The organism is Streptomyces sp. NPDC093225, assembly GCF_044753805.1.
Classification (GTDB): Bacteria; Actinomycetota; Actinomycetes; order Streptomycetales; family Streptomycetaceae; genus Streptomyces.
Window position 1 is genome coordinate 1 of record NZ_JBIVNX010000045.1, and the last position, 57,671, is coordinate 57,671.

49 protein-coding genes and 1 pseudogene (1 of these 50 running past the window's edge) are annotated in these 57,671 nt (G+C 72.2%); 17 read left to right on the forward strand and 33 right to left on the reverse strand.

The genetic code is table 11. The features are described from left to right. Positions 1–176: 176 nt before the first annotated feature. A complete protein-coding gene (locus ACIQCH_RS30300; protein ID WP_402586110.1) occupies positions 177–1,697 on the reverse strand; it encodes a hypothetical protein in 1,521 nt (506 codons plus the stop codon). Positions 1,698–2,254: 557 nt separating this feature from the next. Next, complete coding sequence (gene ggt / locus ACIQCH_RS30305) at positions 2,255–4,090, reverse strand: gamma-glutamyltransferase (protein ID WP_402586112.1); 1,836 nt, start codon at positions 4,088–4,090, stop codon at positions 2,255–2,257. A 112-nt stretch (positions 4,091–4,202) separates the two neighbouring features. Between ggt and ACIQCH_RS30310 the strand changes: the two genes are divergently transcribed. Beyond that, a complete protein-coding gene (locus ACIQCH_RS30310; RefSeq protein ID WP_402586113.1) occupies positions 4,203–4,928 on the forward strand; it encodes a hypothetical protein in 726 nt (241 codons plus the stop codon). Here the strand turns inward: ACIQCH_RS30310 and ACIQCH_RS30315 are convergent. From ACIQCH_RS30315 to ACIQCH_RS30345, 7 genes are all read right to left on the reverse strand, one after another. Next, positions 4,888–6,186: a cytochrome P450 gene (locus ACIQCH_RS30315; protein WP_402586114.1), complete on the reverse strand. Its 1,299-nt coding sequence runs from the start codon at positions 6,184–6,186 to the stop codon at positions 4,888–4,890. The two genes, ACIQCH_RS30310 and ACIQCH_RS30315, sit on opposite strands and share 41 nt — an antisense overlap. Before the next feature lie 141 nt (positions 6,187–6,327). Beyond that, positions 6,328–7,266: a hypothetical protein gene (locus tag ACIQCH_RS30320; RefSeq protein WP_402586116.1), complete on the reverse strand. Its 939-nt coding sequence runs from the start codon at positions 7,264–7,266 to the stop codon at positions 6,328–6,330. A gap of 330 nt (positions 7,267–7,596) precedes the next feature. After that, positions 7,597–8,154, reverse strand: a complete 558-nt coding sequence (locus ACIQCH_RS30325) for a hypothetical protein (protein WP_402586118.1) — start codon at positions 8,152–8,154, stop codon at positions 7,597–7,599. Continuing rightward, positions 8,151–9,647 carry an ATP-binding protein gene (locus tag ACIQCH_RS30330; RefSeq protein ID WP_402586119.1) on the reverse strand — a complete coding sequence of 499 codons (1,497 nt, stop codon included), beginning with the start codon at positions 9,645–9,647 and terminating at the stop codon, positions 8,151–8,153. The genes ACIQCH_RS30325 and ACIQCH_RS30330 overlap by 4 nt, the downstream gene beginning before the upstream one ends. A 7-nt stretch (positions 9,648–9,654) precedes the next feature. Next, positions 9,655–10,335: a response regulator gene (locus ACIQCH_RS30335; protein WP_402586121.1), complete on the reverse strand. Its 681-nt coding sequence runs from the start codon at positions 10,333–10,335 to the stop codon at positions 9,655–9,657. 40 nt (positions 10,336–10,375) lie between these two features. After that, on the reverse strand, positions 10,376–12,052 hold the full coding sequence (gene murJ, locus ACIQCH_RS30340; protein WP_402586123.1) for a murein biosynthesis integral membrane protein MurJ: 1,677 nt from the start codon (positions 12,050–12,052) through the stop codon (positions 10,376–10,378). Further along, positions 12,049–13,215 (reverse strand): lipid II:glycine glycyltransferase FemX, encoded by a 1,167-nt coding sequence (locus ACIQCH_RS30345; RefSeq protein ID WP_402586124.1) that lies wholly within the window; start codon positions 13,213–13,215, stop codon positions 12,049–12,051. Before ACIQCH_RS30345 ends, murJ begins: the two co-directional genes overlap by 4 nt. Positions 13,216–13,455: 240 nt before the next feature. Between ACIQCH_RS30345 and ACIQCH_RS30350 the strand changes: the two genes are divergently transcribed. After that, positions 13,456–14,673: an Ig-like domain-containing protein gene (locus ACIQCH_RS30350; RefSeq protein WP_402586192.1), complete on the forward strand. Its 1,218-nt coding sequence runs from the start codon at positions 13,456–13,458 to the stop codon at positions 14,671–14,673. Positions 14,674–14,894: 221 nt separating this feature from the next. Here ACIQCH_RS30350 and ACIQCH_RS30355 read toward each other — a convergent pair whose 3' ends face one another. From ACIQCH_RS30355 to ACIQCH_RS30390, 8 genes are all read right to left on the reverse strand, one after another. Next, positions 14,895–15,335 (reverse strand): DUF6278 family protein, encoded by a 441-nt coding sequence (locus ACIQCH_RS30355; protein ID WP_030203483.1) that lies wholly within the window; start codon positions 15,333–15,335, stop codon positions 14,895–14,897. Positions 15,336–15,419: 84 nt separating this feature from the next. Further along, positions 15,420–16,199: an exodeoxyribonuclease III gene (locus ACIQCH_RS30360; RefSeq protein ID WP_402586127.1), complete on the reverse strand. Its 780-nt coding sequence runs from the start codon at positions 16,197–16,199 to the stop codon at positions 15,420–15,422. A gap of 73 nt (positions 16,200–16,272) precedes the next feature. Further along, positions 16,273–16,908 carry an MBL fold metallo-hydrolase gene (locus ACIQCH_RS30365; protein WP_402586129.1) on the reverse strand — a complete coding sequence of 212 codons (636 nt, stop codon included), beginning with the start codon at positions 16,906–16,908 and terminating at the stop codon, positions 16,273–16,275. A gap of 61 nt (positions 16,909–16,969) precedes the next feature. Next, positions 16,970–17,548 (reverse strand): hypothetical protein, encoded by a 579-nt coding sequence (locus ACIQCH_RS30370; protein WP_402586131.1) that lies wholly within the window; start codon positions 17,546–17,548, stop codon positions 16,970–16,972. 5 nt (positions 17,549–17,553) lie between these two features. Further along, complete coding sequence (locus ACIQCH_RS30375) at positions 17,554–18,726, reverse strand: ROK family glucokinase (RefSeq protein ID WP_402586133.1); 1,173 nt, start codon at positions 18,724–18,726, stop codon at positions 17,554–17,556. 16 nt (positions 18,727–18,742) lie between these two features. Beyond that, a complete protein-coding gene (locus ACIQCH_RS30380; RefSeq protein ID WP_402586135.1) occupies positions 18,743–19,615 on the reverse strand; it encodes an ATP-binding cassette domain-containing protein in 873 nt (290 codons plus the stop codon). Beyond that, on the reverse strand, positions 19,612–20,649 hold the full coding sequence (locus ACIQCH_RS30385; protein WP_030203496.1) for an ABC transporter permease: 1,038 nt from the start codon (positions 20,647–20,649) through the stop codon (positions 19,612–19,614). Before ACIQCH_RS30385 ends, ACIQCH_RS30380 begins: the two co-directional genes overlap by 4 nt. Continuing rightward, a complete protein-coding gene (locus ACIQCH_RS30390) occupies positions 20,646–21,629 on the reverse strand; it encodes a sugar ABC transporter substrate-binding protein (RefSeq protein WP_402586194.1) in 984 nt (327 codons plus the stop codon). Before ACIQCH_RS30390 ends, ACIQCH_RS30385 begins: the two co-directional genes overlap by 4 nt. Positions 21,630–21,882: 253 nt before the next feature. Between ACIQCH_RS30390 and ACIQCH_RS30395 the strand changes: the two genes are divergently transcribed. Next, positions 21,883–22,905, forward strand: a complete 1,023-nt coding sequence (locus ACIQCH_RS30395) for a Gfo/Idh/MocA family oxidoreductase (protein ID WP_402586137.1) — start codon at positions 21,883–21,885, stop codon at positions 22,903–22,905. A gap of 136 nt (positions 22,906–23,041) precedes the next feature. Here the strand turns inward: ACIQCH_RS30395 and ACIQCH_RS30400 are convergent, their stop codons facing one another. From ACIQCH_RS30400 to allB, 4 genes are all read right to left on the reverse strand, one after another. Further along, on the reverse strand, positions 23,042–24,229 hold the full coding sequence (locus tag ACIQCH_RS30400; protein ID WP_402586139.1) for a cytochrome P450: 1,188 nt from the start codon (positions 24,227–24,229) through the stop codon (positions 23,042–23,044). Between the two features lie 140 nt (positions 24,230–24,369). Further along, entirely contained in the window at positions 24,370–25,308 is a 939-nt protein-coding gene (locus tag ACIQCH_RS30405; RefSeq protein ID WP_402586140.1) for a DMT family transporter, read from the reverse strand. A 647-nt stretch (positions 25,309–25,955) separates the two neighbouring features. Next, positions 25,956–27,074, reverse strand: a complete 1,119-nt coding sequence (gene alc, locus ACIQCH_RS30410; RefSeq protein WP_402586142.1) for an allantoicase — start codon at positions 27,072–27,074, stop codon at positions 25,956–25,958. Between the two features lie 2 nt (positions 27,075–27,076). Further along, positions 27,077–28,411: an allantoinase AllB gene (allB, locus tag ACIQCH_RS30415; RefSeq protein ID WP_402586196.1), complete on the reverse strand. Its 1,335-nt coding sequence runs from the start codon at positions 28,409–28,411 to the stop codon at positions 27,077–27,079. 348 nt (positions 28,412–28,759) lie between these two features. On the opposite strand from allB, the gene ACIQCH_RS30420 reads away from it, so the two are divergent. After that, a complete protein-coding gene (locus ACIQCH_RS30420; protein WP_402586144.1) occupies positions 28,760–29,563 on the forward strand; it encodes an IclR family transcriptional regulator in 804 nt (267 codons plus the stop codon). A gap of 75 nt (positions 29,564–29,638) precedes the next feature. Here the strand turns inward: ACIQCH_RS30420 and ACIQCH_RS30425 are convergent, their stop codons facing one another. Both ACIQCH_RS30425 and ACIQCH_RS30430 read right to left on the reverse strand, forming a co-directional pair. Then, positions 29,639–30,328, reverse strand: coding sequence for an ABC transporter ATP-binding protein (locus ACIQCH_RS30425; RefSeq protein ID WP_402586146.1), 690 nt, complete (start codon positions 30,326–30,328; stop codon positions 29,639–29,641). Continuing rightward, positions 30,325–31,419, reverse strand: coding sequence for an ABC transporter permease (locus tag ACIQCH_RS30430; RefSeq protein ID WP_402586148.1), 1,095 nt, complete (start codon positions 31,417–31,419; stop codon positions 30,325–30,327). Before ACIQCH_RS30430 ends, ACIQCH_RS30425 begins: the two co-directional genes overlap by 4 nt. Positions 31,420–31,553: 134 nt before the next feature. On the opposite strand from ACIQCH_RS30430, the gene ACIQCH_RS30435 reads away from it, so the two are divergent. Beyond that, positions 31,554–32,765: a sensor histidine kinase gene (locus ACIQCH_RS30435; protein WP_402586150.1), complete on the forward strand. Its 1,212-nt coding sequence runs from the start codon at positions 31,554–31,556 to the stop codon at positions 32,763–32,765. Next, positions 32,762–33,385 carry a response regulator transcription factor gene (locus tag ACIQCH_RS30440; RefSeq protein ID WP_030203521.1) on the forward strand — a complete coding sequence of 208 codons (624 nt, stop codon included), beginning with the start codon at positions 32,762–32,764 and terminating at the stop codon, positions 33,383–33,385. The genes ACIQCH_RS30435 and ACIQCH_RS30440 overlap by 4 nt, the downstream gene beginning before the upstream one ends. Before the next feature lie 3 nt (positions 33,386–33,388). On the opposite strand, the gene ACIQCH_RS30445 is transcribed toward ACIQCH_RS30440, so the two are convergent. Beyond that, the gene (locus ACIQCH_RS30445; RefSeq protein ID WP_402586152.1) at positions 33,389–34,858 is read right to left on the reverse strand and encodes a PLP-dependent aminotransferase family protein; all 1,470 of its coding nucleotides are present in this window, start codon (positions 34,856–34,858) and stop codon (positions 33,389–33,391) included. Positions 34,859–34,956: 98 nt separating this feature from the next. On the opposite strand from ACIQCH_RS30445, the gene ACIQCH_RS30450 reads away from it, so the two are divergent. The 7 genes from ACIQCH_RS30450 (at position 34,957) to ACIQCH_RS30480 (ending at position 42,692) form a co-directional block, all read left to right on the forward strand. After that, on the forward strand, positions 34,957–35,142 hold the full coding sequence (locus ACIQCH_RS30450) for a hypothetical protein (RefSeq protein WP_402586154.1): 186 nt from the start codon (positions 34,957–34,959) through the stop codon (positions 35,140–35,142). Positions 35,143–35,751: 609 nt separating this feature from the next. Further along, positions 35,752–36,057, forward strand: coding sequence for a DUF5955 family protein (locus tag ACIQCH_RS30455; RefSeq protein WP_402586198.1), 306 nt, complete (start codon positions 35,752–35,754; stop codon positions 36,055–36,057). A 28-nt stretch (positions 36,058–36,085) separates the two neighbouring features. Beyond that, positions 36,086–36,859: an NTP transferase domain-containing protein gene (locus tag ACIQCH_RS30460; protein WP_402586156.1), complete on the forward strand. Its 774-nt coding sequence runs from the start codon at positions 36,086–36,088 to the stop codon at positions 36,857–36,859. Between the two features lie 330 nt (positions 36,860–37,189). Further along, positions 37,190–38,809, forward strand: coding sequence for a malate synthase A (aceB, locus tag ACIQCH_RS30465; RefSeq protein ID WP_402586158.1), 1,620 nt, complete (start codon positions 37,190–37,192; stop codon positions 38,807–38,809). A 468-nt stretch (positions 38,810–39,277) separates the two neighbouring features. Continuing rightward, a complete protein-coding gene (locus ACIQCH_RS30470) occupies positions 39,278–40,495 on the forward strand; it encodes a GDSL-type esterase/lipase family protein (protein ID WP_402586160.1) in 1,218 nt (405 codons plus the stop codon). A gap of 560 nt (positions 40,496–41,055) precedes the next feature. Then, complete coding sequence (locus tag ACIQCH_RS30475; RefSeq protein WP_402586162.1) at positions 41,056–42,261, forward strand: cupin domain-containing protein; 1,206 nt, start codon at positions 41,056–41,058, stop codon at positions 42,259–42,261. Then, positions 42,258–42,692 carry a hypothetical protein gene (locus tag ACIQCH_RS30480; protein WP_402586164.1) on the forward strand — a complete coding sequence of 145 codons (435 nt, stop codon included), beginning with the start codon at positions 42,258–42,260 and terminating at the stop codon, positions 42,690–42,692. The genes ACIQCH_RS30475 and ACIQCH_RS30480 overlap by 4 nt, the downstream gene beginning before the upstream one ends. A 393-nt stretch (positions 42,693–43,085) precedes the next feature. On the opposite strand, the gene ACIQCH_RS30485 is transcribed toward ACIQCH_RS30480, so the two are convergent. Beyond that, the gene (locus ACIQCH_RS30485; protein WP_402586166.1) at positions 43,086–45,239 is read right to left on the reverse strand and encodes an ATP-binding protein; all 2,154 of its coding nucleotides are present in this window, start codon (positions 45,237–45,239) and stop codon (positions 43,086–43,088) included. A 202-nt stretch (positions 45,240–45,441) separates the two neighbouring features. On the opposite strand from ACIQCH_RS30485, the pseudogene ACIQCH_RS30490 reads away from it, so the two are divergent. Continuing rightward, positions 45,442–46,056: pseudogene (locus tag ACIQCH_RS30490) on the forward strand (Lrp/AsnC family transcriptional regulator); the annotation flags it as partial. A 522-nt stretch (positions 46,057–46,578) separates the two neighbouring features. On the opposite strand, the gene ACIQCH_RS30495 reads toward ACIQCH_RS30490, so the two are convergent. The 7 genes from ACIQCH_RS30495 to ACIQCH_RS30525 form a co-directional block, all read right to left on the reverse strand. Next, on the reverse strand, positions 46,579–47,925 hold the full coding sequence (locus ACIQCH_RS30495) for a nucleobase:cation symporter-2 family protein (RefSeq protein WP_402586168.1): 1,347 nt from the start codon (positions 47,923–47,925) through the stop codon (positions 46,579–46,581). A gap of 458 nt (positions 47,926–48,383) precedes the next feature. Beyond that, positions 48,384–49,778, reverse strand: a complete 1,395-nt coding sequence (locus ACIQCH_RS30500) for an 8-oxoguanine deaminase (RefSeq protein ID WP_402586170.1) — start codon at positions 49,776–49,778, stop codon at positions 48,384–48,386. 196 nt (positions 49,779–49,974) lie between these two features. After that, a complete protein-coding gene (pucL, locus tag ACIQCH_RS30505; RefSeq protein ID WP_030209882.1) occupies positions 49,975–50,898 on the reverse strand; it encodes a factor-independent urate hydroxylase in 924 nt (307 codons plus the stop codon). A 6-nt stretch (positions 50,899–50,904) separates the two neighbouring features. Next, positions 50,905–51,297 (reverse strand): hydroxyisourate hydrolase, encoded by a 393-nt coding sequence (uraH, locus tag ACIQCH_RS30510; RefSeq protein WP_402586172.1) that lies wholly within the window; start codon positions 51,295–51,297, stop codon positions 50,905–50,907. Between the two features lie 2 nt (positions 51,298–51,299). Next, complete coding sequence (gene uraD / locus ACIQCH_RS30515; protein ID WP_402586174.1) at positions 51,300–51,806, reverse strand: 2-oxo-4-hydroxy-4-carboxy-5-ureidoimidazoline decarboxylase; 507 nt, start codon at positions 51,804–51,806, stop codon at positions 51,300–51,302. Between the two features lie 152 nt (positions 51,807–51,958). Then, a complete protein-coding gene (locus ACIQCH_RS30520) occupies positions 51,959–52,342 on the reverse strand; it encodes a helix-turn-helix domain-containing protein (RefSeq protein WP_402586176.1) in 384 nt (127 codons plus the stop codon). Then, positions 52,339–52,590 carry a hypothetical protein gene (locus ACIQCH_RS30525; RefSeq protein WP_402586178.1) on the reverse strand — a complete coding sequence of 84 codons (252 nt, stop codon included), beginning with the start codon at positions 52,588–52,590 and terminating at the stop codon, positions 52,339–52,341. Before ACIQCH_RS30525 ends, ACIQCH_RS30520 begins: the two co-directional genes overlap by 4 nt. Before the next feature lie 125 nt (positions 52,591–52,715). On the opposite strand from ACIQCH_RS30525, the gene ACIQCH_RS30530 reads away from it, so the two are divergent. The 3 genes from ACIQCH_RS30530 (at position 52,716) to ACIQCH_RS30540 (ending at position 56,290) form a co-directional block, all read left to right on the forward strand. Then, positions 52,716–53,549 carry a TIM barrel protein gene (locus tag ACIQCH_RS30530; protein ID WP_402586180.1) on the forward strand — a complete coding sequence of 278 codons (834 nt, stop codon included), beginning with the start codon at positions 52,716–52,718 and terminating at the stop codon, positions 53,547–53,549. 111 nt (positions 53,550–53,660) lie between these two features. Next, on the forward strand, positions 53,661–54,551 hold the full coding sequence (locus ACIQCH_RS30535) for a 2-hydroxy-3-oxopropionate reductase (protein ID WP_402586182.1): 891 nt from the start codon (positions 53,661–53,663) through the stop codon (positions 54,549–54,551). Positions 54,552–54,832: 281 nt separating this feature from the next. Next, positions 54,833–56,290: a catalase gene (locus ACIQCH_RS30540; RefSeq protein WP_402586184.1), complete on the forward strand. Its 1,458-nt coding sequence runs from the start codon at positions 54,833–54,835 to the stop codon at positions 56,288–56,290. Between the two features lie 478 nt (positions 56,291–56,768). Here ACIQCH_RS30540 and ACIQCH_RS30545 read toward each other — a convergent pair whose 3' ends face one another. Then, a protein-coding gene (locus ACIQCH_RS30545) for an MFS transporter (protein ID WP_402586186.1) crosses the window boundary here: on the reverse strand, positions 56,769–57,671 show its 3' portion. The gene runs 555 nt beyond the window's last position; only the last 903 of its 1,458 coding nucleotides appear in the window; its start codon lies beyond the right edge, outside the window; its stop codon occupies positions 56,769–56,771.

Here is a 57,671-nt window from a genome sequence, read left to right on the forward strand (position 1 = left end):
GGTCCGGAGGCAGGCCCGGGCCGGAGGTGGCCGAAGGCCAGGGCGAAGCCCCGAAGCCTCCGGGGTGGGCCTGCCGCAGGGCCTGCAGGCCATGGGCAGTCAAGCGCCGAGGGGACCCACACACCACGGGGCGGCCCCGCGAAGCCCCCCGCCGAGCCACCCCGCCGAGGCCCCCCTCACCCCGTAGGCACCCCCGCCACGCGCAGGGCGTGCACGACGTCCCGGTACCGGCTGTCGGACACGCTGCGGGCGGCCGCCAGCAGACGCTGCGCCAGCCGCGGCGGATCGGCACGGGCCACTCGGGCCGACTCCTCCGCCGGGCGCACCCGTACGAAGGCCCCGAGCAGGGCGTCGGCCTCCTGCTCGCGCCCGTCGGCGGCCAGTGCGAGCGCCGCGTCGGCGATCTCGGCGGCCGGTCGCGCCACGCCCTGGCGCAGCAGCCGCCCGCAGTCGGCCTGCCGGCCGGCCGAGCCGAGCGCGGCGGCCACGGCGGCGAGGCGGGCCGGCGGCAGCGAGGCGGCCTCCCACAGCAGCGTGGCCCAGTCGGCGGTGAGCCCGGCCCGCTCCAGTTCGAGCGCGAGACGGGGCAGCGCGTCGGGCGGGCCGGCGGCCGCCTCGCACAGGAGGACGTGGGCCTCGCCGGAGCGGTGCTGGGCCCGCAGCGCGATCAGCTCCGCGACGACGTCGGACACCGTCGTGGTGCCGGGGTCGGGCGCGGGGGTGGGGTCGGGCGAGGGCACGGGGGCGGGGTCGGGGGCGGAAGCACTGCCGAACCGGGCGCCGCGCGGTACGGGGTCCACGGGCCCGGGCAGTGGGTACGGCAGCGGCTCCGGCGCCGGGCCCTCCCCCTCGGGCGCGCCCGCGAACCGGGCCCCACGCTGCCGGGGCACCCGGCCGGCGGGGGGACCGGGCCGGGCGGCGTGCCCCTGGTCCCCGCGCCCGGCCCGCCCGTACACCCGGAACCACCGCCCGAACGCGGGCCCGGCACCGTCCGGGGCGTGGGCCTGGGCCTGCGCCTGAGCCGGGTCAGGGGCAGGAGCAGGGGCCGGGACCTGGGCCGGTGTCGGGCCAGGGTCCGGGACCGGATCAGGACCAGGAGTAGCCCCCGGGGCCGGAGTCGCCCCCAGGGGCTGAGCCGCGCTCCGGCCGGGAACCGCACCCAGGGCGGGGCGCGCGCCCGGGCCTTCGGACGGAGCCACCGCACCAGCCACACCCGCCGGACCGGCCGCGGCCGGCGGCGCGTCCGGATCCGCCGGCAGGGAGGCCAGACGGGCGGTCAGGTCCGCGCACCGGGCCGCCGCGCGGGCGAGGTCGTCCCGGGTCCACGCGAGCTCGTGGCCGAAGAACCCCACCTCGGCCCCGCCGCGCTCCGCGCTCACCCGGGCGGTGAGGACGGCGACCGCGTGCTCCGCGGCCGCGCGCCGCGCCTGCTCCGCCGCCAGCCGCCCGCGCAGCTCCGCGGCGCCGCCGGGCCGGCGATCGTACGCAAGTGCCGCCGCCGACCACTGCGCACCGACGAAGGCCCCCCACTCCCCCGCCGCACCGGCTCCGCGCAGGCCCGCGAGGTCCTGGAGCAGGGACTCGACCATGTCCCACGGCGGCACCGCACCGCCTTCCAGGCAGGTGCGCAGCCCGTCCGGGTCACGGCGCAGGAACTCCGCGTACCACCCGGCCGCCGGATCCAGTTGCGCGATCAACTCCCTTAAAACACTTGAGAATTGCTGTACCGCATCGGTTCGGTGCGTGTCCATGGCGTGCATTGGACCGCACCCGTGTTACGAGAGCACTACGGGAGTCTCAAAGCTTGACGGCCGCGGGCGCGCGCCGACCGCGCGCGCCGGGCGGTTCTCGGCCACCCCGCTCCGGGACCCCGCCGGGCTCGGGCGCGCCGTCGGAGGCCGGGTGGAAGTACGCCGGGAACGCTGGGTCTGGCCGGCGACCACGCCGGGGTGGCGGAAGACGACCTCGGCCGGGACAGGACCGGCCCGGCGGCCGCCTTCGGGGCCCGAGCAGGCGGCCAGCAGCAGCCCGGCCGCGAGCAGTGCGCCGAGGAGGCCGAGGCCGAGGCGCTTGGTTGCGTTGGGTGCGGACACCCCTTCACGGTTGCCCGCGGCCCGCCGCGGCGCACCGCGCGTTGCGCCGAACGGCGGGCGGGGCCGCCCAGCGCTCCACCGGGCGGCCCCTCGGCACTACGGCGTCACCGCGTCACGGACTTCACCGCGTCGCGGCGTCACCACGTCACCCCGTCACCCCGTCACCGCGTGCCGGACGGCCGGACGACCATCGCGGAGCCGCCGCCGCGGCGGGTCTTCTCGGCGGCCGCCAGCCAGCGCCCGTCGGGCAGCCGCTCGACACCGGTGGCGGCGCCGATCTCGGGGTTGAGCCGGAAGCGGTGACCGAGGGCCTGGAGCCGGGTCCGCAGGGGCCCGTTCCACAGCTCGGGTTCGAGCTCGGTGGTGGTCTGGTTGCGCTGGCTGGCCCGGGGCGCGGCGATGGCGTCGACCAGGGGCAGGCCCCGGTCGAGGTGCCCGAGGAGGGTCTGGAGCACGGTCGTGATGATGGTCGCGCCGCCCGGGGAGCCGACGGCGAGCACCGGACGGCCGTCGCGCAGCACGATGGTCGGGGACATGGAGGAGCGCGGCCGCTTGCCGGGGCCGGGCAGGTTCGGGTCGTGGACTGCGGGGCTCGCGGGGGCGAAGGAGAAGTCGGTCAGCTCGTTGTTGAGCAGGAAGCCGCGGCCCGGCACGGTGATGCCGCTGCCGCCGGTCTGCTCGATGGTGAGGGTGTACGAGACGACGTTGCCCCAGCGGTCGGCGACCGTGAGGTGCGTGGTGTTCTCGCCCTCGTACGTGGTCGGGGCCGCGGCGCCACGGGTGGCGCAGTCGGCCGGGTCGTCGGGGTCGCCGGGGGCCAGCGGGCTGGTCAGGACGACGTCGTCCCTGATGAGGCAGGCGCGGGAGTCGGCGAACCGCTGGGAGAGCAGGCCGCGGGTCGGGACGTCCTCGAAGGCGGGGTCGCCCACCCAGCGGCCGCGGTCGGCGAAGGCGATGCGGGAGGCCTCGATGAAGCGGTGCAGGTACTCGGCGTCGTCGAGGGCGCCGATGTCGGTGCGCTCGAGGATGTTGAGGGCCTCGCCGACGGTCGTGCCGCCGGAGGAGGACGGGGCCATGCCGTAGACGTCGAGGCCCTCGTAGTTCACCCGGGTGGGGGACTGGACGAGGGTGTCGTACCCGTCCAGGTCGTCCGCGGTGAGGTCGCCGGCGCGGACCTTGCGGGTGGCGTCCGGGTCGACGGGGGGCTTGCGGACGGTGCGGACGATGTCCTGGGCGATGCGGCCGCGGTAGAGCGCGCGGACGCCCCTGCGGCCGATCTCGTCGTAGGTGTCGGCCAGGTCGGGGTTCTTGAACGTGCTGCCGACGGCCGGCAGGTTCCCGCCGGGCAGGAAGAGGCGGGCGGTGTCGGGGAAGTCCCGGAACCGGTCCTGGTTGGCCTCGGTCTGGGCGCGGAACGTGGCGTCCACCGTGAAGCCGTCCCGCGCGAGGCGTTCGGCCGGTTCCAGTAGTTTGCGCAGCGACCGGCTGCCCCAGGCGTCGAGGGCGGTGTCCCAGGTGGCGGCGGTGCCGGGGACGCCGACGCCCAGGCCGCTGGTGACGGCCTCGGCGAACGGGACGGGCACGCCGTTCTCCTGGAAGAGGTGCTCGTCGGCGCTGTCGGGGGCGGTCTCGCGGCCGTCGACGGTGTACACGCGGCGCTGTCGGGCGTCGTAGTAGACGAAGTACCCGCCGCCGCCGATGCCGGCGGAGTACGGCTCGGTGACGCCGAGGGCGGCCGCGGTGGCGACGGCGGCGTCCACCGCGTTGCCGCCGGCCTGCAGGACCGCGATGCCGGCCGCCGAGGCGTCGGCGTCGACGCTGGCGACGGCGCCCCCGTAGCCGACGGCCACCGGCACCTTGGCCTCGGTGTGGCCGGGGTGGGGCCGGGTCTGCGGCGCCGTGGAGCCGTGCGCGCCCGCGGGAGCCGCGGCGCAGGCTCCGGTGAGGGCCGCGGCCACGGCGATGAAGGCCAACGTCCGCGTGTGGGAACGGCGCATTCCGTACCTCCGCTCAACTGGTGTGCGCGCAGGGTAGCTTCAGGCCAACCCCGTCGTCAGGGCGAGATCCCGCCAGGGTCCCGTGTCTCCACATGCCCTTAACATCACGGCCATGAACGAGGATGTGCGCAACGTGGTGCTGGGGGTGATAGCCACCGGCGTCAGCGGCGGGTTCGGCTGGTTCGCCCGTACGTATCTGTGGCGACGCAAGCTGCGTCGCAAACAGGCCTTCTTCGGCCTGCCGACCGGCTCCGACTGCCTCTTCGTGGTCAACCGGCAGATGGGCGGTTCCGAGAGCTCGGTGCACCGCTACGACGCGTTCGCGCTGCTGGAGATCTCCGCTCTGATCAAGGACTGCGGGGCGACGGTCCAGATCGTCGTGCACGACACCGCCCGTCAGGGCTTCGGCGACCGGACCGAGTTCTGCGTCGGCGGGCCGGTCTCCAACACCCGGACCGCGGCGCACCTGACGTCGATGCTGCCGGGGGTCCGGGTGGACCTTTCGACCGAGGCGGGGCCCGACCGGGGCGCGATCGTGGTCGGGGGCGAGCCGTACCGGTGGGAGAAGGACTCCCTCGAGCACGTGCTGCTGGCCCGGCTGGCGACTCCGGAGGGGGGTCGGCCGGTGTTCCTGATCAGCGGTCAGACGGCGGTCAGCAACCAGGCGGCGGCCCGCTACCTGGCGCGCCACCACGAGACGCTGGCGCGCAAGTACGGCGACCGCCCCTTCTGCCTGCTGCTCAAGGTGATCAACTCCGCCGCGTACGGGCCGGACGTGACGGAGCTGGTGGCGGACGTCACCGAGGCGGCCCGGAGACCCGAACCGGCAGCGATTTGATCCCGTTGATGAAGTTGGACACCAACCGGCGCGGCTCGCCCGCCAGTTCGGGTACGGGCAGTCCGGCGGCTCGCCACTCCTCGTGGAGGATCCGCAGCTGGAGGCGGGCGAAGTGGGCACCGAGGCAGACGTGCGGGCCGTCGCCGAAGGAGACGTGCGGGTTGGGGCGGCGGCCGAGGTCGAGCCGGTGCGGGTCGGCGAAGACCCGTTCGTCGTGGTTGGCGGAGGCGTGGAAGACGACGACCTTGTCGCCGGCGCCGATCCGCTGCCCGGCGAGCTCGGTGTCGACCGCGGCGGTGCGGCGGAAGCTGAGCACCGGCGGGTGGACGCGCAGCAGTTCGTCCACGGCTGTCGCGGGGTCCACGGCCCCGTCGCGCAGCCGGGCGTACTCGCCGGGGTGCCGGGCGAGCTCCAGCAGGCCACCCGGGGCCGCGCTGCGGACGGTGTCGTTGCCGGCCACGGTGAGCAGGAAGAAGAACATCTCCAGCTCGGCCGGGTCCAGCCCGGCCTCCGCGAGGGCGGTCATCAGGTCGTCGCCGGGGTGCTTCAGCTTGTGCGCGGCCAGTTCGCGCGCGTAGCCGAACATCTCGCCCAGCAGGGCGGGCGAGCGCGGGTTGAGCGGCCGGCCGTCGGGGCCGCGCAGCGGCTCGGGGGCGTCGTCGGGGTCCTGGTAGCCGATGACGCGCACGGTCCAGTCGAGCAGCAGCCCGCGGTCGGCCGCCGGTACGCCCATCAGGTCGGCGAGGTTGAGCAGTGCGTACTCGTCGGTGACGGCGGTGACCAGGTCGGCCACGCCGCCGGTGGCGTCCTCGCGGGCGCCGCGCAGCAGGACGGCGGCCCGTTCGCGGACGCGGTCGGCGAAGGCGTCGACGCGGGCGGGGGTGAAGGCCCGGGCGATCAGGCGCCGCAGCCGGCCGTGCTCGGGCGGGTCCTGGTTGAGCATGGTGCGCCGGACGAAGGGGAGGTCGGCGGGGTCCGGGTCGCGGATCTGGGTGGCGCCGAGGTACGAGGAGTAGGTGCGGGCGTCCTTGAGGACGCGGACCACGTCGGCGTGCCGGGTGACCGCCCAGAAGCCGGGACCGGCCGGCCAGCCGAGCACCTCGGGCTCGGCCTGCCGGGCGACGGGGTGGTGGTCGCGCAGGATCCGGTACGCCTCGTGGGGCGGGCCGGCGGCGTGGACGCGCGGATCGAACACGTCGGGGACCTCGGGGGCGTCGGCGGGGACGCCGGGTCCTGCGGTGCTGGGCTGCGCGGGCACGCGGGCTCCGATCCTGGGACGGCAGGGGCAGGACCACGGTGGCGGTATCCGGGGGCGGGGGCAAGGGGGGGCGCCGCGGCGGGCGGGCGTGCCGGGGACAGCGGTGGGCGCTCGCGCAATTCGTCGACTGCGACGCTCCCGTCACGGCGTGATGTCGCTCCCGGTGACGTCGACCCCCGGCGCGAACGGCCTTTCAGGGGAACCGATCGGCGGGAACGCCATCCCCTTCCCGGGAACCGGCCGGACCAGATTCGAATACTGCCGATAGCCCGGGGCCAGTGCAGCTCCCCCCTTCCCATCTCCCCAAGAGGGAGAGATGTCGATGTCGACCCACGAATCCGTACCCCCACTGGTCACATTCATCTGCAGCCCGAAGGTGCACTCGAGCCCGGAGGCGAAGTAGACGTCGAAGGTACGGGCGTCGTTCCGTTCGAGAACAACGGTCTTGGTCACAAATCGCTGACGCAGGAAGAGCTCATAGTTCTTACTGTTGATTCTGCTGCCACGCTTCGGGTAGCCCCGCTCCACGATTCGCGCCTGGTTCTCGTCGTACTGACCGACATCGAAGCCTAGGACATCACGCGTCACATCTGCTCCCGATCCCCCCATGGGAGGTGGATACACCAATGTTCCCTTGTAGTTCACGTCCTTCTCATCGTTCACCCCAGCGATTTCGAACGGACAATCCCTATCCTTCAGCTTGAAGTCCTGGATGATCGTCGTGTCGTCCCGAAGGGCTTTCACCGTGAAGCGAACGGCATACAACCCCACCGGTCTGGCTTCTTCACTCTTGAGCCATGCATTAAATTTGCCATCCCATTCGGTCACATTGGCGATCGGTCCGACATGGAATCGCTGTTCCTTCAAGGCGAAAGCCGTGGGGTACATCGGCGAATCGCCCGCGGTAACGGTCACAGGCGGGCCTTGATCAAGCTCTTTGTTCTTCCTGTCCTCTTCTTCGTCTCGCTTCTTTCCAGCTTGATCGGCATCAGCACTCTGTTCCGCAGCAACAGTCGCTCGGTAGCCCTGGTAGACGGCGATTGAGCCGAAGATGACCGTAGGGATCAGGGCTGCGAGCACGGTTGAACTCCGCCACCAAGGAGTTGGGGGCGGCTGTTCCGGCTGAGTCGCCGTCTCACTCGCAGGTGTCGGCCCGGCGGAAGGTGTAACTGGAGGCCCTGCCCCGGGGGTCGGCCCGGAAGGCGGCGGCTCCACAGGCGGCGGTTGAGAAGACATCTGGCCCCCGGTCAGCTCTGATCACAGAATGGCTCGTTCTAGCAGAGCGCTCAGAAGCGCACCAACAAGCCCGTGCCCTTAGCGACGGGTTCCGGCCATCGCCAACAGGGCGTCCTGGAGTGCCGTCCACGGGTTCAGCAGGTTCACCCGGCCGGGGCATCGACTAGGGCGCGGTCAGCGGTGGTCGACGTGACAGGTGTCCCGGTCCATCGTGCCGTCGGTCCCGGTGAGGACCACCTCGGACGTCATGGCGGGGCTGGTCGCCGCCGCCACGGTGCAGATCAGCTGCTGGCGCGCCAGCGCGGGCAGGTCCCCAACCCTCGTGCCGGTCACGACCCGGACGGCGTTGTCCCCCGTCCTGTCGACCCCGTAGACGATCAGGTCGCCCGCCTCCCCCTTCCGGGGGGCACTCCAGTCGGGCAGCGCCGTGGTCATGCCGGCGGCGCGCTCCCACGAGTTGGGCCCGGCGAGCAGCATCTTGACCAGGGCGCCGGGGGACGGCTTGTACACCGATTCCACGACGGTGCTGCGGATCACCGGGGTGAGTTCCCCCTTGCGGGAGACGAAGTAGAGCACGGGGCGTTCGTTCGCGGGGCCCGACAGGGACAGCTTCGCGGGCGCGCCCGCCTCGACCACGTCCGTTCCCTGGATGCCGCAGCCGACGAGCAGGGCGGCGGCGAGCGTCGAGGCGCCCGCCGCGCCGGCGTACCGGACGACCGTACGGACCCTCACTCGCCCGCCCCCGACAGTTCGTCGGCGGCCTCGGGCGGGCCGTCGCCGCCCGCCTCCAGCGGCATCTCGACGGTGAAGACGGCGCCGCCCGCGGGTCCGTTCGCGGCGCGGACGGTGCCGCCGTGCAGCCGTACGTTCTCCAGGGTGATGGCCAGTCCCAGACCGCTGCCGGCCGAGCGGGTACGGGCGGCGTCGGCTTTGAAGAACCGGTCGAAGATGTGCGGCAGCACCTCGGCGGCGATGCCGGGTCCGCTGTCCGCGACCTCGGTGACCAGCCGGGTCCCGTCGTCCCGGTGCTCGGCGCGGGCGCTGACCCGGACCGGGGCGCCGCCGTGCCGCAGGGCGTTGCCGACCAGGTTGGCGAGGACGACGTCGAAGCGGCGCGGGTCGAGCCGGGCCCGTACTCCGGGTTCGAGGTACGTGGACACCTGGGCGGGGTCGGTCCAGTGGCGGCGCTGCAGGGTGGCCCGGACGGCCTCGGCGACGTCGACCTCGTCCAGGTTGAGCTCGGCGGCGCGGGCGTCGAAGCGGGAGATCTCCATGAGGTCTTCGACGAGCAGGGCCAGCTTTCCGGTTTCCGTGCTGACCAGCCGGACCGCGGCGGCGGTGTCGGGGTCGAGGAGCTCGGCGTCCTCGTCGAGGACCTCCGTGACGGCGAGCATGCCGGCCAGGGGGGTGCGCAGCTCGTGCGACACGTCGGCGGCGAAGCGGCGGGCGCGGGCCTCGGCGCGCTGGAGCTCCTCGACGGAGCGCTCCAACTCGACGGCGGACTCGTTGAAGGTGTGGGCGAGGTCGGCGAGTTCGTCGGTGCCGTGGACCTCGATGCGCGTGTCGAGCTCGCCGCGGCCCAGTCGGCGGGCAGCCCGGCGCAGGTCCCGGACCGGGCGCAGGACGCCGCGGGCGGCCAGCAGGGCGGGCACGACGGCGACCGCGAGGGCGGGCAGCGCGCCGTCCCGGGCCGCGCCGACCATGGCGTCGACGGTGCCCTCCTCGGCCGCGAGCGACATGACGCCGTAGAAGACCAGGCCGCTGGCCTCTCTGATCTCGCCGTGGGTGAACACGGCGGGCATGGCGACGACGAGCATCGGCCGGCCGTTCTGCGTCACCCGCTGGAAGGCGCCGTGCGGGTTGCCGCGGACCTGGTCGCGCAGGGTGTCGGTGACCGCGGTGGAGGGGACGCGGGTGCCGTTGGAGGAGATGCTGAGCGTGCCGTACTCGGCGAAGACGATCCAGGTGTGCGGCTTGCCGCGCCGGGCGATGTCCATCACCTGGGACTGGAGGATCTCGGGGTCGGGCGGCACGCTGCCCATGCCGAGGTTCTCGACCTGGTCGCGCAGGGTGGCCACGGCGGTGTCCTGAACCTGCTTGAGGACGGCCGTGCGGGCCTCGCGGTAGGTGAGGGCGGCGGTGGTGGCGGCGCTGATCGCGGCCACCAGCAGGAAGGCGGCGATCAGCCGGGTGCGCAGGCCGAGTCTGCCGGTCAGCTGTCTCACCGCGGGCTCACAGGGGGCCGAAGCGGTAGCCGAAGCCCCGCACGGTCTGTATGTAGCGCGGGGTGCGGGAGGAGTCCTCGATCTTGTGGCGCAGGCGGCGTACGCAGGCGTCCACCAGGCGGGCGTCGGCGTGGTAGCTGTGGTCCCACACGTATTCGAGCAGCTGCTGGCGGCTGAAGACCTGCTCGGGCGAGGCCGACAGGTGCAGGAGGAGCTTGAGCTCGCTGGGGGCCAGCGGCACGCGCTCACCGTTCTTGGCGACGGTGAGGCCGGCCCGGTCGACGGCGAGTTCGCCGTGGAAGTCGATGTCGGGGCGGGTGCCGGGGTCGTTCAGGCGGCGCAGTACCGCCTTGATGCGGGCCTCGATGACCTCGGTGCGGGCGGGTTTGACGATGTAGTCGTCGGCGCCGGCCTCCAGGCCGACGACGATGTCGAAGTCGTCGCCGCGCGCGGTGAGCATGATGATGGGCAGCTGGCTGGTCTCGCGGATGCGGCGGCACACCTGGACGCCGTTCATGCCGGGCAGCATCAGGTCGAGCAGCACCAGGTCCGGGCGGAACTCGGCGAGCGCGGCCAGTCCCCCCTCGCCCGTCTCGGCGGCCCGCACCTCGTGGCCGCGGCGGCGCAGGCCGAGGCCCACGCCCTCGCGGACGGACGGGTCGTCCTCGATCAGCAGTACGCGTGGCATTGCGTCAGTATCCCAGTCGGTTCATGCGCGATTGGTCCCCCTAACGGCGGATGCGCGCGCGGACGGAGTCGATCAGGTCGGTGATCTCGGTCACCCGCAGTGGGCGGGCGAGCAGGGCGAGGGCGGCGGCGAGCACGAACGTGCCGGCCGCCGCGGCGGCCAGGTGCCCGAGTCCGTCGACGGCCCGGGCGGCGAAGTGGCCGAGGACCGCGGCGGGTACGGCGGCCACCAGGAGGCGCACGTGCGTGCCGAGGGCGCCGGAGCGCAGTACGGGGCCGCCGCCGAGCCGCCGGTTCAGGGTGTACGCCGTGACGGCGCAGCCGGCGAAGAGCGCGAGGGCGTACGCGCCGGCCATGCCGGTGACCGCCCAGCGGGCGGGCAGCAGGAGGTGCGCGGCGAAGGACAGGCCGGCGTTGAGGGTGGCGATGACGAGGTTGAGGAAGAAGGGGGTGCGGGTGTCGGAGAGGGCGTAGAAGCCGCGGGAGAGGACGTACTGGCCGGAGAAGGCGATCAGGCCGGGGGCGAAGGCCGCGAGCATGCCGGCCATGACCGCGGTGTCGGCGGCTCCGGTGCGGCCGTACTCGAAGACGCTGCCCATCACCCAGGGGGCGAGGGCGGCCAGCAGGCAGGCGGCCGGGACGATGACGGCGGCGCTGGAGCGCAGCGCGTAGGACACGTCGCGGCGCACGGCGGCCAGGTCGCCGTCGGCGGCCGCGCCGCTCATCCGCGGCATCAGGGCGGTGACGAGGGAGACGGTGACGATGCCCTGCGGGACCATCCACAGCAGGTAGGCGTTGCTGTAGGCGGTGTAGCCGGCGCCGCCGGACACGCCCTCGGCCACGGCGGTCGAGCCGGTGGTGGTGGCCAGCCGGGTCACGACCCAGTAGGCGAGCTGGTTGGTGAGGACGAGCAGCACGAGCCAGCCGGCCGAGCGCAGCGGCCGGGCCATGCCGCTGCCGCGCCAGTCGAAGCGGGGCCGCCAGCGGAAGCCGGCGGAGCGCAGGGACGGGACGAGGGCGAGGGCCTGGACGACGATGCCCGCGGTGGTGCCCCAGCCGAGCAGCCGGGTCTCGCCCGGGGTCAGGCCGTCGCCGGCGGCGTGGGCGACGGCGAGGTAGAGGCCGAAGACGGCCACCACGACGAGGTTGTTGAGGACCGGGGTCCACATCATCGCGCCGAACCGGCCGCGGGCGTTGAGCACCTGCCCGAGGAGGGTGAACAGCCCGTAGAAGAAGATCTGCGGCAGGCAGTAGCGGGCGAGGGCGACGGTCAGCTCGGCCTGCGCACCGGTGTAGTCGGTGTACGCGGCGACCAGGGCCGGGGCGGCGAGCACGGCGACGGCGGTGAGCACGACCAGGGCCGCGGTGCAGACGGTCAGCAGGCGGTCGGTGTACGCGGCGCCGCCGTCGGGGTGCTCCTTGGCGGCGCGGACCAGCTCGGGGACGAAGACCGCGTTGAGGGCGCCGCCGATGAGCAGGATGTAGACCATGTTCGGGACGGTGTTGGCCACCGCGTAGCCGTCGCCGAGCAGCGTGGTGCCCAGTGCCGCGGTCACGATCGCGGAGCGGACGAAGCCGGTGGCGCGGGAGACCACCGATCCGACGGCCATGAGGGCGCCGCTGCGCAGGACGGAGGACTTCTTGGGGGCGGCGTGCGCGGGGCCGCGGCCGGTGACGGCGGTGCCGGACGCGGCGGCGTCCGCGGAGGTCGCGGTCACCGGCGGGCCAGGTACGCCTGGAAGGCGCGGTAGAGCGCGTGGTTGGCGGGTCCGGCCATGGGGATCTCCCACTCTCCGAGGGTCTCGACGACGTGTCCCCCGGTGCCGAGCTTCCAGCGCATGAGGCCGAACGAGCGTTCTTCGGGGTCGAGGGTGGAGGGTACCCCGCGCATGTCGTACTCGTCGGCGCCGAGGCCGTGGGCGTCGCACATCATGCGCCACTGCAGGGCGTTGCTGGGGCGGACCTCGCGGCGGTGGTCGGCGGAGGCGCCGGTCTGGTACCAGACCCGCTTGCCGGCGACGATCATGGTGTGGGCGGCCAGGATCTCGCCCTGGTACGTCGCCAGGTACAGGCGCATGCGGCCGGGCTCCTCGGCGTTGAGGGCGGCGTACTGGCGCTCGTAGTACGCCAGGGAGCGGCCCAGCCGGAAGCCGTCGCGCTCCTCGGTGATGCGCAGCAGCCGGTAGAACTCGGGCAGGTCGGCGGCGGTGCCCACGACGGTCTGGACGCCGCTCTTGCCGGCCTTGCGGATGTTGCGGCGCCACTCCTGGTTCAGGCCCGACCACAGGTCGTCGAGGGAGCGGCCGGCGAGGGGGACGCGGAAGACGTGGCGGGGCTGGGCGTCACCGTCGTCCTCGCCGCCGCAGCGCTTCCAGCCGCGGCTGCGCAGCCGGTCGGCGAGGGCGGCGCCCATCGGGTCGACCTCGGTGGCCAGGACGTCGGAGACCTGGCGGCCGGGACCGGTGGCGGCCTTGATCGTGGCGGCGTCCCAGCGGCGGTAGGCGGGGGTGGGGCCGATGCGGACGGCGAAGGCGCCCTGCCGGCGCAGGTGCCGTACGAGGGGTTCCAGCCACCGGTCCACGTCGGGGTCGGACCAGTCGGCGACGGGGCCCTCGGGAAGGTAGGCGAAGTATTTGCGGGTGCCGGGGAATTGGCGATAGAGAACGAGGGCCGCGCCGGCGGTCTCACCGGACGGCAGTTCCCAGCCGACCGTCTCCGCGCGCCACTGGTCCTTCACTTCGGCCCACGACGGGTACTGCAGGAAGCTCGCCCGGCCGTGGGCGGCCAGGAACGAGCGGTAGGCGCCGGCGTCCAGGGTCCGGACCCGGAGCTCCCGGTCCTGCTGGTGCGGGGGGTTGGTGGTGACGAGCAACGCGCACACGGCGAGGGCCTTCCTGTACGTCCTAGCGGGATGCACAGGACTCTCACAGGGGTGCGTGACCGGATCGCGCGGCGAATGTGACCGGACCATGACCGTTCTGCTGCGGTCGACGTCACAAGGCGAAATCCCGATTCTTCTCGCGGAATACGCAACCTATCGTCGCTTCATCCGCTCCTACTTTGCGGACATACACAGTTTTTCGGAGGGGTTTCGTTGAGCCGTTCACGCCGTACCGCCGCCCTGTCGCGCCGCCGGGTCCTCGCCGGACGCGGGCGCCATGCCGCGATCGCGGGCACCGCGGTCCTGGCCGCCGCGCTGTCCGCCTGCTCGGGGTCCGGCGGTGCGGACAGCGGGGCGGGGAAGGCCGACATGAAGAACAAGGCGCCGATGGCCATTTCCGTGAACGCGACGGGCGGCAAGGCCAAGGCGGGCGAGCCGGTGAAGGTGACGGTCGCGGAGGGCAAGCTGACGTCGGTGAGGGTGACCGACACCAAGGGCGGCGAACTGGCCGGCCGGATAGCCCCCGACGGCCGCAGCTGGACCTCGGAGCGCAACGCGGCGCCGGGCACCTCGTACAAGGTCGAGGCGAAGAGCAACGAGGGCGGCTCGGCCACCTCCGCCTTCGCGACGGACGCCGCCGACAAGGTCAACAAGATCACCATCATGCCCGGCAAGGGCGGCACCTACGGCGTGGGCCAGCCCATCTCGCTGGTCTTCGACAACCCGGTCAAGAACAAGGCCGCGGTCGAGCGGCAGCTGAAGGTGACCACCTCGAACGGCACCGAGGGCTCCTGGGGCTGGCTGAAGGACTACTCGGGCAACGACCGGGTGGACTGGCGGCCGAAGGACTACTGGAAGGCCGGCACCGAGGTCAAGCTCCAGATGAACCTCAACGGCGTCGACTCGGGCGCCGGCGGCGGCTACTTCGTGCGCGACTACAACACCGGCTTCACCATCGGCAAGAACCAGCGGATCACGGTGGACCTCGACGCCCACCAGCTGGTCATGACCCGCGACGGACAGCAGGTGAAGAAGATCCCGATCTCGGCCGGCACGCCCGGCGGCCAGAAGGCCTCCTGGCTGGGCAAGATGGTGGTGATGGCGAAGGAGGGCACCATCCGGATGGACTCCCAGACGGTCGGCCTCGGCGACGCCTACGACAAGATGGTCGACTACTCGATGCGACTGACCTGGTCGGGCATGTACGCGCACGCGGCGCCGTGGAACGAGGGCAACTTCGGCGTCCGGAACTCGTCCTCGGGCTGCGTCGGGATGAGCACCTCGAACGCCTCCGACCTGTACGCCGCCGTGCAGCCGGGCGACCCGTTCGAGGTGACCGGATCGGGCTCGAAGGGCAAGGCGGACGTGGGCAACGGCTACGGCGAGTGGAACCTGTCCTGGGCCGACTGGCAGGCCAAGAGCGCCCTGGCCGGCAACCAGGGCGGCACCGACTCCTGACCCCACCGGCGCGCAGCTGACCTTCTCCTCGCCGGCGACCGATCCCTCGTACGTCTCGGTCCCGCTGCGCGAGCAGTGATCTCCGGCTGCCGCCGGCCCGGGGCGGCCACTCCGTTTCTCCTGCCCTCCACCCCTCTCGGCGTGCTTCGGCCGGACGCAAACTATCCGCCCGGGAGGGGCACTTCACCTCGACACGCATAAGGGCGGCATAAAGCCTACGGTCAGCCTTCGGAGGCCTCCGCGTACACCTGGTAGAGCTCCGGAGAGCCGGTCACGGCCCAGGAGACACCCGCCTCGACCACGTTCAACTCGCGCCCGGAGGCCAGCCGGATCACCGGCTGGCCGCTGGGCCACACGTGCCAGCCGGCACCGGGAACGGTACGGATGATCACGGTGCCGAGGTACAGCCCGGCGTCGTTGCCCAGCCACGGCACGGCCTCCGGATCCCGGCGCCAGCGCGGCATCAGCTGGTCGAGGGCCTCCAACGAGGCGGGCGTCTCGTCGAGTTCCAGGCCCGCCGCCCCCGCCTGGACCCGCAGCAGCTCGCACTCCGAGAACAGCTCGACCACACCCTCCGGATCCTCGGCCAGGGCGAGGGCCAGCGCCCGCCCTTGTCCGGATTCGTTCCGCTTTCGCCAGGTGTCCAGAAAGGGGATGTTCATCCGTCCAGCGTCGCACCCGCACCCGGCCGGGCGCCACAGGCGCGCCCGCCCCGGATCCGCGGGGGGGCGCGCCCCGAGGGCCGGTCAGAGGTCCAGGTCGACGACCACCGGGGCGTGGTCGGAGGCGCCCTTGCCCTTGCGCTCCTCGCGGTCCACGTACGCGTCCTTGACCGCCTTCTGGAAGGCGGGGTTGGCGTACACCAGGTCGATGCGCATGCCCCGGTTCTTCGGGAAGGCCAGCTGGCGGTAGTCCCAGTACGTGAACGGGTGGTCGTACTTCAGCGGACGCGGCACCACGTCCGTCAGGCCGGCGGCGCGCAGCGCCTCCAGGGCGGCCCGCTCCGGGGCGGAGACGTGGGTGAGCCCGTCGAAGGCCGCGATGTCCCACACGTCGGCGTCCGTGGGCGCCACGTTGTAGTCCCCGAGGACCGCGAAGGGGCGGTCGCCGGCCGCGTCCTGCCCGACCGCGGCGGTCAGCGCGCCGAACCAGTCCAGCTTGTACCCGTAGTGGTCGTGCTCGACCTCGCGGCCGTTGGGCACGTACACCGACCAGACCCGCACCCCGCCGCAGGTGGCGGAGACGGCGCGGGGCTCGTCGACGCCCTCGTAGAGGGGGCCGCCGGTCAGCCCCGCCACCACGTCCTCCATGCCGACCTTCGACAGCAGGGCCACCCCGTTCCACCGGCCCGTGGCGTTGACCGCCGCCTCGTACCCCAGCTCGCGCAGCTCGGCGTGCGGGAACTGCTCGGCGGAGCACTTGGTCTCCTGGATGCACAGCACGTCCGTGCCGCTGTTCTCCAGCCAGGCCAGGAGGCGCGGCAGCCGGGCGGTGATCGAGTTGACGTTCCAGGTGGCGATACGCATGGAGCCAACCTACCGCCCGGCTGTGACAGTCACCCGGACGACCACGGGAGCGTCACGGCCCGTGGCTCCGGGTTCACAGGTCGGTGGCGTCGCCGGGGGCGAGCCTGCTGTGCTCGGCGCCGCCGCCGAGCGAGGAGATCGCGCCGTCGTAGATCGGCCGGGCCAGGTCGGCGAGGTAGGCGTCGTGGATGTCGACGGCCCGGGCCGGGGCCACCTCGCGCACGTAGTCGATCACCTCGGAGATCTTGTTCCAGGGCGCGTGGACCGGCAGCATCAGCGTCTCCACGGGCTGCCCGGGTACGGTCAGCGCGTCGCCGGGGTGGAAGAGCGAACCCTCGACCAGGAACCCGATGTTGGTGATCCGCGGCAGGTCCGGGTGGATCACCGCGTGCAGCTCGCCGTGCACCTGCACGTCGAAGCCGTCCGCGCCGAACGCGTCGCCGTTGCCGACGGTGTGCACCCGGCCCGGGAAGGCGCCCGCCATCCGGTCGGCCACGGCGCGCAGGGTCCACAGCTCGGCGGCGGGGTTCGCCTCCAGCGCGGCGCGCAGCCGGCCCTCCTCGAAGTGGTCCGGGTGCTCGTGGGTGACGAGCAGGACGTCGGCGCCCAGGCCCGCGTCCGGTTCGCTGAAGGCGCCCGGGTCGATGACGAGCGTCCGCCCGTCCTTCTCCAGCCGGACGCAGGAGTGCCGCATCTTGGTGAGCTTCATGGGCCCATCTTGGCCCAGGCCGGCCCGTCTCCGCCCGGGCTCCCGGGCGGGCGCCCCGGCCTCAGGGCGTGGCGGTGGAGACGACGAAGACGTGCGGGGTCTCCGGCTTGGTCAGGTCGACGGTGATGTCCTGGGTGGGGAGCGGGTCGCGCTGCTCGTGGGTGGTGCCGTACCACTTCCGGTCCGGGCCGAAGCTCCATCCGGCCACGCCCGCGTCCCGGGCGCCGACGGTGACGCCGGGCTTGAGGGCCGCCCGGCTGGTGCCGACCGTCTTCAAGAAGGCGTCGAGGTCCGCCGCGGTCGCGCTGAACTGCACGTACAGGCGGCTGGTGTGCCAGTTGTTGGTCTCGTAGAAACCCACGCTCCAGGCCTTGTCCGGGATCGGCACCTCGTAGATGCTGCGCTGGACCTTGGAGGGCCAGCCGGACCGGACCTGGGTGGCCGCCGCCTTGGACGCCTTGTCGCGGCCGCTGTCGCGGCTCTGCCGGGCGGAGATCGCCAGGTAGCCGGCGGGGACGCCGACCAGCAGCAGGATGATGATCGCGGTCACCCAGCGGCGCCGGATCACGTGGCGCCGGTCCTCGGCGGGCCGGCCGTCCCCGTCCGGGGACGGCGCCTGGCGGGGCAGGGTGGGGGTCACGGGGTTCAATTCTCTTCCTCCGGGGCGGGTGCGGCGGTGCCGCGCCCGGTCCACAGCCGGCCGGCCTGGGCATAGCGCTCGTAGCGCTCGACGCGGCGGCGGTTGGCCCGCCGGAACCGCCGGGCCACCAGCCGCGCCAGGTCCGCGGCGCCGACCATGCCGGCCTCCGGGCCGAGCTGGGCCTTGGCGATGCGGGCCTCGGGACGGTACCCGCGGCCGGTCAGGTGGCGGCGGAACGCGTCCCGGGCGGGCCCGATGAGCAGGTCGTCGGCGGCGCTGACGCCGCCGCCGATCACGAAGCAGGACGGGTCGAGGGCGGCCGCCAGGTTGGCCAGGCCCACGCCGAGCCACTGGCCGATGTCCTGGAGGAGCTCGACGCACATCGCGTCGCCCTCGCGGGCCAGCTCGGTGATGAGCGGCCCGGTGATGTCGGGGACGCTGCCCTTGACCCGTTCGATGATGTTGTACGCCACCGGGGAGTCGGCCGCGGCCAGCTCGCGGGCCTCGCGGACCAGCGCGTTGCCGGAGCTGTACTGCTCCCAGCAGCCGCGGTTGCCGCACGGGCAGCGGTGCCCGCCGGGCACCACCTGCATGTGGCCGAACTCGCCGGCCACGCCGAACTTGCCCCGCTTGACCTGGCCGTCCTCCAGGATCGCCCCGCCGATGCCGGTGCCCAGGGTGATCATCACGAGGTGGTCCTCGCCGCGGCCGGCGCCGAAGCGCCACTCCGCCCAGGCGGCCGTGTTGGCATCGTTGTCCACCATCACGGGGACCGCGAGCCGCGACTGCAGGGCGTCCCGCAGCGGCTCGTCGCGCCAGGCCAGATGGGGGGCGAAGAGCACCCGCGAGCGGTGGGCGTCGACCCAGCCGGCCGCACCGATGCCCACCGCGTGCACGTCGTGCCGGTCGGAGAGGTCCAGCACCAGCTCGGCGATGGTGTCCTCGACGACCTTGGGGCTCTTGGACTTGTCGGGCGTCTCGGTGCGCAGCTTCTCCAGGATGTTGCCGTCGGCGTCGACGACCCCGGCCATGACCTTGGTGCCGCCGATGTCGATGCCGACGGTGGGGACCCGCGGGGCGGTCAGGTGGGAGCGCCGCTCGCGGGTCGCCACGGTCCGCAGGACGGTGCCCCGCGACGCTCCGCGGTGGGAGCGCGTGAAGTCCCGGTACGTGCTCATCGAGTGGTGGTGTCCCTCAGTGGTCGTCGGGGGCGGGCTCGGGGGCCGCGGTGGCTCCTGTGCCCGATTCTGCCACCCGTGACAGTTCGTGGCTCAGTTCCTCGAGCTCGGATCCGCCCGCCATCTGGCGGGTCAGCTCGTCGAGCGTGATCGAGTCTCGGGTGTGGGAGCCCGCCATGGCACCGCGTTTGAGGAGCACGAACCGGTCTCCGACCAGGTGGGCGTGGTGCGGGTTGTGCGTGATGAGGACCACGCCCAGGCCGGCGTCGCGGGCGGCGGCGACGTACTTGAGCACGACCCCGGACTGCTTGACGCCCAGCGCCGCGGTCGGCTCGTCGAGGATCAGCACCCGGGCGCCGAAGTACACGGCGCGGGCGATGGCCACGCACTGCCGCTCGCCGCCGGAGAGGGTGCCGATGGGCTGGTCGACGTCGCGCAGGTCGATGCCCATGCGCAGGAGCTCCGTACGGGTGGTCGCGCGCATCCGGGCCACGTCGAGGCGGCGCAGCGGGCCGCGGCCCCTGGTCGGCTCGGAGCCGAGGAAGAAGTTGCGCCAGACCGGCATCAGCGGGACCACGGCCAGGTCCTGGTAGACGGTGGCGATGCCGAGGTCGAGGGCGGCGCGCGGGTTGGCCAGCCGCAGCTCCTCGCCGGCGACGCGGAAGGTGCCGGCGTCGTGCTGGTGCAGACCCGCGATGATCTTGATGAGGGTGGACTTGCCCGCGCCGTTGTCGCCCAGGACGCAGGTGATCTCCCCCGCCGAGACTTGGAGGGAGACGCCTTCGAGGGCGCGGACGTTGCCGTAGTACTTGCTGACGCCGTCCAGCTCGACGAGCGGCGGGGCGGCGGGGTCCGTACGGTCCGCCGGTGCCGTGGTGGCCGCGGTCACTTGGTCGCCTCCGCTCGCTTGCGCACCCAGAAGTTGAGCAGCGTGGCCAGCAGCAGCATCGCGCCCAGGAAGAACTTGAACCAGTCCGGGTTCCACTGGGCGTACACGATCCCGTTGATGGTCATGCCGAAGATGAAGGCGCCCACGGCGGAGCCGATGGCCGAGCCGTAGCCGCCGGTCATCAGGCAGCCGCCGATGACGGCCGCGATGATGTACAGGAACTCGTTGCCGACGCCCTCGCCCGACTGGACGACGTCGAACGAGAAGAGGATGTGCTGGCCGGAGATCCAGGCGCACAGGGCGACGCCCATGTAGAGCCCGATGCGGGTCTTGACCACCGGTACGCCCACGGCCCGGGCCGCGTCGGCCGCCCCGCCGACCGCGAAGATCCAGTTGCCGGCCCGGGTGCGCAGCAGGATCCAGGTGGCCAGGGCCACCAGGGCGATCCACCACAGGATCGTGACCTTGAGCGTGACCGAGCCGATGTCCCACTGCGAGGCGAAGACCGCCTTGGCGGAGGGGAAGCCCTCCATGTCCCCGATGGCCTTGGTGGAGACCGTGCCGCTGATCAGCTTGGTGAAGCCGAGGTTCAGGCCGGTCAGCATCAGGAAGGTGCCGAGGGTGATGATGAAGCTGGGCAGTCCGGTCCGGGTCAGCATGATGCCGTTGAAGAACCCGATGGCCAGCGTGACCAGCAGCGACACCCCGACGCCGACCCACACGTTGGCCGTCATCTGGTAGCTGAACATCGAGCTGACCAGCGCGGACGTGGTGACCATGACACCGGCCGACAGGTCGAACTCGCCGCCGATCATCAGCAGCGCCACCGGCACCGCCATGATCCCGATGGTGGAGGCGGAGTACAGGATCGTCGACAGGCTCGCGGCCTGCAGGAAACTGGGCGCGGCGAACGAGAAGAAGACGAACACGGCGGCCGCGCCGACCACCGCCCCGAGCTCGGGCCGGGCGAGCAGCCGGCGGACCAGCGGCACGTGGGTGAGGCGCTCGTCCGCCGCGGGCGCGGCGGCGCTCATCGCGTGCCCCGCTTGATGTAGGCCTCCAGCTCGGCGGCCTGGTCCTTGGTGACGATCTGCGGGCCGGTGAGCACCGGCTTCCCGCCGCCGAGCACGTCGGCGTTGTAGCGGTACAGCCAGAGCAGGTCGACGGCCTCGTAGCCCTGGAGGTAGGGCTGCTGGTCGACGGCGAAGCCGAGGCTGCCGTCCTCGAGGCCCGCGGCCACGGAGGCGTTCAGGTCGAAGGTGTCGACCTCGGCCTTGCTGCCGGCCGCCTGCTTGGCCTTGACGGCCGTGGGGGCGAAGGGCGCGCCGAGGGTGACGACCGCGTCCACCGACGGGTCGGCCTGCAGCTTCGCCTGGACGGCGGCCTGGACCGAGGGCATGTTGGTGCCCTCGACGTAGAGGTTCTCCAGCGTGCCGCCGAAGGTCTTCTTCGCCCCGGCGCAGCGCTGCTCGTGGCCCACGTTGCCCTGCTCGTGCAGGACGCACACGGCCTTCTTGCGGCCGCGGCGGTTCAGCTCGGTGCCCACCGCCTCGCCGGCGACGGTCTCGTCCTGGCCGATGTGGGTGAGGGCGCCGTACGCGGCGGACTGCTCGGAACCGGAGTTCACGGTGATGACGGGGATGCCCGCCCTGACGGCCTTGCCGACGACGTCCTTGAGCGCCTCGGGCTTGGCCAGCGAGACGATCAGGCCGTCCACCTTCTGGTCGATGGCGTTCTGGACGAACTGGGCCTGCTGCTGCGCCTGGTCGTCGTGGGAGTAGACGAAGTTGATGTTGTCCTTGCGGGCCGCCTCCTTGGCGCCGTTCTGGACGATGTCCCAGAACGTGTCGCCGTCCCCCGCGTGGGTGACCATCGCGAAGGTCCAGCGCGGCGTGGAGACCGCCGGCCGGCCCTGCTCGGCGGCCGCGCGCGCCCGCTCCTCGGCCCGCTTGCCGCCCGTGGCGCTGCATCCCGCGAGGGACGCGCCCAGCGCCGCCGCGAGCACCAGGCCCACCACCCGGGCCCCTGTCCGAATCCTGGCCACGTCGCCGCGCCCTTCCCTTCGCCTCGTCGGTGCCGCCGTCACCGGCCGCAACTGGTCCACACTCCCGGAAACCGGTCAAACCGGCGCCCAGCCGCCCAAGTATCCGCCACGGGGTCACCCGGAGTGGTCATCGGGGTCCACCACAGCGACGACCGGAGCACCCGGCACGAAGAGCGGCGGGACAATCATTGACAGCGGGACCCGCCCGGGCCACGTTGATTCCATGCGCATCGGGCTGATCGGTACGGGCCGGATCGGGTCCTTCCACGCGGCCGCGCTCAGCCGGCACCGCGACGCGGGGTCCCTGGTCCTGGCCGACGCCGAACCGGCGCGGGCCGCCGCGCTCGCCGACCGGTTGGGCGCCACCGCGGCGCCGGACGTCGACGCCGTCTTCGCCTGGGGCGTGGACGCGGTCGTCATCGCCTCCCCCACGGCCACCCACCCGGAGCTGATCACCCGGGCGGTACGCCTGGGCCTGCCCGTGTTCTGCGAGAAGCCCATCGCCGCCGACCTGCCGGCCACCCTGGCCACCCTGGCCGAGGTGGACGCCGCCGGCACGGTGTTGCAGCTGGGGTTCATGCGGCGCTTCGACGCGGGCTACCGCACCGCCCGGGAGCTGGTGCGCTCCGGCGCGCTGGGCCGGCTGCACACCGTACGGACCATGACGGCCGACGCCGCTCCGCCGCCCGCCGGCTACCTGGAGACGTCGGGGGGCCTGTACCGGGACTGCCTGGTGCACGACTTCGACATGGTGCGGTGGGTCACCGGACGGGAGGTCACCGAGGTGTACGCCACCGGGTCGGACGCCGCCGGCCCCGCGTTCCGGGCGGCGCGGGACGTCGACACGGCGGCGGCGGTCCTGACGCTGGACGACGGCACGCTGGTGACGGCCACCGGCACCCGGTGCAACGGCGCGGGGTACGACGTGCGCATGGAGCTCGCCGGGGAGCTGGACCAGGTCTCCGCGGGCCTGGACGACCGTACGCCGATCGCGTCGACGGAACCGCTCGGCCCGCCGCCGGCGCGCAAGCCGTGGACGGGCTTCCTGGAGCGGTTCGCCCCCGCGTACGAGGCCGAGCTGGACGCGTTCGTACGGCTGGTGCGCGGTGACGCGCCCAACCCGTGCGACGGGCGCGAGGGGCTGGCGGCCCTGCGGATCGCCGAGGCCTGCGAGCTGTCCCGGCGGGAACGGCGGCCGGTGGCGCTGCCGGAGATCCCGGCCACCCTGCCGTCGGCGGCCGCCTGAGCCGAAGCCGGCCGGGGCCCCGGGGCGGGGCGGCCGTACCGGGCGGGGGCGGCCGCCGCAGTGGCGGGCGCCCCCGGGGCAGCCGCCACGAGGGCGGCTGCCGCGAGGTAGACCGGCTGCGTGGGTCACGGTCCGGCTACCAACGCACCGGGAGCCGCTTCACGCCGCGGATCAGCGAGGCCGCGATCCACTCGTACGGGGCGCCGTCCGAGGCCTGCGCGAGGTCCGGGAAGCGCTCCAACAGGGCACGCACGGCGATGCGGGCCTCCATGCGGGCCAGCGGCGCGCCGATGCAGAAGTGGATCCCGTGGCCGAAGGCCAGGTGGCCCTGGGGTGCCCGCCGGATGTCGAAGGAGGTGGGCTCCGGGTAACGCTCCGGGTCGTGGCTGCTGCCGGCCAGCGACACCAGCACCGCGTCGCCCTTGGCGATGGTCACGCCGCCGAGCTCCACGTCCTCGTGGGCGAAGCGGAAGGTGGCGTTCTCCACCGGTCCGTCGTAGCGGAGCATCTCCTCGACCGCGCCGTCGAGGAGGCCGTCGAAGTCGGCGCGCAGGGCCGCGAGCTGGTCGGGGTGCGCGAGCAGGGCGCGCACCCCGTTGCCGATCAGGTTGACGGTGGTCTCGTGGCCGGCGACCAGCAGCAGGAAGGCCATGCCGATCAGCTCTTCCGGGCCCAGCCGGTCGCCGTCCTCGTCCGTGGTCCGGATCAGGGCGCTGAGCAGGTCGTCGCCGCCGGTGGCGCGCTTGCGTTCGATGAGCCCGGCCATGTAGACGGCCATGTCCTGGTTGGCCTTGAGCTCGGCCTCCTGACTGCTCGGGGCCAACAGCTCGTTGGACATGAGCCGGAACGGCTCGCGGTCCAGGTCCGGCACGCCCAGCAGCTCGCAGATGACCGTCATGGGCAGCGGGAAGGCGAACGAGTCGACGAGGTCCGCCCGCCGCTCCGGCTGCGCCGCCATGGCGTCGAGCAGCTCGTCGGTGACCTGCTGCACGCGGGGGCGCAGGGCCTCGATGCGGCGGGCGGTGAACTCGCGGGCCACCAGGCGGCGCAGCCGCGTGTGGTCCGGCGGGTCCATCTCCAGCATGTTCTGGTTGACCTCGCTGGCGGTGATGTCGACGTACCGCTCGTGGACGCGCCAGTTCTTGCCGAGCGCCGGGTGGGCGAGGGCCTGGCGGGCCTCCTCGTACCCGACGACCAGCCAGATCTCCTCGCCGTGCGCGTCCCTCACCCGGTGCACCGGGCCGGCCTCGCGCATCTGCTTGTAGTACTCGTAGGGGTACGCGTTGAAGTCCTCGGCGTACCCGGTGATGTCCAGCACAGGCATGGTCTTCTCCCCCGTTTGACTATCAGTCAGAGTACGGCCACCGCTCGTACACAGGGACGAATTCTGGACAGCCTCCATAGCGGGACGAGAGGGCGTTCGGGCCGCTGGGGGCCACCGTCCCGACCGGGGAACCGGTTTGTTCAGGCCGCGGCGCCGGGTGCCGTCCGGCGCCCCCAGCCCGTGCCCGCGAGGACGAGGACCGCCCCCGCCAGGCCCCACGCGCCGAGGTGCTCGCCGCCCAGGGCGGTACCGGCGAGCGCCGCCCACAGCGGTTCGGTGCCGAGCAGCAGGCTGACCCGGGAGGGGGAGGTGCGCCGTACCGCCCACATCTGCACGAAGAACGCGAACAGCGTGCAGAAGACGGCGAGGAACGCCAGCCCCGCCCACTGCCCGGGCCCGAGGTCAGCGGCGGCGGCCCAGGGGGTGGCACCCGTCCCCGGTGCGGCGCAGAGCAGGACGAACACCAGCGTGGCCGCGCCCAGTTGGACGGTGGTCAGGGACAGCGCGTCGGCGTCCTCGAGGGCGGAGAGCCGCCCGGCCAGCAGGACGTGCACCGTCCGGGCGAGCGCGGCGCCGAGGATCAGGAGGTCGCCGGTCGAGGGCGCGGTGAACCCGGCGCCCTGGGTCAGCAGCACCACGCCCGCCACCGAGAGCCCGGCGGCGGCGAGGAACCCGCCCGAGGGCCGGCGGCGGCGCACGGCCGCCTCGGCGAGCGGCGTGAAGATCATGGTCAGGCTGATGATCAACCCGGCGTTGGTGGCGGAGGTGTGCACGACGCCGTACGTCTCCAGCAGGAAGATCCCGCCCAGGACGAGTCCCAACAGGCCCGCCGCTCGCACCTGGGCGGGCCGCAGCGCGCGCAGCCCGCGGTACCCGGCGGCCACGAGCACGGGCAGTGCCATCGCGAACCGGAGGACGAGGACCGCGACCACGGTGTGCGCGGTGGTGACGCCCTTGGCGGCGAGGTAACTGCCGCCCCAGACCACGGCCACCAGGAGCAGGGGCAGGTCGGCGAGCCAGGCGCGCCGGGGCGCAGCGGGGCGCGGGACGGCGAGGGCGGGGGTGGGTGCGGTGGTCACGGGCCGGGCTCCATCGGTGCGGTGGTCGTGGAGACGGCGGTGGCTCGCACGCGGGAGCGATCACGCTATCGGCAGCGGGGGGTGGGGCGACAGGGGATTCCGGGGTCGCCCCGGGACGGGTGTCGGAATCGCGAGAGTGCCGGCCCGTGGTGTGTGGGGGAGGCGCTTGACGGGGTATGGCAGGCTGGTCCGGAGGCAGGCCCGGGTCTGGGGTGGCCGCAGGCCAGGGCGAAGCCCCGAAGCCCCAGAGGTGGGCCTGCCGCAGGGCCTGCAGGCCATACCCCGTCAAGCGCCGAGGGGACCCACACACCACGGGGCGGCCCGCGAAGCGAGCCCACCCCACCACCGGCCCGCCGTCACACCCCGCTGAGTTGCGACGGGACCCACACACCACGGAGCGGCACTCTCTCGCGAGACGACGACCCGGACTTTCCCCCGGGCACGCCGAAGCGGGGCGGACCGGAGCTGTCGGGTTCCGGTGCGCCCCGCGGCGGGTCCCGGCTCCGTACCGGTGCTGTCGGCCGGTACGGGCCGGGGCCTCCCTGCGCACCGGCGGGATGCGCGGGGAGGGCGCCTCCCCCGCGTCGGCGGGACGCGCGGGGAGGTCACGGGCGGGTGTCGCTCCGCCCGGGCTCACGGTGGCGGTGTCAGCCGCCGAGCTCCTGGTGGCGGGCCGTGAGGGCGGCGGAGCCGGCCTCGGTCAGCGAGCCGTACAGGCGCAGGCGGGAGAAGCCGCCGTCCGGGAAGATGTCGATCCGGACGTGGGTGCCGACCGCCGGGGCGTCCAGCACGAAGCGGTGGTTGGTGTCGGGCTGCAGGCGGGTGCGCGGCAGGAACTCGGTCCACTCGCCCTCCTCGCCCGTCTTGACGGACAGCGAGGCCCAGCCCGCGGAGTTGCCCTTGAGGTAGGCGGTGTCGATCTCGACGGCGCGGATCTCCGACTCGGCGACGAGCTGGTAGCGGATCCAGTCGTTGCCGTTGTCGCGGCGGCGGGCGGTCTCCCAGCCGTCGTCCATCTTGCGGGAGCGGCCCGGGTTGATGGTGTTGGTCGGCGGGGAGTAGAAGCGGTTCGACGCGTCCTGCACCGAGCCGCCGTTCTCCAGCGCCACGACGTCGAACGAGCCCAGGGTGGCGAGCCACTTCGGGTCCGGGACGACCTCGCCGTACACGCGCAGGCGGGCGATGCCGCCGTCCGGGTGTTGGTTGACGCGCAGGTGCGTGAAGCGCTGCTCCACGGTCACCTCGAAGCCGTTGGCGGCGTGGCCGCCGACCGGGGTGCGCGGGACGAGCACGGTCCACTTGACGTCGTCGCCCAGGAGCTCCTCGGGGGTGGGGGCGAGGTCGCCCTCCCAGTTGGTGCCCTCGACGGAGACGGCCTGCGGCATGTTGCCGCGGAAGTGGGCGGTGTCGACGACGATGCCGCGGACCACGCCGGGGGCGCCCAGGCGTACCAGCGCCCAGTCGTGGTCCTCGGCGGTGGGCCAGGGCTGCTCGGCGGAGACGCCGCGGCGGCGGCGGGTCTCCCAGCCGTCCATGATCTTGCCCTTGTGGCCGAAGTGCTCGGGGTCGAACTCGCCGGGCTCGGGGACCAGCAGGTTCTCGCGCTGGGCGAAGAACTCGTCGTTGGCGGCGATCACGCCGGCGCCGAGGTTGCGGTCGGCGAGGTTCGCGTACTGGGTGAACGGGAACTCGGCCGTGCGGTAGTCGGCGTACGGGTCACCGCCCCCGTACGGGTTGGCGTTGCCGGTGAAGGAAGGGATCGCCACGGTCAGTTCTGCCTTTCGAGGAGGAGGCCGGTGGGCTCGTACGGGGTGCCGTGGTCGGCGATCTGCACACCGCGCAGCCAGGTGGACTTCACGACGCCGTGCAGGGTCTTGCCCGCGTACGCCGTGACCTGGTTGCGGTGGTGGAGCTCGGCCGGGTCCACAGTGAACGTTTCTTCAGGGGCCAGGACCGCGAAGTCGGCGTCGCGGCCGGCCTCGATGGCGCCCTTCTGGGCGAGGCCGGCCAGTCGGGCGGGGGCCTCGGACATCCAGCGGACGACGTCCTCCAGGGTGCGGCCGCGGCGGCGGGCCTCGGTCCAGACGGCCGGCAGGCCCAGCTGGAGGGAGGAGATGCCGCCCCAGGCGGTGGAGAAGTCGGCGGTCTTGAGGTCCGCGGTGGAGGGCGAGTGGTCGGAGACGATGCAGTCGATCGTGCCGTCGGCGAGCGCGTCCCACAGGAGGTCCTGGTTGGCGGACTCGCGGATGGGCGGGCAGCACTTGAACTCGCTCGCGCCGTCCGGCACCTCCTCGGCCGTCAGGGTGAGGTAGTGCGGGCAGGACTCGACGGTGATCCGTACGCCCTCGGCACGGGCGGCGGCGATCAGCGGCAGCGCGTCGCTGGAGGACAGGTGCAGCACGTGCACGCGCGCGCCCAGGCGCTTGGCCTGCGCGATCAGGTTCCCGATCGCGGTGTTCTCGGCGTCCCGCGGGCGGGAGGCGAGGAAGTCGGCGTACTTCGGGCCGGGCACGACAGGCGCGGCGTCGAGGTGGTGCGGGTCCTCCGCATGGACGATCATCAGGCCGCCGAAGCCGGTGATCTCGGCGAGGGAGGCGGCCAGCTGCTCCTGGTCGAGGTGCGGGAACTCGTCCACGCCCGACGGCGACAGGAAGCACTTGAAGCCGTACACGCCGGCGTCGTGCAGCGGGCGCAGGTCCTTGACGTTGTCCGGCAGGGCGCCGCCCCAGAAGCCGACGTCCACGTGCGCCTTGCGGCGGGCCACTTCCTGCTTGACCCGCAGGTTGTCCACCGTCGTGGTGGGCGGCAGCGAGTTCAGCGGCATGTCGAGGATCGTCGTGATGCCGCCCGCCGCGGCGGCGCGGGTGGCGGTCCAGAAGCCCTCCCACTCCGTGCGGCCCGGGTCGTTCACGTGGACGTGGGTGTCGACCAGACCCGGCAGCAGGACGTCGTCGCCGAAGTCCTCCAGGCGCGCGCCGGCCGGTACCTCGGCCGCGTACGGCAGCACGGCCGCGATCTTCCCGGCGGCGACGGCCACCGAGGCGGCGCGCGTCCCCTCGGGGGTGATGACCCGCGTCGAGCGCAGTACCAGTTCCACAGCCACGTCAGCCACGTCAGCCACCCGGAACCTCCCCATCTACTTCCACAGAGCGAAATTCAACGTTCTGTTGACGGAGTCTTCACGCCGCGCCCGGGACCCGTCAAGAGCGCCCGGAGGGACCACCGACACGGAGCCACCGCAATTGGAGCTTTCCACAGGATGGAATTAAGATTTCGCTCTACAAAACGTAGCTCTCACCATCGCGGCTCGACCAGGGAACTGACCGAGGCCGACCACCACCCGGACAAACCGCCTCTGACCGGCGCGGACGGCGATCACCCGACACTAGGGCCGCCGCCCGCGACCGGGGTAGGCTGCTTCCTTGCCTGCCAGCACCGAAAGGACCGCGCCGTGCCGACGTCCAGCGCCAGCACCACCGACGCCTCCTCCCGGCCCACCGCCGCGAGCGGTGGCGTCCAGTCCCTCGAGCGCGCGTTCGACCTCCTTGAGCGGATGGCCGACGCCGGGGGCGAAGTCGGCCTCAGCGAGCTCTCCGCCGCGAGCGGCCTGCCCCTGCCCACCATCCACCGTCTCATGCGGACGCTGGTGGCGTGCGGGTACGTGCGCCAGCAGCCGAACCGGCGCTACGCCCTCGGCCCCCGCCTGATCCGCCTCGGCGAGTCGGCCTCGCGCCTGCTGGGCACGTGGGCGCGCCCGTACCTGACCCGGCTGGTCGAGGAGACCGGCGAGACCGCGAACATGGCCCTGCTCGACGGGGACGAGATCGTCTACGTCGCCCAGGTGCCCTCCAAGCACTCCATGCGCATGTTCACCGAGGTCGGCCGCCGCGTGCTGCCGCACTCGACGGGCGTGGGCAAGGCCCTCCTCGCGTACACGCCGGCCGACGAGGTGCGCGCGCTGCTCGCCCGTACCGGCATGCCCGCGGCCACCGAGAAGACCATCACCACGCCCGAGGGCTTCCTGGACGCGCTGGACCAGGTCCGCTCGCTCGGCTACGCGGTCGACGACAACGAGCAGGAGATAGGGGTCCGCTGCCTCGCGGTCTCCATCCCGAACTCCCCCACGGCCGCCGCGATCTCCATCTCCGGCCCCGCCGGCCGTGTGACCGAGGCCGTGACCGAGCGCTTCGTGCCGATCCTCCAGGGCGTCGCCGCCGAGCTGTCTGTCGCCCTCGCGAACCAGAACCCGGCCTAGGAACCGCACGCGCACGCCCGGGCCCCCGCCCCCTCTCTCGAAGGGGGGCGGGGGCCCGGGCGTTTCCCCGTACGGTCAGGCGGCGCCCACCGCCCGCTCCGCGAGCCGGCCGTCGGTCATGGTGACCGCGCGGTCCACCCGCTCCAGGTGCGCCCGGTCGTGGGTGACCAGCACCGTGGCCGTGCCGCGCTCCCTGGTCAGCGCGGCCAGCAGGTCGAGCACGGCCGCCCCGCGCTCGTGGTCCAGCGCGCTGGTCGGCTCGTCGACCAGCAGCACCGCCGGGTCGTTCATCAGGGCTCGGGCGATGTTGACCCGCTGGCGCTGGCCGCCCGACAGCTGGTGCGGGCGGCGGCCGGCCTGCGCCGCCAGGCCCACCGCGGCCAGCAGCTCCAGGGCCTTGGCGCGGGCCTGCCGGTGCCCCCGCCCCGACACGTGCGCCATCACCTGGAGCTGCTCGGCACAGGTCAGGGAGGCGAGCAGGTTCGGCTGCTGGAAGACGATGCCGACGCGGTCGCGGCGCAGCGCGGACTTCTCCGCCGGGCTCAGCGCCGTCGTGTCCGTACCGTCGACCACCACCCGGCCGCCGTCCGGCGTGACCAGGGTGGCGGCCACCGCCAGCAGGCTGGACTTGCCCGAGCCCGAGGGGCCCACCACGGCGGTGAGGGTGCCCGCCGGGACGTGCAGGCCGACCCGGTCCAGGGCGGTCAGCCGGCCGTCGCCGTCCGGGTACGTCAGCGTGACGTCGTCGAGGAGGAGAGAGGTCATCGGGCGCTCCCGAGGGCGGTCAGGGGGTCGACGGCGGTGATCCGCCGGACGGACAGGCCCGCGCCGAGGACACCGAGGACGATCATCACGGCGGCGGGGACGAGCACGGTGGGCGCGTCGAGCACGAAGGGCACGTCCGAGCCGCTGATCACCGCGCCGAGCCCGGCGGCGAGCGCGGTGCCCAGCCCGGTCCCGGCGGCGAGCATCAGCACGGCCTGCCCGAGGGCGTCCTTGAGGAGGTAGGGGGTGGCCGCACCCAGGGCCTTGAGGACGGCGATGTCGCCGCTGCGCTGGATCGTCCACACGGTGAAGAAGGCCCCTATCACCAGCGCGGAGATCGCGAACAGGAAGCCGCGCATGAGCTGCAGCGAGCCGTTCTCGGCGGTGTACGAGCCGATCGCGGTCAGCGCCCCGTCGAGCGACTCCGCCCTCGTACCGGCCGCCCGGTCGCCGGCGGCGAGGTCGGTCCCGTCCGCCGCGTCGAGCGCGATCACGGTGGCCGTCGGGCCCCCGGAGCCGGCCGCCGCCGGGCCGCGCGAGGTGCCGGTGCGCTGCCAGTCGTCGAGCGTCACCCACGCCACCGGCGTGTGGCTGTACGCCGCCTGCCCCGCCACCGCGGCCACGGTCAGGTCCAGGCCGCCGACCCGCACCCGGTCGCCGGCCGCCACCCCCAGCTCCTTCGCCGCCTTCTCCGCCAGCACCACCCGGCCCGGCCCCGGCGCGACGGGGGCGATCCCGGCCGCCGGCCGGACGCCGAAGGCGGACACGGCGGCGGTACGGGTGCCCGCCGAGGCGTTCAGGGTGCGGATGCCCACCGGCTCCGCGGACCGGACCCCCGGCTGCCGGGCCCACCTCTCCCAGGCGCCGGCCGGCACCGAGGAACCGGTGAAGGACACCTTCTGGTCCCCGGCGGGGGCGGCGAAGGCCAGATGGGTGGCGGGCAGGCCGGTGACGGCCGAGGTGTTCTCCCGGGCCAGGCCCGAGGTCAGCCCCGACAACAGGCCCACCAACAGCGTGATGAGCACGACGACGGCGCCCATCAGCGCGAACCTGCCCTTGGCGAACCGGAGATCTCTCCATGCGACGAACATGACCCCCACCTTCGTCGCCGGGGGCCTCCCGGGGCATCGCGCCACGGGCGCCGACCGCGCATCGAAGGAGGCATCCGGACATCAAACTTTCGGTTGACCGAACCCCACCCCCGGCCGCATACGCTGGTCGGGCCATGGAACCCCGCACCACCGACCACCCCGCACACCGCACCGCGCACGGCACCGGACGCCCCCACACGCCCGTGCTCCGCGTGCTCCGCCTCTGCCTGGACGCGCTCCTCGTCGGCCTGCTCGTCCTGGCGGCCGTCCGCGCCGACGGCCCCGCCGCGATCGTCGCCGCCGCCGTCACGGCCGCCGTGTTCGCCGCCGGCGCGCTCACCCCCGCCGTACACCGCTCGCCGCGCGCCGCCGCCCTCTGGCTGGCCGCCCTCGGCGCATCCTGGCTGGCACTCCTGGCCGCGTCCCCCGAAGGCCTCTGGCTGGCCTTCCCCCTGTACTTCCTCCAGCTCCACCTCCTCCCCGTCCGCTGGGCGCTGCCCGCGGTCGCCGCCACGGCCGCCGCGGCCATCACCAGCTACGTGTGGCACGGCGCGGCGCTCAACCCGGGCGCGTTCATCGGCCCCCTGCTCGGCGCCGCCGTCGCCGTGGCGACCGTACTGGGCTACCAGGCCCTGTACCGCGAGAGCGAGCGGCGCCGCGAGCTCATCGAGGAGCTGATCACCACCCGCGCCGAGCTGGCCGCCGCCGAACGCGACGCCGGGACCCTGGCCGAACGCGAGCGCCTGGCCCGCGAGATCCACGACACCCTCGCCCAGGGCCTGTCCTCGATCCAGCTCCTCCTCCGCGCCGCCGAACGCACCCTCCCCGGCGACTCCCCCGCCCGGGAGCACATCGCCGCCGCCCGCCAGGCGGCCCAGGACAACCTCGTCGAGGCCCGCCGCTTCGTCCGCGCCCTCACCCCGCCCGACCTGGAGCGCGGCTCCCTCGCGGGCGCCCTGGAGCGCCTGTGCACCACCGCGCCCGGCGCCCGCTTCTCCCTCGCCGGCACCCCCGTCGAACTCCCCACCCCCTACGAGGTCGCCCTCCTGCGCATCGGCCAGTCGGCCCTCGCGAACGTGGTCCGCCACGCGGGCGCCGCCCGCACCGAGATCACCCTCACCTTCATGGACACCTCCGTCACCCTGGACGTCGTGGACGACGGCAAGGGCTTCGACCCGGCCGCAACGCCCCACCGCACCACCGACGGCGGCTTCGGCCTCCCCGCGATGCGCGCCCGGGCCGAGTCGCTGGGCGGCACGTTCACCGTCGAGTCGGCCCCCGGCCAGGGCGCGGCCGTGGCCGTGACCCTCCCCCTCACCCCACCCGAATCGCGAGGCACCCGGTGATCCGACTCCTCCTGGCCGACGACCATCCGGTCGTACGGGCCGGCCTGCGCGCGGTGCTGGACACCGAACCCGACTTCACCGTGGTCGCCGAGGCCCCCACCGCCGAACGGGCCGTGGAACTCGCCGCCACCGGCGTCGACGTGGTCCTGATGGACCTCCAGTTCGGCTCCGGCATGCACGGCTCCGAGGCCACCGCCGCCATCACGGCCCGCCCGGACGCGCCCCGGGTCCTGGTCCTCACCACCTACGACACGGACGCGGACATCCTCGCGGCCGTGGAGGCCGGCGCCGCCGGCTACCTCCTCAAGGACGCCCCGCCCGAGGAGCTCGCGGCCGCCGTCCGCACGGCCGCGGCCGGCCAGTCCGCCCTGGCCCCCGCGGTCGCCCACCGCCTGATGGACCGCATGCGCACCCCCGCCGAAGCCCTGACCAAACGCGAACTCGAAGTGCTCCAGCTGGTCGCGGACGGCCTCTCCAACCAGCAGATCAGCAAACAGCTCTTCCTCAGCCAGGCCACTGTGAAGTCCCACCTGGTCCACATCTACGCCAAACTCGGCGTCGACTCCCGCACGTCCGCGGTGGCCCTGGCCCGCTCCCGCCGCCTCATCCGCACGACCTGACCCTCACGCCACCCAGTGCGGCCGGTCCACGGCCCGCGGCAGCGGCACCCCCTCGTGGAAGGCCCCGGCCAGCACCCGCACCCCCTCCTCCAACCGCTCGGCCGGCAGGGTGTACGGGATCCGCAACCGGTGCTCGAAGGTCCCGGGATCCACCCCGAAGCGGGCACCTCGGCCGATGTGCACCCCGGCCGCCGCCGCCCGCTCGGTCAGCCCCGAGCTCACCGGCTCGCCGAGGTCCACCCACAGCGACAACCCGCCGACCGGCACCTGCCAGGACCACTCGGGCACGTGCCGCTCCAGCGCCGCGACCAGCGCGGCCCGCTGCTCCCGCAACCGCTCCAGCCGCACCGGCAGCGCCTCCGCCATCCCCGCCACCAACGGCACCGCCACCAGCTGGTCCAGTACCGACCCCGTCATGTCGGCGGCCACCCGCCCGGCCGCCAGCTCGGTCACGAGATTGGCCGTGGCCCGGATCCACCCCACCCGCAGCCCACCCCAGTGCGTCTTGCTCAACGAGCCCACCGACAACACGTGATCGGCACCCCCGCGCGGCGCCAGCGAGGCCGACGGCACCGGCGCCGGCACGTCCAGCGCGATCTCCGTGAGCGTCTCGTCCACCACCAGCCAGGTCCCCGTCCGCCGGGTGGCGGCCAGCAACCGCAGCCGATCCTCCTCCGGCATCAGCGCCCCGGTCGGGTTGTGGAAGTCGGGCACCATGTACGCGACCTTGGGCACGGTCTGCCGCAGCGCGGACTCACCGATCTCCAGATCCCACCCGTCCTCCCCCACCGGTATCGCGGCCGTGCGCAGCCGCGCGTGCCGGATCGCGTCCAGGGCGTTGGCGTACGTCGGGTTCTCCACCATCACCCGGTCCCCGGCCCCGCACAGCAGCCCGAGCGCCAGCACCAGGGCCTGCTGCGCCCCGGCCGTGACGAGGATCTGCTCCGGCCGCGTCGGCAGCCCCCGCCGCGTGAACCGCTCGGCCACCGCCTCCCGCAGCTCGGGCAGCCCGTACGGGTGGTACCCGTGCCCCCGAGCGGCCACGGCCAGCCGCGGCCCCGCCCATTCCAGCGCCCGTTCCAGCGCCCCCTCGGGCGCCCCCATGGCCGCGATCCCGAGATCGATCCCACCCCCCGGCAACGAGCCGGCACCGTGCGCCCCCACGATCGGGTGCCCGTCGGGCAGCTCGGTCCACGTCCCGGCCCCCCGCCGACTGCGCACGTACCCGCTCTCCCGCAACAGGTCGTACGCCGCGGTCACGGTGGCCCGGCTGGCCCCCACCGCCTCGGCGAGCTCCCGCTCGGCGGGCAGCCGCACGTGCAGCGGGATCCGCCCGTCGAGGATCAACTCGCGCACCGCCCCCGCCAACGTGCGGTACCCCGGCCGCGCGATCACCTCACCGGGCAGCAGCCCCGCCAACTGCCGACTGCCCATGGACCTGTCCGCCGTCCGGACCACTCGCCCGTTCGCCATGCCAACCTCCCCTGATTGGCTCTGCCCACCAGGCCAATCCCGCTCCACACTCGCCTCATTGGCCCGCCCTTGGCAAGCACGAAAGCGAGGCGACCCCGTTGCTCCACCGCACCCCGCCCCCCACGTCCCTGACGGACCGCGCCGAACGCGCCCTGGCCCACTCCCACGAGTCCCGCATCTCCACCCCCCTCCGCCTCCCCCGCTTCCCCCGCCTCCCCGTCCTCCGCCTCTTCCCCCGCCGCACCCCCCGCCCGACCCCGGACCCGGCCTACGACTCCCCGTGAACGCCCCCACCCATCCCACACCCGCCACCCGAGCCGGTAGGCCGCACCGACCCGGAGCGGCCCACACCCAGCACGCACCCACCCGCACCCGCCACCCGACCAGAGTCCGCAGCGATCGCGGGACGGCTCATGCCCAGCCCCCACCGGACCCGGAAGCCGCCACCCGAACCGGAGGGGCGTAGCGATCGTGGGCGGCTTATGTCCAGCCCCCACCCACCCGCACCCGCCACCCGAACCAGTGGGGCGTAGCGATCCGAGGCGCTGACCCCGCCGGCCGGACTCGACAGGCTGGAGTCTTCACACCTGCCCCGGGCGTCTTTTCCGGGGCCTGTCCGCCGAGGTTTTGCCTTTCCGGGCCGGGTCGGGGGGTCAAGGGTGGAGCGCAGCGCAATCGCCGCAGGCGACGCCCGAAGGGCGCCCTTGACGCCCCGACCCGGCCCGGAAACCCTCGGCAGGCGGACAGGCCCGACACCGGCCACCCACTCCGACCCCGCCCAACCCCGACGCGGTAAGCCCCACCCCGGCCACCGCCTCGAACCGGCCAGCGGTGGTGCGGTGCTGGCGCGGGTGGCATCGGCGCGATTGACTGCGCGCGTGGAATCCGGACGCGTGGCGGATGGGGACGAGAGCCCGAGAACGGCAACCGGCGGCGAGAGCCCGAGGGTGGCCGAGCTTCGGCGCGCCGTGTCCCGGCTCAGACGGGAACTAGCGGCCTACCGGGGCGAGTTCGCTGAGCTCCCCATCGCCGAGGACGAACTGGCCGCGCTGCACGCCATGACCTCGGTCGCCGCTCCGGAACCCGACGTACGCCGCCTGCGCCGCTCGCTGTTGACGGTGGCCGGCGCCCTGGGGTCGGTGAGCGCGCTGGCACCGGCCCTGAGCCAGCTGAGGCGAGCAGTGGACAACTTCGGGTGAACCACCACTCGAGTGGTAAGCAGAACCCATGACCGCCGAACCCACCCCACCCGAACCCACCCCCACCCAACCCACCGCACCCGAACCCACCCCCACCCAACCCACCGCACCCGAACCCACCCAACCCACCACACCCGAACCCACACCCACCCGACCCACCCAACCCACCCCCACCCCCAAAATCGCCGGCCTCCTCCTGGCCGCCGGCGGCGGCCGCCGCCTGGGCGGCCGACCGAAGGCCCTCCTCCCGCACCGGGGCCGCCCTCTGGTCGAGAACGCCATCCGCGTCCTCCGCGACGCCGGCTGCGACCCGATCCACGTCGTGCTCGGCGCCTCGGCCGCCGAAGTCCGCGAGCGCGCCGACCTCTCCGACTGCACCGTCGTCGACAACCCCGACTGGGCGGAGGGCATGGGCTCCTCGCTCCGCCTGGGCCTCGCCTCCCTTGCTTCCTCCACCTCCCCCACCTCCCCCACCTCCCCCACCGACGCCACCCCGCGCCCCCAGGCCGCGCTCGTCTCCCTCGTCGACCAGCCCGGCATCGGCCCCGAGGCCCTGAAGCGCGTCCTGGCCGCCTACCGCTCGCCGGCGTCCCTCGCCGCGGCGGCGTACGACGGCGAACGCGGGCACCCCGTTCTCTTCGGCTCCGACCGTTGGGCGGACATCGCCGCCACCGCTACGGGGGACCGCGGTGCGCGTGTTCACCTGACAAAGCACGCGGCGGAGCTCACTCTGGTCGAGTGCGCCGACATCGCGGAGCCCTACGACATCGACACGCCCGAGGACCTCGGGCGCCTGGAGTGAGAGACGAGCACCCGAGAGACGAGCACCCCGACCAGACTGGCGAACCCTCCAAGCCGTCCCCCCAACCCAACCGCACCCCGTGACCGGCATGGCACTCAGAGCCACCCGGACCGGGTTTCTGTCGACCCAGAGAATCTCGACATCAACAAACCATTGAACTTCCACCACGTGGAAATTACTATCCACTGGTCAGAAGCGCCCTGAACCACAGACGGCGCCCGCGACCGCTTGACGGAACTCTCCCGCCACACGGCACTCCGTGCCGCAACAGCGGGACTGCACGAGCATTCCCCGCGGCCGCCAGGCACCGCCGCTGAAGGAGTGACAGTTATGTCAGCACCAGCGCCGTCCCCGCTGGCCATCGTCGACGCCGAGCCCCTGCCCCGGCAGGACGAGGTCCTCACAGAAGCGGCGCTGGCCTTCGTGGCCGAGCTGCACCGGCGGTTCACCCCCCGCCGCGACGAGCTCCTCGCCCGTCGCGCCGAGCGGCGAGCCGAGATCGCCCGCACCTCCCACCTCGACTTCCTCCCGGAGACCGCACAGATCCGCGAGGGCGACTGGAAGGTCGCGCCGGCGCCGGCCGCGCTCAACGACCGCCGCGTGGAGATCACCGGTCCGACCGACCGCAAGATGACCATCAACGCCCTGAACTCGGGCGCCAAGGTCTGGCTCGCCGACTTCGAGGACGCCTCCGCCCCCACCTGGGAGAACGTCGTCCTCGGCCAGCTCAACCTCATCGACGCCTACGAGCGCCGGATCGACTTCACCGACCCGAGGTCCGGCAAGTCGTACGCGCTCAAGCCGGCCGCCGAGCTCGCGACCGTCGTGATGCGGCCCCGCGGCTGGCACCTGGAGGAGCGCCACCTGCGCTTCGACGGCCGCCCGGTCCCCGGCGCGCTCGTCGACTTCGGCCTGTACTTCTTCCACAACGCCAAGCGCCTCATCTCGCTCGGCAAGGGCCCGTACTTCTACCTCCCGAAGACGGAGTCGCACCTGGAGGCCCGCCTCTGGAACGACATCTTCGTCTTCGCGCAGGACTACGTCGGGATCCCGCAGGGCACCGTCCGCGCGACCGTCCTGATCGAGACGATCACGGCGGCGTACGAGATGGAGGAGATCCTCTACGAGCTGCGCGACCACGCCGCGGGCCTGAACGCCGGCCGCTGGGACTACCTCTTCTCCATCGTCAAGAACTTCCGTGACGGCGGCGAGAAGTTCGTCCTCCCGGACCGCAACGCGGTCACCATGACCGCCCCGTTCATGCGGGCGTACACCGAACTCCTCGTCCGCACCTGCCACAAGCGCGGCGCCCACGCCATCGGCGGCATGGCGGCCTTCATCCCGTCCCGCAAGGACGCCGAGGTCAACAAGGTCGCCTTTGAGAAGGTCAAGGCGGACAAGGACCGCGAGGCCGGCGACGGCTTCGACGGCTCCTGGGTCGCCCACCCGGACCTGGTCCCGATCGCGATGGCCTCCTTCGACGCCGTCCTCGGCGACAAGCCGAACCAGAAGGACCGCCTGCGCGAGGACGTCGCCGTCGCGCCCGGCGACCTGATCGCGATCGACTCCCTCGACGCCAAGCCCACGTACGACGGTCTGCGCAACGCGGTCCAGGTCGGCATCCGCTACATCGAGGCCTGGCTCCGCGGCCTCGGGGCGGTCGCGATCTTCAACCTCATGGAGGACGCGGCCACCGCCGAGATCTCCCGCTCGCAGATCTGGCAGTGGATCAACGCGGGCGTCGTCTTCGAGAACGGCGAGCTCGCCACCGCCGACCTCGCCCGCGAGGTCGCCGCCGAGGAGCTCGCGGCCATCCGCGCCGAGATCGGCGAGGAGGCCTTCGCGGCCGGCAGGTGGCAGCAGGCCCACGACCTCCTCCTCCAGGTCTCCCTGGACGCGGACTACGCGGACTTCCTCACCCTCCCCGCGTACGAGCAGCTGATCGGCTGACCGCACAGCAGCCGCCTCAGCACCACGCACCAAGCACCAAGCACCAAGCACCAAGCACCAAGCACCAAGCACCACAACGCAGGGCAACACACCACAACACGCCACGACGCAGCACAGCTCGACCCAACAACACCCTTCGGCCCCCGGTGCCCCGCACCGGGGGCCGAGGCGTTTCCGGAGCGGAACGGGAGGGCCGCCGGAGCCCCAGCACTTCGGAGCCACACCCACCCGTCCGCAGAGCGCACAACCGGAACCGAAACGCGAACAGAAGCGGAAGACGGCGCAGCCATCGCCCACCCGAACGACCGGTCGGTCGTTACCCAATCGAAATCTGACGCTACCTAGCGGTAACAAAACAAGCCATGACACATTCCTGTCGCCACCGGCCGGCGGTACCCCCACTTCCCCAGCCATGCGCCCGAGTTGTCCGCTTCCTCCTCGGGCGTGGCCGACCGCAGGAGTTCCGCAGTGATCGGATTCCGCACCTCCCGCACCGCCCGCACGTCCAGCACGTCCCCCACGTCCCCGTCCGCCCCGCGCCGACGGCTCACGGCGGCCGTCTGCACTCTCCCGCTCCTGGTCGGCGCCCTCGTGGCCGCCGGAAGCGGGCCCGCGACCGCGAGCCCGGGCAACGGCCCGACGGCCTTCGTGAGCATGGGCGACAGCTACATCTCCGGCGAGGCCGGCCGCTGGAAGGGCAACAGCCTGACCAACAGCGGCAGCCGCGACGGCACCGACCGGGCCTGGGTCAGCGGCAGCACGTACGACCCCAGCCGCGTCTACGGCGCCACGGCGGCCAACGGCTGCGACCGCTCCGACTCCGCCGAGGTCAACGGCGCGGGCGGCAGCGTGCAGAAGGTGATCAACCTGGCCTGCTCGGGCGCCGTCAGCGACAACGTCTTCCGGTCCGCCAACGGCGGCGTCTCGTACAAGGGCGAGGCTCCGCAGGCCGACCAGCTGGCCGCCGTGGCCGCCGCGAACGACGTCAAGGCGATCGCGCTCTCGATCGGCGGCAACGACCTCGGCTTCGCCGACATCATCACCACCTGCGCCTCGGACTACATCGTCTGGTACTCGTACTGCTACGACGACCAGCAGACGGCCGTGGACTCCAAGATCGACGGCGTGATGACCAAGGTGGGCAAGGCCATCGACGAGATCCGGGCCGTGATGTCGACGGCCGGCTACAGCAGCTCCTCCTACCGGATCGTGCTGCAGTCCTACCCGTCCCCCATCCCCCGCGCCGCGGAGAACCGTTACTCCGAGAGCGGCTGGAGCCGGGTGAACAGCGGCGGCTGCCCGTTCTGGAACCGGGACTCCGACTGGGCCCGGGACTCGCTCGTCCCGCAGCTCGCCGGACGGCTGAAGGCAGTGGCCGCGGCGAAGGGCGCACAGTTCCTCGACCTGCGCGACATGCTCCAGGGCCGCGAGGTCTGCGCGAAGTCCAGCAAGCTGGTCAGCGCCACGTCACCGGCGTCCGCCACCACGAGCGAGTGGGCGCGGTGGATCGACAGCAGCGAGACGCAGGGCAAGGTGCAGGAGTCGATGCACCCGAACCACTTCGGCCAGCTGGCCCTCCAGCGCTGCCTGGCCCTCGCCTACGCCCAGTCGGCGACCGCCAGCAACTCCTGCCGCAACACGGCGGGCAGCGACGCGAGCGGCATGTACCTGACCGCCGCCCCGTAAGAACGAATACCCAGCACCCAGCACCACCCTCCCAAGGCACCCCACCCAGGGGTGCCTTGGGAGACCCGCGCACTGAGCCTCCGTCAACTTGACGTCGCGCTTCAAAGGGCCGATGCGATCGGCCCTCTGGGCGCTCGTGTCGGTCGCGGGCGTCAGCCCGCAGAGAAGATCATTACCTCCCCCGCCCGCCTCGCGGCCCACGCCAGCCGCCGCCCGCTGCGGATCGAAAGCACCTCGCCCTGAGCCCACGCGCCCACGCGCCCACGCCGGCCTGGCGGAGGCTTGCCGGCCTGCCGGCCGCATCACCTGAGGGTCGGCGAGCCGTCCCGTCGAGGGAGCAGAACGGCAGGACGCCGGCTCACGGAAGCCGGCCCCGCGGCGTCACGCGACGTACCCGCCGTCAAATCAAAGAGGGCAAAACAGGCATTCAAGCGGACCGTCAGCCCACAGGCAACGCCGCAGAATCGATTCCCTTTCACGGGAAGGAGCTCCTGCTGCAATTGGGTGAGATTGGCCGTGTCCTGTTTCCCGCCGTCCCGGCAGGATGCAATTCTGAATGAGTGACTTCGATCGATATGAGCCACGGCCTTGATTGGCTGATCCACCCATTCGGGTCCGACGAGTTCTACAAACTCCATTACGAAACGGCACCTCTATGCGTTCGGCGTGACAATGCCGCATATTTCGCAGGCTTGCCTGATTTGGATTCGGTGGATGAGCTACTTTCTACCACGGTGTCCAACCGGGTAAACTCAAGGCACGGTGAGCGCCTCACCCGGTTTGAGGCGGACGGGTCCTCTTCTGATCGAAGCGCACGAGTTACCTCCAACGCCTCGGTGGACATCCACGGAATTTACCGCTCCTATCACAGCGGTTTTACCGTAGTGATCAACCAGGTGCATCGCCGATCAAGCCCGGTCGCCCGCCTATGTCGCGGATTGCAGGCAACGATGCACCATCCGATCGGGGCGAACCTGTACCTCACTCCGGAAAGCGCTCAAGGCTTTCCCCCGCACGTCGACACGCATGACGTATTCGTTCTGCAACTTCACGGGACGAAAGAATGGCACGTGTCGACACCAACTTCCCCGCTGCCACTGGCGCAGACTAAATACAAAAAGCAGGAAATTCCAGACTTTCAGGTCTACGACCTTTCGCCCGGAGACATGCTCTACCTCCCTCGCGGCTACAGGCATGAAGCCATTACCGGGGCGTCTTCGTCGCTGCACCTAACGATTGGCATCAACGCCTTTCGCTGGCATGACCTATTCAGTGAGGCACTCGAGCTTCTCGCAGACGAGGACGTGGCGCTCCGCAACGCCCTACCAGCTGGATACATGCGTAAGCCTCTTGACATGGACTATGTAAAGAAAGTGTCACGCCGCGTGGCGGAGGCTCTCTGTAGCGCCGAATTGATGGGAAGGGCCAAGGAGCGGATCGCTTCGCGATTTCTCGCCTCGGATGCGGCTGCCGGCATCTCGCAGTTCCGCTCCCTCGATGCAGTCGCCAGTCTGACCAGCACCTCAATCGTTGCACGGCGTCCAGAAACCCTCTGCCTCGTAGGTTCGGCGAACGGTCGGGCCACTATCGAATTCGGGGGGAATTACGTTTCCGGACCTGACTCCATCGCTCCAACACTTCAATTCGTCGCCGAGAACGAGCAGTTTGCGATCGGCGACCTACCAGGAAGGATGCACGAGGAGGATCGCATGGAGCTCATTAAGCGACTGGTCACAGAAGGCCTACTGGAGGTTCTGCAGAAATGACGAATGAAAAGTCGGGGAATGGCGAAGAGGGTGACATCGGGTCTCTCATGAGCAGCCTCGGCCGGAGCGCACTGCGCCACTGGGGCGATACCCTCCCCCTCCTGGACCCGCGGTACGACGACAAGCGCCTCAAGAAGGCAGCCGCACGCGCCATGGTCGATGAGGAGTTCCGCACACACCTAGTCAAGAACTCTGACAGCTTCGACGGGGACGGGAGTGGCTCATCTGATCGGGTTCGCATCGAGTTCCATGCGAACGGACCCAGTGTCCTGCATGTGGTCTTGCCGCCGACGGAAAGGGAGCTGGAAAACCTCCCGGCCACCCTCCGCGATGATCTGTCATCGGGCAGCTCCGAACGAGGACACTGGTTCAAGGACGACTGGAATTGGGGCGATCCTGGTAACGACCCAGGATATGACCCGACTGGCTGAATCGGGCGCTCCAGCCCGCACGTCTGCCTGAGCGGCGGCCACGGCCGTGGCCGCCTCCGCTGCCTCCAGGCGCTCCGCCTCTGCCCTGGCCCTGGCCTCAGCGGCCTCCGGCTGCACCACCTCCGTACGTTCGCGGCGGCGCCCCACCCCTCGGCAGCCGCTTCCGCGAACCGCACGTGGCCGTTGCCGGCCGGCCGCCGCGCCACCATGTACCTGTGGCGCAGGCACTGCGCAATCGCCTGAGCAGCACAGGGCACTCCCGCTGAGGCACTCGGGGCCGACGGCCGACTCGGCCTGCACGGCAGTGTCCTCAGAACCCGGTGCTCGGCGAGGCGGCGTGATCTGTGAGGGGCTCCTCAGTGCTTGAGCAGCGAGGAGCCCCTCAGCAGTCATTCACCCACCCACCTCCCCCACCAGCGCCCCCAACCCCGCCCGCGCCCCCGCCTCGTACGCCCGCTCGAAGACCGGCTCGGTGAGCCGGGCCCGCAGCAGCGCTTCGCGCGGCGCGCGCCCGCGGGCCCAGTAGGCCACCGCCCGGGCGTCCCGCAGGAACGCGGCCCGGATCCGGTCCACCGCACCGAGCAGCCGGGCAGCGCCCTGGTGCCGACCCAGGTCGGCCACCACCGCGGCCAGCAGCTCGCCCGAGGCCGCCAGCCCCAGTAGGTCCCCGAGGGCCAGCTGCGCCTCCAGGGCACGCAGGAGCTCCGCGCGGGCGGCCTCCGCCCGGGCCTCCAACCGCAGGACGGACGCGTGCGCGTACCGGATCCACGAGCGGGCCCAGGCGTCGTCGGGCAGCTCCGAAGGACCGTCCTCGACCGGCACCGCAGCCGGGTCCACGCGGGCCAGCGCCAGGGTGTACGAGGCCACGAGCGCGGCCCGGCCGGGTCCGAACCCTGGCTCCGCGGGCAGGAGCTCCAGCGCCTCGGCGAACTCCGCCACCGCCTCGCGCGTGCGGAGCTCCCACACCGCGACGGTGCCGCGGACGTGCCCGAGGTACGCCAGGGACGCGTCCTCGCCCTCGTGCACGGCGGCCGTCCAGCCCTCCACCAGCAGCGGATCCGCGCCATCGCACTCCCCCAGGCACGCGGCGATCCAGGCGGTCAGCCACAGGGCGCGGGCCGGCCGCGGGGCGGGGTGCAGGGCCAGCGCCCGCTCCAGGTGCCGGCGTCCTTCGGCGAGCAGGCCGCAGGCCACCCAGAGGAACCACAGCGAGACCGCGATCTCGAGTGCGGGACCGGGGCCGGAGCCGGCCATGGGGTTCATCGCCGCGCACAGATCGGGCAGTTCCCGCAGGGCCAGAGCGCGTGCCTCGCGCTGGTGACCGCCCTGCCAGAGCCGGGCGGCCCGGTCGGCCACGGCTCCGTACCAGGCGTGGTGCCGCCTCGCGGCCTCGGCCTGCTCGCCTCGGGCCACCAGCCGGCGGGCGGCGTGGGCCCGTACGGAGAGCGGCAGCCGGTAGCGGCCGGGGCCGGCGTCGAGCAGCAGCCCGGAGGCCAGCCCGGCGAGGGCCGCTCCGGCGGCCGCCCGGCCGAGTCGGCCGAACCCGCAGACGGCCTCCACGGCGGTCCGGTCGAAGGAGCCGGCGAACACCGACAGGCGTTCCCACAGCAGCTGCTCAGTGGGCGAGCAGAGCCGGTGGCTGCGCTCGGCGTCAGCGCGCGACCCCCGGCCTGCACCCCCGGTGAGTAAGGCCAGCGGGTCGGCGGCGAGCTTGCGCAGGGCCTGTTCGGGGGCGTACTGGTGCAGCCGTCCGGCGGCCAGTTCCAGAGCACCTGGGATGCCGTCGAGGGCGCGGCAGAGACGGACCACGTGGTCGGCGTTGCGCCGGGTGATCTCGAAGAAGGGATCCGCCCCGCGGGCGCGCTCGACGAAGAGACGTACGGCGGGGTACTCGGCGATCCGCGCCCGCGCACCGGCGTCCTCCGCCGAGGGCCACCCTCCCGGCCCCGCGGGCAACGGCCCCACGGACAACGGCAGGACGGACGCCGGCAGGACGGACGACGCAGAAGCCACAACGGACGAAGGAGATGAGGAAGGCGAAGAAGACGAGGAAGACGAGGAAACCGAGGAAGACGACGAGGACGAGGAATCGGACGTCGTCACGGCGCCCGCCGGCGGCACACCCAGCGGCGGAACCGCCAGCACCGCTTCGCCCTCGGTGCCGAGCCTCCGCTGCGAGGTGGCCAGGATCCGCAGCCGCGGGCACCGGAGGAGGAGTTCGGCGGCCAGCCCCGCGCTCAGGTCGCCGAGTTGTTCGCAGCCGTCGAGCACCAGCAGGACGTCCCGCCCCGCGACCACGTCCAGCAACTCGCCCTCAAGGGCGGCCCAGCGGTCCTCCGGCAGCCCACCGAGGTCGGCCCACACCACACCATGCACCGCCCGCACCGTCTGTACCGCCTGTACTGCCCGCACCGCCCGCACCGCGATCCGCGTCTTGCCGATCCCCGCCGGGCCGGTGAGGGTGACCAAGCGCTCCGTAGCGAGCAGCGCGGCGACGGTGGCCAGTTCTCGCTCGCGGCCGACGAAGCTGGACAGTTCGGCAGGCACCGTGGCGCGAACGCCAGAGCCGGACGACCCCACGCGTCCTCCCCCGAGTTCCCCGTGATCCCCGATTTCCCTGAACTGCAACGCAACGGCCCGCGCAACCAGTTGAATGCAGGAAGGGGAGATCATCGGCCGTCACCCCGGTCCCCCGCCCCCACGACCGGGAGAACCGCCAGGGGAAGGTATGGACTCAGCCATTTCCGCCATGGACGACACCGACCGGGCCCTCGTCCACGCACTCCAACTCGCCCCGCGCGCCAGCTGGGAGCGGTTGGCCCCGGTCCTCGGCACCCGGCCTGACACCCTCGCGCGCCGCTGGGAGCGGCTCACCGCTGCGGGCGACGCCTGGGCTTCGGCGCTGGCCCTGCGCACGGGGGTGCACGGGCCCAGCATGGCCTGGATCGAGGTGACCTGCGACGCGGGCAGCGCGCCCGTGGTGGGCCGGGCGCTGACCGGGGATCCGCACGCCCTGCGGGTGGAGCACGTGACCGGCGGCCGGGACCTGCTGCTGTACGTGGTGGTGCCGGACCTGCCGGGCCTGTACCGGTACCTCTCCTGCCGCGTGCAGCGCATCCCCGGCGTGCTGGGCACCCGTACGTCCATGGTGACGGCCGTGCACTACGGCCCCGACCGCTGGCGCCTGGACCAGCTCACGCCGGCGCAGTCGGCGCAGCTGGTGCCGCTCGGGCAGGGCGGCCGGGCGCAGCCGGTCGCCGCGTCGGGGTCGGCGCCGATGACGGAGGGGGACCGGCCGCTGGCGATGGCGCTGGCCCGGGACGCGCGGCGCAGCGTCGCCTCGTTGGCGCGGGAGCTGGACATGAGCGAGTCGACCGTACGGCGCCGGCTGGCCCGGCTGGAGGCGGCCGGCTCCCTGCACTTCGAGTGCGTACTGGCGCACGTCCACTCGGGGTGGCCGGTGTCCGCGACGCTGTGGGCCGAGGTGGCGGAGCACGAGGTGCCCGAGTGCGCGGCGACCGCGGCGGGGCTGCGCGAGACCCGGGCCTGCATGTCGACGACCGGGCCGTGGAACCTCGTGGTCACCGCGCGGCTCCGCGCGGTCGAGGACCTCTCGCGCTACACGGCGGAACTGACCCGCCGGCTGCCGGCCCTGCGCGTGGCGGACACGGCCGTCTCCCTCTACGTACGGAAGTCCACGGCGCAGGAACTGGACCGGCAGGGGCGTCGGGTGCGGTGCGTGACCCCGGACATCTGGTCCGACCCGGCGCCGGGGGCCGGGGACGAGACCCCGTTATCCCCCGACGCCCGAGCCGGCCCCGACCGGCACGAGCCACCCGACCGGCCCGAGCCACCCGAACCAGCCGGCCGGCCCGAGCCAGACCCCTCAGTGCACCCGCACCGCCTCGACTCCACCAGCACCAGCAGCGCCTACAGCCCCCGCACCAGCCGCATCCCCCACCCGACCCGCAGCCCCCCGCGCACCCAGGTGGTTGAAGGCGAGGTTGAGGACGATCGCCACCACACACCCCGTGCTGATCCCGGAGTCGAGCACGACCAGCAGATCCTTCGGGAAGGCGTGGTAGAAGTCCGGGGCCGCGATCGGGATCAGCCCGACGCCCAGGGCGACCGCCACGATCAGGGCGTTCTCGCCCTTCTCCATGGCCGCGCCCGCCAGGGTCTGGACACCGCTGGCGGCGACCGAACCGAAGAGCACGATCCCGGCGCCGCCGAGCACCGGCAGCGGGACCAGCGCGATGATCGAGGCGGCCACCGGACACAGCCCGAGGGCGATGAGGATGAGTCCGCCCGCTGCGACGACGAACCGGCTGCGCACCTTGGTCATGGCGACCAGCCCGATGTTCTGGGCGAACGCGCTGCACATGAAGCCGTTGAAGACCGGGCTCAGGGCGCTGCCGAGGGCGTCGGCCCGCAGGCCGCCCTCGATGGTGCGCGCGTCGGCGGGTCGGCCGACGATCCGGCCGAGCGCCAGCATGTCGGCGGTGGACTCGGTCATGCAGACCAGCATCACGATGCACATCGAGACGACGGCGGCGACCTGGAACTGCGGGGCGCCGAAGTGGAACGGCGTCGGGAAGCCGATCAGGTCCGCCTCGCGGATCGGGGTGAAGTCGGTCAGGCCGACGGGTATCGCGATCAGGGTCCCGGCCACCAGACCGAGCAGGATCGCGATCTGCTGGAGGAAGCCGCGCAGGAACCGGCGCAGCAGCAGCACGATGACGAGTGTGGCCGCGGCCATGCCGATGTTCGTCAGGGAGCCGTGGTCGACGGCACGGCGGTTGCCGCCCTGGGACCAGTTGAAGGCGACCGGCAGCAGGGAGACGCCGATCAGCGTGATCACGGTGCCGGTGACCACCGGCGGGAAGAACCGGACCAGTCGGCCGAAGTAGGGGGCGGCGAGGAAGCCGAGCACTCCGGCCACGATGATGGCGCCGAACACGACGGGGAGGGCGTCGGCCCCGGCGCTCTTGCCGATGGCGACCATCGGCGTGACGCCGGCGAACGAGACGCCGTTGACGAACGGGAGCTTGGCGCCGACGCGCCAGAAGCCGAGCGTCTGGAGCAGGGTGGCCAGGCCCGCGGTGAAGAGCGAGGCCCCCATCAGGAACGCGGTCTCGGTGGCCGAGAGGCCGACGGCGGGCCCGACGATCATGGGCGGGGCGACGACGCCCGCGTACATGGCGGCCACGTGTTGGAGTCCGCTGGTGAACATGCGCAGCGGGGGCAAGGTCTCGTCGACCGGATGCGGCCCCGCCGGCGCGGCGACTTCGTCTGTGGGATTCCCGGGCTGTGTGGTCACAGCGTCCTCCGGTCGGTTAACACGTCGGCAGGTGACGTGGGTGTCAGGGAGGTGGTGCGAAGGCGGCGCGGCGCCGGGTGGGGGGTTACGGCCCCGACAGGCTCAAGACCTGTTCAGGGCATGCCAAATCGCCCCGTGGAGCTGGGTACGGCGTTGAAGAACGGCACTGAAGAACGGCGTTGAAGAACGGCGTTGAAGAAATCGGAGGTGAAGAGAAAACACGTGCGCACACGCGTCACGCGCACACGAGTCACCGCCCCGGGGGGTGCGAGCACAGGGCGCCCGCACCCCCCGGATCGGCTGCCGTGGACCCCGCTCGGGTCCGCGGCCGCCGGCCGGGGGCCGTCCCCCCCGGCCGGATTCCGTGGGGATCAGGCCTGCGCGACGATCCGCGCGAGGCGCTGGGCCTCGTCCCGCGTGGAGCGGGCGATAGCGTCCTCGTCGGCGGTGAGCAGTCGGTTGTTCTCGACGATCTGCTTGCCGTTGACGAACGACGCGGTGACCGGGGCGGCCGCACCGAAGACGAGCGCGGTGACCGGGTCGGCGATGGACGAGTGCAGGAAGGTGCTGAGGTTCCACAGCACCAGGTCGGCGAGCTTGCCGACCTCCAGCGAGCCGATGTTGTCGGCGCGGCCGAGGACCTGCGCACCGCCGTAGGTGCCCAGGCGCAGCGACTGGCGGGCGTTGAGCGCGGCCTCGCGGTGCACCGGGTTCAGACGGTTGATCAGGAGGGCGTTGCGCAGCTCGGTGTGCAGCTCACCCGACTCGTTGGAGGCGGTGCCGTCGACGCCGAGGCCGACCGGGACGCCGGCGGCAAGCATGTCCGGGACCCGGGCGATGCCGGCGGCCAGGCGGGCGTTGGAGGACGGGCAGTGCGCCACACCGGTCTTGGTACGGGCGAACGCGGCGATGTCGGAGTCGTTCATGTGGACGCTGTGCGCCATCCACACGTCCTCGCCGAGCCAGCCGGTCGACTCGAAGTAGTCGGTCGGGCCCATGCCGAAGAGCTCGTGGCAGAACTTCTCCTCCTCGACCGTCTCGCTGCCGTGGGTGTGCATGCGCACACCCAGACGGCGGGCCAGCTCGGCGCCCTGCTTGAGCAGCTCGGTGGAGACCGAGAAGGGGGAGCAGGGGGCGACGGCGACCTGGGTCATGGCGTCGAAGGAGGCGTCGTGGAACTTCTTGACCGTCGCCTCGGTGTCCGCGAGCGCGCCCTCGAGGGTCTCGACCGCGTGGTCCGGCGGCAGGCCGCCGTCCTTCTCGCTGCGGTCCATGGAGCCGCGGGCGAGGGTGAAGCGGACGCCCATCTCGGAGGCGGCGCGGATGATCGAGCCGGAGAGGTCGCCGGCACCCTTCGGGTACACGTAGTGGTGGTCCATCGCGGTGGTGACACCACCGCGGGCCATCGCCGCCAGGGAGCCCTGCGCCGCCGAGTACGCCATCTGCTCGTCGATGCGCGCCCAGGTGGGGTAGAGCGCGACGAGCCAGTTGAAGAGGTTGTGGTCGGTGGCCAGACCGCGCGTGATCCACTGGTAGAAGTGGTGGTGCGTGTTGACCAGACCGGGCGTCACGAGGTGGCCGGTGCCGTCGATGCGGCGTACCACGTTCTCGAGGTTCTCGGGGGCCCTGCCCGCGCCGACGGCCTCGATCCGGTTGCCTGCGATGACGATGTGACCCGAGGCGTACTCGGTGTCGTTGGCGTCGACGGTCGCGATCGCACAGTTCTCAATGACGATGCGCTCTACCACGCTGTCAGTGGCTGCCATGGGGCTTCCTCGTGCTTTCAGTGGCGGTGCGGGCACGGCAGGACCCAGGGGATTTGAGTACCGGAACCGGGGGCCTGACAGCTGACAGTACTGCCGCCCCGTGTGATGCTCCGGGTGCCGAGTTCAGGAAGTTCTTGGGTGTTGCGGGGGGGCGCGCCCCGGGACCACTGCGGTGCCCCGGGACGCGGAAGCCTCGTCAGAGGTTGGTCATGTCCACCGGGATGCGCGCGTCGGCGCCGTCGCGGAGGATCGTCGCCTCGATGAGGCCGTAGGGACGGTCCGCGGCGAAGTACACCTCGTTGTCGTTCTTGAGGCCGAAGGGCTCGAGGTCGACCAGGAAGTGGTGCTTGTTCGGGAGCGAGAAGCGGACCTCGTCGATCTCCGAACGGTGGTTGATGATGCGCGAGCCCATCTGGTACAGCGTCTGCTGCAGCGAGAGGGAGTAGGTCTCGGCGAAGGCCTCGAGCATGTGCTTCCTGGTCGCCTCGTAGGACTTCTCCCAGTTCGGCATGCGCTGCTCGTCGTCGGTCCAGTTGAAGCGCCAGCGACCCGACACCTGGGTGGCCAGGATGCGGTCGTACGCCTCCTGCAGGGTCGTGTACTTGTCCTTCACGTAGCCCCAGAACTCCGAGTTGGTGGAGTTCATGACGATCAGGTCCTTGAGGCCGGAGATGACCTCCCAGTTCTGGCCGTCGTACGTGATCTGGGTGACGCGGGTCTCCTGGCCCTTGCGGACGAAGGAGTGCTTCACCTCGTCGGCGCCGATGAACTTGGAGTTCGCGTCCGAGGTCGCGATCCGCTCCCAGGCGTACTCCTCGATGCGGATGCGCGCCCGGTGGATCGGCTCCTGGCTGTTGACGAACCAGCGGGCCAGGTGGATGCCGAACTGCTCGGCGGACTCGATGCCGTACTCCTTGGCGAACGCGTACACCGTGTTCTTGGTGGTGTCCGTCGGCAGGACGTTGGCGTTCGAGCCGGAGTAGTGGACGTCGTCCATGTCGCCGGAGAGGGCGACCGAGACGTTCAGGTCCTTGATGTGGTGCGTGTCGCCGTCCCGCGTGATCTTGACGACGCGGTTCTCTGCTTTGCCGTACTGGTTCTGGCCGAGAATCGTGGGCATGGTCTGCTAGCTCCCTCGGTAAACGGAGTAGCCGAACGGGTTGAGCAGCAGCGGTACGTGGTAGTGCTCACCCGGGTTCACGGCGAAAGTGATCGTGACCTCGGGGAAAAACGCACCGCTGTCCCTTACGCGGGGGGCGTCCTGCTGCGCCTCGGCGGCTTGCTTCTTGGCGAAGTACGTCTCGGTCTCGAAGTCGAGACGTACGTGGGTGGTGCCCTCCGGCAGAGCCGGGAGGTCCTTGCAGCGGCCGTCCGCGTCCGTGGCGGAGCCACCGAGGGCCGTCCACTCCGCGTCGGAGCCGCTACGGGCCGACAGGGAGATGGCGACGCCCTCCGCGGGGCGGCCGATGCTGGTGTCCAGGATGTGCGTGGACACCGAAGCCGTGGTGTCGGTGCTCATGCTCACTCTCCTTCTACGAGGCGGGTCAGACGGATCCGGTTGATCTTGACGAGTTCGCCGCGGGCGATCTCCCGCTCGACCTCGGCCGAGTTCTCGATCCGGACCTTGACCGCGTCCCGCATCTGCTCACCGGTCGCACCGGTGGCGCAGATCAGGAAGACGTGGCCGAACTTGTCCTGGTAGGCCAGGTTCAGTTCGAGCAGCTCTGCCTTGAGCTCCTCTGAGGCGCCGGCCATTCCGCGCTGCTCGCGCGCGGAGGTCGGGTCACCCGGCTTCGGGCGGCCGATCGGCGGGTGGCCCGCCATCGCTTCCGCCAGGTCCGTCGCGGTGAGCTCCGCCATGGCGGCGTCGCTCGCGGCGAACAGGGCGTCCGCGCTGGCGTAGGGGCGCTGGGCGAGCAGCTTGCTCACCCAAGCCGAACTGGCGCACACCTCGTGGAGGTCGGCCTGGGCCGCGGCGTCCACCAAGGTGTTGAACCGGGCGAGGCCCGGTGTCGTACTCGAAGTCACGGGTTAGCCTCCGTGGCCATGTGCTTTGACGGGCTGCGCATAGCTAACGCCCTCCGCAACACCGCGTCAACACTTTGTTGAAATTTCGGGTACACAAAAGCCGCCGCCCGGTTCTTTCGGGCGGCGGCTCATGACGTGGGGTGAGGGGACCCTCACCCTCGGGTGTTCCTATTGGGGTTCTCGCGGTTCAGGTAGTTGTAGACCGTGAAGCGGCTGACGCCGAGCGCACCCGCGACCGTTTCGACCCCGTGCCGCACCGAGAAGGCGCCTCGCGCCTCCAGTATGCGCACCACGTCCTGTTTGGTCTTGCGGTCCAGCTCGGCGAGCGGCATCCCGTGGCGCCGCTCGAGGGCCGCCAGGATGTGGTCCAGGGACTCCGACAGCTGTGGCAGCCGCACGGCGACCACGTCCTCGCCCTCCCAGGCCAGCACGACGTCGTCGGGCGCGGCCCGGGACGGATCCATCAGCTCGCCGCCCATGGCGTCGACCAGCGGCTTGACCGCGGTGACGAACGGGTGGTCGCGGGGCTCGGTCATGATGCGCCCTCTCCGATCACGTTCACCTGGAGGGACACCCGGGTGGCCCCGGCCTCCAGCGAGTCGCGCAGCAGCGCGGTGACGGCCGCCAGGACGTCGCCGGCCTCACCCTCGGCGGTGTTGCCGAAGGGGCCGACGTCCACCGCGTCCAGTTGCGCCTTCTGGATGACGTCGCGGGCCGCCACGGCGTGGGCCGGGGCCTCGTCGAGGTCGAAGGGCTCGGTCGTGAACTCCACTCTCAATCGCACGCGGTCAAGCTACCCCGAGGTACGCGAAATCCGGCAGCGCCCACTTGACATCAGCCCCGCAGCCCATGCAACCTTCCATCAAGCAGAAAGTAACTTCCGCAATACGGAAGGAGCGCCGACCCCTCATGGGATACACGGACCAGCGCTTCGATGTGAACCTGTCGATCCTCTACACGGAACTCCCGCTCCTGGAGCGTCCTGCGGCTGCCGCCGCGGCCGGCTTCACCGCGGTCGAGCTGTGGTGGCCCTGGATCGACACCCCCACGCCGGCCCAGGCCGAGCTCGACGCCCTCAAGAAGGCTCTTGAGGACGCGGGCACCCAGCTGGTGGGGCTGAACTTCTACGCGGGCCAGCTGCCCGGCCCCGACCGCGGCGCGGTGTCCGTACCCGGTGAGGAGTCCGAGCGCTTCCGCGCCAACGTCGACGTCGCCGCGGACTTCGCGGCCTCGGTGGGCTGCAAGGCGCTGAACGCGCTGTACGGCAACCGCGTCGAGGGCGTGGACCCGGCCGTCCAGGACGAACTCGCCCTGGAGAACCTGGTCGTCGCGGCCCGCGCCGCAGACCGGGTGGGTGCGATCCTCCTGATCGAGACCCTCAACAAGCCCGAGTCGCCGCTCTACCCGCTGGTGAGCGCGCCGTCCGCGATCGAGGTCGTGGACAAGGTGAACGCGGCCACGGGCCTGGGGAACGCCAAGTTCCTGCTCGACCTGTACCACCTGGCGATGAACGACGAGGACCTCTCCGAGGTCATCGAAAAGTACGCCGCCAAGACCGGGCACGTCCAGATCGCGGACAAGCCGGGCCGCGGTGCCCCGGGCACCGGCGAGCTGCCCCTCGAGGACCTCCTCGACCAGCTCCGGAAGGTCGGCTACGACGGCTACGTGGGCCTGGAGTACAAGGCCGCCGACGCCGCCGCGTCCTTCGCCTGGCTCCCCGCCGAGGCCCGCGCGGCCGAGTAACGGCCACGCAGCGGCACGGGTCACCGGCCCCACCCGGGCCGGAAAGTCCGGACGAACGGCCGGACGCCCCCCGAACTTTTCGTACGAAGCTTTAGAGAAGGAACCCTCGTCATGAGCAACCTCCCCAAGATCGCGTGGATCGGCCTCGGCATCATGGGCTCCCCCATGTCCGAGAACCTCCTGAAGGCCGGCTACTCGGTCACCGGCTTCACCCTGGAGCAGGACAAGCTGGACCGCCTCGCGGCCGCCGGCGGCTCCGCGGCCGGCTCGATCGCCGAGGCCGTCGGGGACGCCGACGTGATCATCACGATGGTGCCCGCCTCCCCGCAGGTCGAGGCCATCTCCTACGGCCCCGCGGGCATCCTGGAGAACGCCAAGTCGGGCGCCCTGATCATCGACATGTCGTCGATCACCCCGCAGACCTCGGTCGACCTGGCCAAGAACGCCAAGGAGAAGGGCATCCGCGTCATCGACGCCCCCGTCTCCGGCGGCGAGGCCGGCGCCATCGAGGCCGTACTGTCGATCATGGTGGGTGGCGAGCAGGCCGACTTCGACGAGGCCCTCCCGATCCTCGAGGCCCTCGGCAAGGTCATCGTCCTGTGCGGTCCGCACGGCTCCGGCCAGACGGTGAAGGCCGCCAACCAGCTCATCGTCGCGGTCAACATCCAGGCCTGCGCCGAGGCCGTCGTCTTCCTCGAGAAGTCCGGCGTGAACCTCCAGGCCGCCCTGGACGTCCTCAACGGCGGCCTGGCCGGCTCCACGGTGCTGACCCGCAAGAAGGACAACTTCCTGAACCGCGACTTCAAGCCCGGCTTCCGGATCGACCTGCACCACAAGGACATGGGCATCGTCACCGACGCCGCCCGCAACGTCGGTGCGGCCCTCCCGGTCGGCGCCGTGGTCGCCCAGCTGGTCGCCTCCCTGCGCGCCCAGGGCGACGGCGGCCTGGACCACTCCGCCCTGCTGCGCGCCGTCGAGCGCCTCTCGGGCGCCCAGGTCTGAGACCTGCCCCCCGCACCGGGGTTCTCCCCGCACCGGGGGCCGGGACCGCTTCCGAGCAGGTCCGGGACCCCGTGAGGGGGCGTGCGATCCCTTCGGGGACCTGAGTTTCCGGATGGCGTCGGCGCTGACAACCTGTCCTGTCGCGCCCAAGCGCCGGCGCCGTCCGGATCACCTCTTCAACTTTCTTCAACAAACTGTTGACGCTGCGTTCAGCCGGAAAATAGGCTCATCCGCATGGCGGAAGACGCTTTCCGTCAGCAGCTCCCGTACGGAAGGTCACCATGTCGAAGCGCGTGCTTACGACCGAGTCCGGCGCCCCGGTCGCCGACAACCAGAACTCCGCCACCGCCGGCGTCGGTGGCCCGCTCCTCATCCAGGACCAGCAGCTCCTCGAGAAGCTCGCCCGCTTCAACCGTGAGCGCATCCCGGAGCGCGTCGTGCACGCCCGCGGCTCGGCCGCGTACGGCTACTTCGAGGTGACCGACGACGTCACCGCCTACACCTCGGCGAAGTTCCTGTCCGAGGTCGGCAAGAAGACCGAGACCTTCCTGCGCTTCTCCACCGTCGCCGACTCCCTCGGTGGCGCGGACGCCGTCCGCGACCCGCGCGGCTTCGCGCTGAAGTTCTACACCGAGGACGGCAACTACGACCTCGTCGGCAACAACACCCCGGTGTTCTTCATCAAGGACCCGATCAAGTTCCCCGACTTCATCCACTCCCAGAAGCGCGACCCCTTCACGGGCAAGCAGGAGGCGGACAACGTCTGGGACTTCTGGGCGCACGCCCCCGAGGCGACGCACCAGATCACCTGGCTGATGGGCGACCGCGGCATACCGGCCTCCTACCGCCACATGAACGGCTACGGCTCCCACACCTACCAGTGGACCAACGCCCAGGGCGAGGCCTTCTTCGTCAAGTACCACTTCAAGACGAACCAGGGCATCCGCTGCCTGTCCTCCGAGCAGGCCGCCGAGGTCGTCGGCAACGACGCGAACTCGCACCAGACCGACCTGCTCCAGGCCATCGAGCGCGGCGTGAACCCGTCCTGGACCCTCTACGTCCAGATCATGCCGGCCGCCGAGGCCGCGGACTACCGCTTCAACCCGTTCGACCTCACCAAGGTGTGGCCGCACTCCGACTACCCGCTGCAGCGCGTGGGCCGCCTGGTCCTCGACCGCAACCCGGAGAACGTCTTCGCCGAGGTCGAGCAGTCCGCCTTCTCCCCGAACAACTTCGTCCCGGGCATCACCGCCTCGCCGGACAAGATGCTCCAGGGCCGCCTGTTCGCGTACGCGGACGCCCAGCGCTACCGCCTCGGTGTGAACCACACCCTGCTGCCGGTCAACGCCCCCAAGGCCACCACGGCGCAGAACTACGGCCGCGACGGCGCCATGGCGCTGCGCAACGGCTCGCGCCACGACAAGAACTACGAGCCCAACTCGTACCAGGGCCCGGCCGAGACCGGCGACGCGCTCGGCGCGCCGCTGGCGGTCTCCGGCTACACCGGCACCCACGCCGCCCCGGCCCACACCAAGGACGACGACTTCTTCCAGGCCGGTGAGCTCTACCGCCTGATGTCCGAGGACGAGAAGCAGCGTCTGGTGGCGAACATCGCCGGCGGCCTGTCCCAGGTCTCCCGCGAGGACGTCATCGAGAAGAACCTGGCTCACTTCCACGCCGCCGACGCCGACTACGGCAAGCGCGTCGAGGAGGCCGTCCGCGCCCTGCGCGAGGACTGAGCCCACCAGGCCGCGTCTGGGACCTGACGGGAGGTCAGGAACCAGGCGCTGAGCCCGGCACCGCGGACCCGGATGAGGGGTGGTTCGTCGGTTACGGGTTCAGGACGAGGACCGTGGCGGCTTGCGAGCCAGTGCGGTGGTAATGGGCGTCCAAAGGCCCGTCCCTTGACCTGAGGGGGACGGACACCGGGACTCCCGTCGCTCGCCGCCACGGTCCCAGCCGCTCCTTGTATATAGAGGCCACGCACAGAGCCCCCTATATATAAGGAGTGATCCCCGCGCCCCCGGGCGCCGGAGGAACCTCCCACCCCACACACGCCGCCCGGCGGTGCGAACGTCCTGTCGCGCCAGCCTCGTTCCGTCGGGCGGTCATCACCACCCAGGCCGAGCGCCGGGTCACGGACGGTCCCGTGACCCGGCGCTCTGCCGTGTGCCCGGCGGCCCGCCCTGCGCCCTGCGCCCTGCGGTGTCCGTACGCTCAGTGGTGCCCGGCGGCGGACTGCGCAGGCAGGCGGTACGAGGCCAGCAGCGCCACCAGCAGGAGGACCGCCACCGCCAGGGCCGTGCCGGCCAGCGCGGTGCCGGGGGCGTAGCCGTGGTCCCCGTACGCCGACCAGACGGTGACCAGCAGCGCCACCCCGACGGAGTTGGCCAGCTGCTGCGCGGCGTTGAGCACCCCCGCCGCCGACCCGGTCTCCTCCGCGCGGACGCCCCCGAGGATCACGTCGAACAGCGGCGGGATCACGAGGCCCATGCCCATGCCGGTCACCAGCACCGCCGGCAGCAGCCGCCAGCCGCTGGTGACCCAGTCCGCCGGGCCGGCGAGCACCGCCAGCAGACCCAGTCCGAGCGCGCTCAGCACGATCCCCGCCCGGATCGCCAGGCGCCCGTTGCGCGCCGCCAGCGCCTGCCCCGGGCCGGCCGTGAGGGCGATCCCCAGCGCGAGCGGCGCGACGGCGTACCCGGCGCCCTGCGGGGACAGTCCCAACGGGCCCTGGAGGAAGAGCGAGAGCACCAGCATGACGCCGCTGAAGGCCGCGAAGAAGGCGGTGACCACCAGCAGGCCGCCGGTGTAGCCGCGGTTGCGCAGCAGGCCGGGCAGGACCAGCGGCGAGGGGCGGCCCGGCTGGAGCCGGGCGAAGAGGACGAAGCCCGCGGCACCGGCCGCCAGCAGTGCCGGACACCACCAGGGCCAGCCGTACTCCGGCCCCTGCACCAGCGGGAAGACCACGGCGGCCGACGCGGCCGCGGTCAGCAGCATCCCCGGTACGTCCATCCGCAGCGCGGGGTCGGCCGGGCCCCGGCGGATCCAGCGCCCCGCACCGGCCGCGGCGAGCAGACCGACCGGCAGGTTCACCAGGAAGACCGCCCGCCAGCCCGT

What these genes read in the sequence shown, in the direction of transcription:
- ggt (WP_402586112.1), bottom strand. Translation starts at nt 4,090, where the DNA reads ATGCGCCGTTCCCACACGCGGACGTTGGCCTTCATCGCCGTGGCCGCG.
- ACIQCH_RS30310 (WP_402586113.1), top strand. Translation starts at nt 4,203, where the DNA reads ATGAACGAGGATGTGCGCAACGTGGTGCTGGGGGTGATAGCCACCGGC.
- ACIQCH_RS30335 (WP_402586121.1), bottom strand. Translation starts at nt 10,335, where the DNA reads ATGCCACGCGTACTGCTGATCGAGGACGACCCGTCCGTCCGCGAGGGC.
- ACIQCH_RS30355 (WP_030203483.1), bottom strand. Translation starts at nt 15,335, where the DNA reads ATGAACATCCCCTTTCTGGACACCTGGCGAAAGCGGAACGAATCCGGA.
- ACIQCH_RS30360 (WP_402586127.1), bottom strand. Translation starts at nt 16,199, where the DNA reads ATGCGTATCGCCACCTGGAACGTCAACTCGATCACCGCCCGGCTGCCG.
- ACIQCH_RS30365 (WP_402586129.1), bottom strand. Translation starts at nt 16,908, where the DNA reads ATGAAGCTCACCAAGATGCGGCACTCCTGCGTCCGGCTGGAGAAGGAC.
- ACIQCH_RS30375 (WP_402586133.1), bottom strand. Translation starts at nt 18,726, where the DNA reads ATGAGCACGTACCGGGACTTCACGCGCTCCCACCGCGGAGCGTCGCGG.
- ACIQCH_RS30385 (WP_030203496.1), bottom strand. Translation starts at nt 20,649, where the DNA reads ATGAGCGCCGCCGCGCCCGCGGCGGACGAGCGCCTCACCCACGTGCCG.
- ACIQCH_RS30395 (WP_402586137.1), top strand. Translation starts at nt 21,883, where the DNA reads ATGCGCATCGGGCTGATCGGTACGGGCCGGATCGGGTCCTTCCACGCG.
- ACIQCH_RS30400 (WP_402586139.1), bottom strand. Translation starts at nt 24,229, where the DNA reads ATGCCTGTGCTGGACATCACCGGGTACGCCGAGGACTTCAACGCGTAC.
- ACIQCH_RS30425 (WP_402586146.1), bottom strand. Translation starts at nt 30,328, where the DNA reads ATGACCTCTCTCCTCCTCGACGACGTCACGCTGACGTACCCGGACGGC.
- ACIQCH_RS30430 (WP_402586148.1), bottom strand. Translation starts at nt 31,419, where the DNA reads ATGTTCGTCGCATGGAGAGATCTCCGGTTCGCCAAGGGCAGGTTCGCG.
- ACIQCH_RS30435 (WP_402586150.1), top strand. Translation starts at nt 31,554, where the DNA reads ATGGAACCCCGCACCACCGACCACCCCGCACACCGCACCGCGCACGGC.
- ACIQCH_RS30445 (WP_402586152.1), bottom strand. Translation starts at nt 34,858, where the DNA reads ATGGCGAACGGGCGAGTGGTCCGGACGGCGGACAGGTCCATGGGCAGT.
- ACIQCH_RS30460 (WP_402586156.1), top strand. Translation starts at nt 36,086, where the DNA reads ATGACCGCCGAACCCACCCCACCCGAACCCACCCCCACCCAACCCACC.
- aceB (WP_402586158.1), top strand. Translation starts at nt 37,190, where the DNA reads ATGTCAGCACCAGCGCCGTCCCCGCTGGCCATCGTCGACGCCGAGCCC.
- ACIQCH_RS30480 (WP_402586164.1), top strand. Translation starts at nt 42,258, where the DNA reads ATGACGAATGAAAAGTCGGGGAATGGCGAAGAGGGTGACATCGGGTCT.
- ACIQCH_RS30495 (WP_402586168.1), bottom strand. Translation starts at nt 47,925, where the DNA reads ATGTTCACCAGCGGACTCCAACACGTGGCCGCCATGTACGCGGGCGTC.
- ACIQCH_RS30500 (WP_402586170.1), bottom strand. Translation starts at nt 49,778, where the DNA reads ATGGCAGCCACTGACAGCGTGGTAGAGCGCATCGTCATTGAGAACTGT.
- pucL (WP_030209882.1), bottom strand. Translation starts at nt 50,898, where the DNA reads ATGCCCACGATTCTCGGCCAGAACCAGTACGGCAAAGCAGAGAACCGC.
- uraH (WP_402586172.1), bottom strand. Translation starts at nt 51,297, where the DNA reads ATGAGCACCGACACCACGGCTTCGGTGTCCACGCACATCCTGGACACC.
- ACIQCH_RS30520 (WP_402586176.1), bottom strand. Translation starts at nt 52,342, where the DNA reads ATGACCGAGCCCCGCGACCACCCGTTCGTCACCGCGGTCAAGCCGCTG.
- ACIQCH_RS30530 (WP_402586180.1), top strand. Translation starts at nt 52,716, where the DNA reads ATGGGATACACGGACCAGCGCTTCGATGTGAACCTGTCGATCCTCTAC.
- ACIQCH_RS30535 (WP_402586182.1), top strand. Translation starts at nt 53,661, where the DNA reads ATGAGCAACCTCCCCAAGATCGCGTGGATCGGCCTCGGCATCATGGGC.
- ACIQCH_RS30540 (WP_402586184.1), top strand. Translation starts at nt 54,833, where the DNA reads ATGTCGAAGCGCGTGCTTACGACCGAGTCCGGCGCCCCGGTCGCCGAC.